Here is a 55,683-nt window from a genome sequence, read left to right as displayed (position 1 = left end):
GCTCCAGCCCGGAGCGCTTCCTGCACGTGGACGCCCACGGCTCGGTGGAGACCCGCCCCATCAAGGGCACCGCGGCCCGCAGCGAAGACCCGGCCGAGGACGCTGCCCGCGCCGCCGCCCTGGCCACGGACCCCAAGACCCGCGCCGAGAACCTCATGGTCGTGGACCTGCTGCGCAACGACCTGGCGCGCGTCTGCCGGCCGGGCACGGTCCGGGTGCCCCGCCTCATGGCGGTGGAGACCCACGCGACGGTGCACCAGCTGGTCACGACGGTGACCGGGCGCCTGCGCGAGGGGGCCGGGGTGGTGGACCTGCTGCGCGCGGCCTTCCCCGGCGGCTCGATGACGGGAGCCCCCAAGGCCCGCTCCACCGACCTGCTCGACCGCCTCGAGGGCCGACCGCGCGGGGTCTACGCCGGCACGCTCGGCTACCTGTCGGCCACCGGGACGGCCGACCTGGCCATCGTCATCCGCACCGCCGTCGTGCACGGCGGACGCGTCACGGTGGGGGCCGGCGGGGCCGTGGTGCTGGCCTCGGACCCGCGGGCGGAGTACGAGGAGATGCTCACCAAGGCCCGTTCCGCCTGCCGGTGACCCGGCGGAGCCGACGCCGAGTCCCGCCCCTCAGCTGTTGCGTCCCCGCGCCGCGACGGGCCACCGCTCGGTGACCACACCGTCGTCGGCCACGAGCAGCTCCTCGGCCAGGTTGACCGCGTTGCACACGTGGTTGGGCACCACGCGCACCACGCTGCCCCGCGGCGGCAGCGGCTCGCCGTCCGGCAGCACCGCCACCGCGTGGTGCTCGCTGAGCACCTCGATGCGCGCACCCGGGTGGTCCAGCAACCGCCCGAAGCCGGTGGCCCAGCCGGCCCGGTCCGCACCGAGGGCCTTGCTCCCGGCGTCCAGGACGAGGCGCCCACCGGCGTGCGAGACCACCGTGGAGTGCACGGTGAGCGCGATGTCCTGGGGCGCACACGTGCCCAGCTCCCACTGCTGCGCGTCGCCGAACACGTAGACGCCCGGGCGCAACTCGTCGAAACCGGCCTCCTCCAGGGCCACCGAGGGGGTGGACCCGCCGGAGACGTGCGGGGTCAGCACCCCGGCGGCGCGCAGGCCGCGGGCGGCCTCGGCCACCGCGTCGGCCTCCTGGCGCACCACCTCCCGCCGGCCCGCGGGCGTGTAGCTGTGTCCGGGGAAGGTGAACAGGCCGCGCACCACGAACCCGGTCTCGATGCCGGCACGCGCCACCGCGCGGGCCTCCTGCGGGGCGCACCCGCTGCGGTGGTGGCCGCTGTCCACCTCCACCACGAGCTCCGGCAGGGCCACCGGCCCCGCGGCGGGCTCCCGGGTGCGCCCCCGCGGTACCTGCCACAGCTCGGCCAGGTGCTGCACACCTTCCACGGAGTCCACGCCCACCGCCAGCCGCACCCGGGTGGCCAGCTCCGCGGCACGCCGCGCCTGGTCGGACGTCCACCACACCGGGTAGGCGATGAGCAGGTCGCCGCACCCGGCCTCGGCGAACGCCTCGGCCTCCCCCAGCGTGGCCACGGTGAGGCCCACCGCACCGGCTGCCAGCTGCAGGGCGGCCACCTGCGGGCACTTGTGGGTCTTGGCGTGGGGTCGCAGGGCCTGGCCGCGCTCGGCGGCCGTCGCGGCCATGCGGTCGACATTGGCCTGCAGTCGGGCGCGGTCCAGCACCACCCGCGGGGTGGGCGGCAGGTCGGTCAGGGGAGCGAGCGCCACGTCAGCGCCCCAGCAGCGCGACGAGCTGGTCCATCGGATGGTCCGAGCGGGGCCGCCTGGGCGGCGCGAAGAGGCCGGCGGCCTCGCCCTGCGCCACCCGCGGCTTCTCGTAGGCGAAGGCGACGCCCACGGCGTCGGTGAGCACCGGCACCGAGACCCCACCGCCCTGCGCCACGTCCCAGGCGTGCACGGTGAGGTCCACGAGCATCTGGTGGGCGTACTCCCCCGCGGTCTGCATGCCGCCGGAGAGGGCCACCGGATGGTCCACCTCCTCCACCTGCGCCCACGCCTGGAGCGAGCCCAGCATCGCCATCTGCCACGCACGGCGGGCAGCAGCCGGCGAGCCGCCGAGCCGGTCCCCGTCGTACCGGTCCCCCACCTGCTCCACGCCCTCCCCCCGCAGCAGGTGGGGGACCCACTCGTGCTCGGCCACCACGTGGTTCACCACGTCCTTGACCGACCACTCGCTGCATGGCGTGGGGCGACCCCAGGCGTCGTCGGGCAACCGCTCGAGCACCACGGCGAAGGCGCGGGCGGACTCCGGCAGCAGGTCGATGGCCTGGCGCGACGTGCTGGGTGCAGTGGTCATGCGCGCACGCTATCCGTCGGCGCCCGGCCTGCCCCGCCCCCGCCCGGCGGACCTGTGGACGAACGGCGGCCGCCACGACCGGCTGGGGACGGGCCGGGCGGCCACACCCCACCGGGATGACGCACGCCACACCGGACGCATACGGTGGGCCCATGGACCTGCACCGCCCCGAGGCCCCCGAGCCCTACAGCCTGCTGCCGAAGACCGCCGACTTCACCGTCACCAGCGCCGACCTGCGCAACCACGAGCCGATGTCGCGCCGCCACGCCGCCGAGGGCGACGAGACCTCCCCGCAGCTCTCGTGGACCGGTGCCCCCGAGGGCACCAAGTCCTTCGCCGTGTCCTGCTTCGACCCGGACGCCCCCACGCCGGCCGGTTTCTGGCACTGGACGGTCCTGAACATCCCCGCCTCGGTCACCGAGCTGGCCGCGGACGCCGGCGCCGAGGGCGGCCACAACCTGCCCGAGGGCGCCTTCATGGTCTCGGCCGACACCGGCGCCAAGGCCTGGGCCGGCATGGCCCCGCCCCCCGGCGACCGCCCGCACCGCTACATCCTGGCCGTGCACGCCCTGGACACCGAGGACCTGGGGCTGGACAACTCGGCCAGCGCCACCGTGGCCGCGTTCACGATGCTGTTCCACACCATCGGCCGGGGGACCCTCACCGGCACCTACCAGGCCCGGGAGGACTGAGTGGACCACTCGCTGCCCCAGCAGACCGTGCGCCGGGACGCCTTCCAGCTGGCCCCGGCGCTGGTCCTGACCGGCCTGGTCACCGCGAGCACCGCGCTGCCGGAGTGGATCCCGGACTGGCGCCGCCGCTGGCCCGTGCAGGGGCTGATCATCGCCGGCGCCGCGGCCACCATCGCACTGCGCCCCGACCCGGTGGCCCCCGGCACCGCCGAGGCCTCGTGGAGCCTCACCGAGGGCGCCGAGCCCGTGGCCGGTGAGGACACCACGCAGCTCGCGGAGCACCCCACCGAGGCCGAGCTCCCGAGCACGGCCCAGGGCCTCGACGAGCCGGAGATCCCCTGGCAGCGCATCGTCTTCCCCGGCGTGGTGCTGCTGGCGGCCGGCGCCGCCGGTGGACTGTGGCTCGAGCGCCAGGCCATCGCCTGGGTGGCGCGCCGCGGCGTCTCCCACCCGCGCACCGCGCTCGCCCTGGCCGCCGTGCCCGTCAACTGGTGGGCGCTGCGCCACGACGTCCTGGACGGCTGACCCCGGCACGCACGACGGAGGGGGCGGACCACCAGGTGGTCCGCCCCCTCCGTCGTGCCGGGAGGCCTGCTCAGCCGTGCTGGCAGGTGGAGCAGGTGCACTGCGCGCAGGTGCAGGTGCTGCAGCTGTCGGAGCAGTTGGAGCACTCGCAGGTGGCGTGCACGCACTCGGTGCAGGAGCACTCCGTGCTGGCGCAGGTGGCGCAGGGGCCCTCGCAGCCGCAGGTGCAGGTGGCGCACTCGTCGTAGTGGCCCTCGTGCTCACGGTGGGCGTGGCCGTCGTGCAGGTAGTCCACGTGGTTCAGGTGCACCACGGCCTGGTGGCCGCAGTCGGGGCCGTGGGTGTGGGCGTGGGTCTCGTGGCTGGGGTGGGCGGTGGTGGTCATGCGTCCTCCTGGTCGTGCTTCTCGGTGGCCCCGGGGCCGGGGTCGTCGTGGCAGTGCTCCCGGGCGTGCGCCAGGGCGTCGGCGACCACGTGGAGCACGTGGTCGTCCAGGACCGAGTAGTGCGACTCCCGCCCCTGTCGCCGGGTGGTCACCAGGCACTGGTCGCGCAGCACGCGCAGGTGCTGGGAGACCAGCGGCTGGGAGTGACCCGTGGCCTCCACGAGCTGGGTGACGGTCCGCTCCCCACCGGCCAGCAGCTCCAGGAGCTGCAGGCGGATGGGCGAGGAGAGCACCCGGAACATGGCGGCGGCGCGAGTACGGAGGTCGACGTCCTCGTGGTCCATGCCCTGATCGTAGTATGCGATTCCGCGCATATGCAAGGGGGTGCATGCTTCGGTACTGGCCGGGACCGGGTCGCGTAGGCTCGGGCGGGTGGAAGAAGACCGCATCGCACTGTTCGTCGACTACGAGAACCTCGCGCTCGGGGCACGCGACCACCTCGGGGGCATGGCCTTCGAGCTCAAGCCCATCGCCGACGCCCTGGCCGAACGCGGCCGCGTGGTGGTGCGCAAGGCGTACGCGGACTGGTCCTACTTCGACGAGGACCGCCGCATGCTGACCCGCAGCCACGTGGAGCTCATCGAGATGCCCCAGCGCATGGGGGCCAGCCGCAAGAACGCCGCCGACATCAAGATGGTGGTCGACGCCATCGAGATGGCCTTCGAGCGCGACTACATCACCACCTTCGCCATCTGCACCGGTGACTCCGACTTCACCCCGTTGGTGCACAAGCTGCGCGAGCTGAACAAGAACGTCATCGGCGTGGGCGTGCGCAACTCCACCTCGGCGATGCTGCCGCCCAGCTGCGACGAGTTCCTCTTCTACGACACCCTCGACGGCGTGGACCCGCACGTGCCCGCCGAGGACTCCAAGAAGTCCTCCGGCGGCCGCGGCAAGGGCAAGACCAAGGCCTCCGCCAAGGCCGATGCCGGCCCACCGGAGAGCACGGACACCCCCACCACCCCCGAGGCCGGGAAGGCCGAGGAGAAGCCCAAGGGCGGCAAGTCCTCGGGCCGGGGCCGCGGCGCCAAGACCACCCCGGACGGCGAGGAGGTGGCCACCGCCAACCAGGGAACGGGCGCCATCGCGCCGCTCGTGGCCCAGACGGTGGCCGGCCTGGCACGCACCACCAGCGGGGCCGTCACGGCATCGGCACTGAAGCGCACCCTGCTACGCAAGGACCCCACCTTCTCCGAGGCCGACTTCGGCTTCCGCGCCTTCGGCGAGCTGCTCAAGCACCTCGACGACCGGGGCGTCATCACCCTCTCGGACGGCCCCTCCTCAGGCGACCCGGTGGTGGAGCTGCCCGGCGAGGCCGACCGCGAGGTGGCCTTCGACCTGCTGCGCCGCGTGCTCGACGAGGAGGACCCCGAGGGCGACGGCGTGCCGCTGTCCGGTCTCAAGGACCGCCTGCGCCACCACGAGAGCGAGTTCACCGAGAAGGCCCTCGGGTACTCGAGCTTCCTGCAGTTCTGCAAGGCCGCCGACACCGAGGACGTGGCCGAGCTGTGGTGGGACGACGAGCACGACGGCTACCTGGTGGCCGCCCTCTGAGCGGTCAGACCTGGCTGACGCCCTGCTTCCAGTAGCCCATGAAGGCGACCTGCCGGCGGTCCCAGCCGCGCTCTCGCACGAGGTGGCGGCGCAGGGCCTTCACGGTGCCGGACTCGGCGGCCAGCCAGGCGTAGGCCTGCCCGGCGCCGGTCACCTCGGCGAGCTCCCACGGCACGGCCTCGGCGTCGTCGGTGACGTCCGGGGCGTCGGAGGCGTGGGTATCCGCCGCGACCCCTGACGCCCCGGGCTCCACCGTCAGGCGCGCCGGCAGCTCGGCGACGAGGCGCTCCCCCGGTGCCTGCCCGGCATCGCGCGGGAGCCAGACCACGTCCACCCCCGTCGGCGCGATGACGGGACGCACGTCGTCGGCCGAGGGCACCTCGAGGAAGGCCTGGCCGGTGGCCAGCGGGTCGAGGACGCGCAGGACGTTCACGATGGCGGGCAGTGCCGTCTCGTCGCCGGCCAGCAGGAAGCGCTCGGCCGTGCCGGGCGTCCAGTCCACGCCGGCCGCCTCGTGGCCGGGCACCTCGGCATCGGGCCCCCAGAGCATGACCGGGTCCCCAACCTGCACGCCCAGCGCCCAGCGGGACCCCGGGCCGGTGTCGCCGTGCACGGCCACGTCCACGTCCACCTCGCCCTCGGAGCGGCGCACGGCCGAGGGGGTGTAGGTGCGGAAGGTGTTGCGGCGGTCCTCGGGCATCTCGCGCCACTCCAGGTACCAGGTGTCGCCGGTGGGGAAGCTGGCGAAGGGATCGGCGTCCGGCTGTGCGTCGGGGCCGGCCTCGAGGGGGAACACGAGCTTGATGCGCTGGTCCAGACAGGTGTCGCCGAAGCGGCGCAGGTCCGGATCGCGCAGGGTGACGCGGACGAAGCTCGGTGAGACCCGGCGCACGGCGGCGACGGTGGCACGGAAGTCACGGAAGGTCGGCTGGGCCATGCGCGCAGCCTACGTGAGGTGAGGCTGACCTCACCCGCGGCTCGCTCAGAGCCAGTCGACCTGCGGGGCCACGAGCGCGTACCCGACGAAGGCCACGAGGTCGATGAGCACGTGCGCCCCCACCAACGGCGCCACGCGGCGCGTGCGCAGGAACCAGGCCCCCAGCAGCAGGCCCATGGCCACGTTGCCCACTCCCCCGCCGATGCCCTGGTAGAGGTGGTAGCAGCCGCGCAGCAGGGCCACCGCCACCACCGCCGCCACCGGCCCCCGGCCGAGCTGCCGGGCGCGGGTGAGCAGGTAGGCCAGCACCACCTCCTCGAGCACGCCGTTCTTCACGGCCGCCAGCACGAGGAGACCCAGCGACCACCACGGCGCCCCCTCGGAGGCCGCCTGCACGGTGGTGTTCACCCCGGCCGCCGTGGCCACCAGGTAGAGCCCCAGCCCGGGGATGCCGATGAGGGCGGCCAGCAGCGTGGCGTCGCGCAGGTCTCGCCCGGGGCGGCGCAGGTCGAGGCCGAGACGGCGGGCCCCGGCCAGGAGGGGGCGGTCCGCGTCCCGGGTGTCCGCGGCGCCCCGGCCCGTGGCACCCGTCGTGCCCGGCGCCGCAGCGTCATCCCGGCCCGTCACGGCATCGCGGCCGAGGAGGAACAGCACCAGGGCGGCCGGCACGAGGGCGAGGCCCACTCCCACCAGCTCCGTGGCCACCGACAGCCACGGGCGCCCCGGGTCGGCCGGCACGTTCATGCGCGTGGTGGCGCCCGCCAGCCCGCCGGGCCGCGTGAGCAGGTCCACCAGCCGCAGCAGCGACCAGACGGCCGAGGCCCCGAGGGAGAGGCCGAGCACCAGCCAGACCTCGGTGCGCAGCACGGAACGGTTCATGCACGGAAGGCTACGGCGACGTGGGGTCTGGGAGGATGCGGCCCATGCTGCGCCCCGCCCTCACCGCCGCCCCGCACACGGCCGCGATCTTCGTGGTCAACGGCTTCCTCATCGGCACCTGGGGCGGGCTGCTGGCCAGCGTCCGGCAGCGCGTCGGCATCCACGAGGGCGACGTGAGCGTGCTGCTCGTGGTGCTCGGCTGCTCAGCGGCGGTGACCATGCAGGTGACCGGGCGCCTCGCCGACCGCATCGGCGCACGCCGCCCCACCGTGGTGGGCGCGGGGGTGATGCTGGTGGCCTTCGCCGTGCTCGCGGCGGCGACCTCCTGGCCGATGGTGCTGGCGGCCGCGGTGCTGCTGGGCCTGGGCAACGGGGCCATGGACGTCTCCATGAACGCCATGGCCGTGCACGCCGAGAAGCGGTCGGGCCGGCGCATCCTCAGCACCCTGCACGCGTTCTTCTCGGTCGGGTCGCTCCTGGGGGCCAGCGCGGTGCTGCTCGCCGGGCTGCTCACCGACGGGCCGGGTGGCACGGTGGTGGCGGCCACGCTGGCGGCCGTCGTGCTGGCCGGCGGTCTCCTGGCCGTCACCGCACCTGGCACGCCGGACACCCCCGTGGTCTCCCACCGCACCGAGGAGGGCCACCGCACCCGGCTGCCGGCGGTGACCTGGCTGCTGGCCGCGATGGCGGTGCTCTTCGGCATCACCGAGGGGACCGGCTGGGACTGGTCCACCATCCACGTCACCGACGTCACCGGCGTCTCCCCCGGCCGGGGCGCGGCGGGGCTGGCCGTGTTCTCGGCTGCGATGGTGACCCTGCGCCTGTGCGGTGACTGGCTGGTGGAGCGCCTCGGCGCCCGCACCGCCCTGGCCGGGGGCGCCGGCATCGCGGCCGTGGGCTACCTGGTGGGTGTCACCCAGGACGCGTTCTGGGTGGTGCTGCTCGGCTGGCTGCTGGTGGGCACGGGCGTGGCCGTCCTGGCGCCCCTGATCTACGGCATGGCCGGGCACCTCGGCGGCGGACGGATGCTGGCCGTGGTGGCCGGCGCGGGCTACCTGACCTTCCTGGCGGGCCCCGCCCTCATCGGGTGGACGAGCCTGCACTGGGGCATGGGCGGCGCGATGGTGGTGCCCACCACCACTGCGCTGGCCGTGGCCTCGCTGGCACTGGCCCTGCCGCGCAGCGCCGCGGAGGCGGCCACGGCCGAGGCCGGGGGCGACTCCGCGGCGCACTGAGCGAGGTCCTCAGGAGGCCGAGGCAGCGGCGTCCGGGGCGGGCGCGGTGGTCGCCGCGTCGTCGGAGGTCTCACCGTCCCCGGCGGAGGGGGCCTGCTCGCTGCGCTCGCCGTGGTCGCCGTGGTCGCCGCGATCGCCCTGCTCACCGTGGTCGCCGCGCTCACCCGGCTCGGGCAGCTGCTCGTCGAGCATCTCGGTGAGGCGCTCCTTCTCGTCGGCGAGCATCGCGTCCACGAGCGTCTCGCGGTCCACGCCGGCAGCGTCCGCGACCTCGCCCAGGGTCTGGTCCCCGAGCTTCTCGCGGAGCTGGTCGGTGGTCAGGCCCAGGGTCTCGGCGGCCGCGTCGAGGGAGGGCCCGCCACGGTGCTCGTGCTCCGGGCCGCCCTGCGGGCCGTGGCCGTGGTGGCCGCCGGGGCCGTCCTGCGGGCCGCGCACGTCGTCGGGACGCTCCCGGTCGGTGTCGCCCTGCCGACCGGGGGCCGCCTGGTCCCCCGCCGTGACCTGGTCGCCGGGGGTCACGCTGCTGGCAGTGGAACTGGAGGCCTGGCCGCTGCCGCCCGTGTGCCCGTCGGCGAGGGCCGGGGCGGCGAGGGCGACGGACGCACCGGCGACGGCGACGGCCGCCAGGGTGAGGGGCTTGCTGAAGCGAGGTGCCATGACGCACTCCTGTCGTCTCCCGGGAGGACCCCGGACCGGCAGCGGTTGCCGGTGACGGGTGGACAACGGGGCGACTCTGGGAGAACACCCCCGGAGGCGCTGTGGTGGCGCTGTGGATCTGCCCCCAGGAACCTGTGAGCGGCGAGGGGGTGTGGGCCGGGTCAGTGCACGGCGGCGCGGGCGGTCTCGCGGCGACCGATCCACACCAGCAGCGCCACCCCCATCACCACGCCGGTGAGGGCGAAGGCCACCCCGTAGCCGTAGTGCTCGGCCACCAGCCCGACGAGGATCGGGCCGAGGATGGCGCCCACGTCCTGCGCCATCTGGAAGCCGGCGAGCACCGTGCCGGCGGAGCGTTCGTTGCCCACCACGTCGGCCACGGCGGCCTGCTGCGCGGGGTTGAGCAGACCGGCGCCGACGCCCGCCACCGCCATCACCGCGAGGTACACCCACACGTTGGTGATGACGCCGGAGAAGGCCGTGAACACGCCGCAGAGCACCAACCCGCCCAGCACCAGCGGGCGGCGGCCGATGCGGTCGCTCAGACGTCCGGCGTGGTTGAGCACGGCCACGTTGCCCACGGCGAACGCGGCCAGCGCGAACCCGGCGGTCTGCGGACCGGCGTGGAGCACCTCCACCACGAACAGCGGCACCAGCGCCACACGGACGCCGAAGTTGGCCCACCCGTTGGCGAAGCCGCTGGTGAGGCAGGCACGGTAGACCGGGTCGCCCCAGGCCTCGCGGACGCTCATGCGCGGCGGCACGGCCCCGACCCCGGCCGGCGATCGGATGGCCTCGGGGCGGATCCCCAGGCCCACCACGACCGCGGCCACCAGCAGCGAGCCGCCGTAGATGAGGAAGGGCGCGCGCAGCCCCAGCGGCGCGAGCAGCCCCCCGAGCACGGGTCCGAAGACGTTGCCCAGCAGGAAGGCCGAGCCGTAGGCGGCCGAGACCCGCCCCCGGTGGGTGGGCGGGGAGAGCCGCACGAGGAGCGCCACCGCCGAGACGGTGAACATCGTGGAGCCGATGCCGCCGACGGACCGGAAGGCCAGCAACCAGCCGTAGCTCGAGGCCAGCCCGGCCGCGGCCGTGGAGAGCGCCACCACGAGCAGGCCCACGAGGTAGACGGGCCGTTCGCCGAACCGCTCCGAGAGGCGCCCTCCCACCGGGGCGAAGAGCAGCCGGAAGGCGGCGAAGGTGGACACGATGGTGGCCGCGGCGGTGGGGCCCACCCCGAAGCTCCGGGCGAACTGCGGGATGGCCGGGGCCACGATGCCGAAGCCCACGGCCACGACGAAGGCGGCGCCGATGAGGATCCAGACCTCCCTCGAGAAGGCCTTCTCCTGCACCTGCGCCGCCTGCGTCGTCATCGGGGGCAGCCTACGGCGGGCCACCTTCCCCCGACCGTCGGGTCACGCCGTGGTGTGCCCCTCGGCGTCCACACCGTGGCTGCGCTGCAGCTTGGTGCCCTCCACGTCGAGGTCCGGCAGCAGCCGGTCGAGCCAGCGCGGCATCCACCACGCCTTCTCGCCCAGGAGGTGCATGAGGGCCGGGGTGAGCGTCATGCGCACCACGAAGGCGTCCACGAGCACGCCCAGCGCCAGGCCCAGACCCATCGGCCGGATCATCACCAGCTCGGCGTGGATGAAGCCGGCGAACACCGACACCATGATGAGCGCGGCGGCCGTGACCACCGAGACCCCGGCGCCGAAGCCCTTGTGCACCGCCTCGCGGGCGCTGGCCCCGTGGGCCCAGGCCTCGCGCATGCCGGAGACGAGGAACATCTGGTAATCCATGGCCAGCCCGAAGAGCACACCGATGACGATGGTGGGCAGGAAGGACAGGATGGGTCCGCCCTCGTTGACCGCGAAGACCGGGCCCAGCCAGCCCCACTGGTAGACCGCGACGACGGCACCGAAGGCCGCCCCGACGCTCAGCAGGAAGCCGGCGGTGGCCACCAGCGGCACGAGCAGGCTGCGGAAGACGAGCACCAGCAGCAGCAGGCTGAGGCCCACCACCACGGCCAGGTACAGCGGCAGGCTGCTGGCCAGTGCGTCGGAGACGTCGATGTTGGCCACGGTGAGGCCGGTGAAGCCCAGCTCCACGTGGTCCTCCTGCTCGATGCCGGTGGCGGCGTCGCGCAGGCGGTTGACGGTGTCCACGGTGGCCGCGTCGCCGGGGCCGGTGGTCGGCGTGATCTGGAAGGCCATCACCGAGCGGTCCTCGCTGGTGCCGATGGGCACCACGTGGTCCACGCCCTCGACGTCCTTGAGGGCCATCCCGATGGAGGTCTGGCGCTCGGCCACCTCGGCCTTGCTCAGACCCTCGGGCGCCTCGGCCATGGCCACCAGGGCGCCGTTGGCACCGGGACCGAACTCCTCGCGGATGGTGTCGAAGGTCTGGTAGCCCTGCGACGCCGCAGGGGCGGTGGAGCCGTCGGGCATGCCCAGGCGCATGTCGGTGACCGGCCACGCCATCGTGCCCAGGACGGCCACCACGGCGGCCACGGTGAGCCACGGGGCACGGGTCACCCAGCGGGTCCAGCGGGGGTGGTCGTCCTCGGGCGTGACGTGCTTCCAGGCCGAGGTCGCACCACCGGCGGCGCGCTTCTCGGCCGGGGTGGCGGCGTGGGCGCGGGCGTCCAGCTCGGCGCGGCGGGCGGCGCGACCACGACGGCCGAGCACGCGGTCACCGAGGAGCGACATGAGCGCCGGCCCCAGGGTCCAGGCCAGCAGCACCGCCACCAGCACGGTGCCGGCGGCCACCAGGCCCATCACGGACAGGAAGGGGATGCCGGTGAGGGTGAGCGCCGCTAGGGCGATGACGACCGTGGCGCCGGCCACGCCCACGGCGTTGCCCGCGGTGCCGGTGGCCAGGCCGAGGGACTCGTGCTTGTCCATGCCGGAGGCCATCTGGGTGCGGTGGCGGTGCAGGATGAACAGCGTGTAGTCGATGCCGACCGCCAGGCCGAGCATCACGGCCAGCGCCGGGGTGATGCTCTGCATCGTCACCACCGAGCTGAGGGCCATGGCGGCCCCGACCCCGACGGCCACGCCGATGACGGCGTTGACCAGCGGCAGCCCGGCGGCGAGCAGGCCGCGGAGCATGACCAGCAGCACGAGGGCGGCCACGGCCAGGCCGATGATCTCGCCGGGCCCCATGATGGAGCTCGGGTCCTGGCTCATCTCCTCCGAGAAGGTGGTGGTGATGCCGTGCTCGGACAGCCCGTCGGCCTTGGCCATGACGGCCTCGCGCTGCTCGATGGGCAGGCTGTTGAGCTGCTCGGTGAAGCGGATCTGGGTGTACGCGGTGGTGCCGGAGGAGGCGACGAAGCGCATGCCCTCGGACATCTTCTGCTGGGCCTCGCCCTGCTCCAGCTGCGTGCGGCCGTCGGCGAGGTCGGACTCGGCGTCGTCGAGCTTCTTCTCGTTCTGGCGCACCTGCTGCTGGCCGGCGCGGAGCTTCTTCTCGTTGCGCTCCAGCTCGGCCTGCCCGGCCTCGAGCTCCTTCTCGCCGGCCTCGAGGCGGGCGCGGCCCTGCTCGAGCTGGGCGGTCATGCCCTGCACGCGGGGGTCGTCCGGCCCGGCCTGGGCGCGCAGGGCGGCGAGCTGCTCCTCGGCCTGCTCCAGCTCGGTGCGCTTGCCCTCGAGCTGCTTGCGGCCGGAGGCCAGCTCCTTGCGGCCCTTCTCCAGCTGCTTGCGGCCGTCGGCGAGGTCGGCCTTCGCCTTCTCGAGCTTCTCGCGCCCGGCCTCCACCTCCTTGCGACCGGAGGCCAGCTCCTTGCGGCCCTTCTCCAGCTCGTCGCCGCTGCCGTCGATGCGCTTCTGCAGGGCGAAGGGGTTCTCCGCCCCGGTCACGCCCTCGGAGTCGGCGAAGTCCTTGACGGTGGCGGCGATGGCGCGGCGCTGCTCGGAGGTGAACTCCGAGCCGTCCCGCGTGGAGAACACGACGGTGCCCACACCGCCGGCGGCGTCGGGCAGCTCGGACTTCAGCTGGTCATTGACCCGCTGGAACTCGGTGCCGGGAATGGTGAACTCGGTGCTCAGCGGCTTGGAGAAGGCCGCGGCGGCACCGCCGACGGCGCCGAGCACGAGGAGCCAGGCCAGCAGGACCGGCCACACGTGGCGGGAGGCCCAGTGGCCGAGGGAGTAGAGACGTTCGGCCATCAGGCCCGTCCTTCCGGGGTCGTGGGGAGGGTGGTCGTGTCGAGGGAGGGTTCGGGGGAAGCGGGGGCGCTGCCGTACCCGGCACGCAGGTGGTCCAGGGCACGGCGGGCGTGCTCGAGGAAGAGGGCGCGGGAGTCCGCGTCGGCCCGCCCGGAGGTCTCCTCCAGCCAGACCCCGGCCGCGGTCTCGATGACGCCGAGGCCGCTGCGGACCAGCCCCCCGAGGTAGAGCCGGTCGACCGACCCGCCGGGGGTGCGCAGGCGATCGCTCAGCAGGTGCACGGCATCGGCGACGCAGCGGGCCACCAACGTGGCCTCGGCCCGCTCGGGGGTGGGGCTGGAGGTGGCCACGGCGCGGATGCGGGCGAAGTGCTCGAAACGCGCCTCGTCGAACACGCGCGGCAGGGCCTCACGGAGCACGTCGAGCGGCGGCGTGCCGGCCGGCGCCCGGTCGAACTCGGCCACGACCGCCTCCAGCGCGGAGCCGACCGGGGCCAGCAGGCACTCCTCGACGCTGCCGAAGTAGTTGAAGAGGGTGCGGCGCGAGACGCCGGCCTGCTCGGCCACGGCCTCGGCCGTCAGCGCGGCGATGCCGTCGGAGTCGACGACCCGGGCCGCGGCAGCCACGAGGGCTGCCCGCGTGCGTTCCTTGTGGGCCGCTCTCAGTGACATGGCACCAGCGTAGGAAGGAAGATGCACTGCGTGCAAACTTGCCCGTCGTGCAAGACCCGCTCCCCTCCCCCGCATTCGGCACCACGTCAACGAATCGCCCCACGAGCGTGTGACCGGCCGCACAGCTGATGCGGGGAGCGTCACGCTCGGCACCCCGGGAACCGGGCCCGAGCCGTGCAGAATGTGCGCATGGCAACCCCCCTCACCACCCCTGACACCGAGCCCACCAGCGGCTCCGGCGGCACCGACGGCGACCAGAAGCAGTCGACCCTCGGCCTGCCGCAGCTCACCGCGCTGGTCGTCGGCTCCATGGTCGGCGGCGGCATCTTCGGCCTGCCCATGAACATGGCACAGGCCGCGGCCCCCGGCCCCCTCCTCATCGGGTGGGGCATCACCGGCGTCGGCATGCTCATGCTCGCCCTGACCTTCACGCTCCTGGCCCGACTGGCCCCGAACCCCGACGGCGGCGTCTACGGGTACGCCCGCGACGGCTTCGGTCGCTTCCTCGGCTTCTCCTCGGCCTGGGGCTACTGGATCAGCGCCCTGCTGGGCAACCTCTCCTACTTCATCCTCGTCTTCTCCACGCTCGGCCTCTGGTGGCCGAGCATCTTCGGCGAGGGCAACACGCTCGCCTCCTTGGCCGGGCAGACCGTGCTGCTGTGGCTCTACGTGGCCCTCATGCTGCGCGGCGTCCGGGAGGCCGCGGGCTTCAACCTGGTCATCACCATCGCCAAGATCGTGCCCATCCTGGCCTTCGTGGTGCTCACGGCCGTGGCCTGGGACTACGGCGTCTTCTCCACCGACTTCTGGGGCCACGAGACCACCGGCGACAGCATTCTCACCCAGGTGCGCGGCATGATGATCGTGACCGTGTGGATGTTCGTCGGCATCGAGGGCGCCACCGTGTACTCCCAGCGCGCCCGCAACCGCAAGGACATCTCCAAGGCCACCGTGGTGGGCTTCCTCGGCGTCATCGCCCTGCTGGTGGCGGTCAACATGCTCAGCGCCGGCATCCTCAGCCAGGCCGAGCTGGCCGGCCTGCAGGACCCGTCCATGGCAGGCGTGCTCAAGGAGGCCGTCGGCCCCTGGGGTGCCGGCCTGGTGAGCGTGGGACTGCTGGTCTCCGTCATCGGCGCCCTGCTGGCCTGGATGCTGCTGTGCGCCGAGATCCTCAGCGTCACCGCCCGCGACGGCGCCATGCCCCGCGGCCTGGCCACGGAGAACAAGCACGGCACCGCCACGTGGTCGGTGCTCGTGAGCGCCCTCGCGCTGCAGGCCTCGATCATCTACGCCCACTTCGCCGGGTCCAACTACCTGGTGGTCATCCTCATGGCCGGCTCGATGATCCTGCTGCCCTATCTGCTCTCGGCCCTCTACGGCGCGGCCCTGGCCTGGCGCCACCGCAACGGCCGGGGCGCCTCGATGGTGCACGTGGTGATGGCCGCCATCGCCGCGCTCTACTCGCTGTGGCTGATCTACGCCGGCGGCCTGAACTACCTGCTCATGACCATGCTGTTCTACGTGCCCGGCCTACTGGTCTACCTGTGGGCCCAGAAGGAGGGGCGCGTGCGCCCGGCCATGAAGGGCTACGAGTGGGTCGTGTTCGGCATCATGCTCGTGGGCTTCATCGCGGCAGTGGTGGGTCTGCAGCAGGGGTGGCTCTCCACCGAGTGACCCCCGCACCCCACACACCCGGAGGGCGGTCCGTCACCGACGGGCCGCCCTCCGGCGCATCCATCAGTCCCCTGTGTCCCCGGTGACGACCTCGCGGGCCACCTCGGCCAGCCGCACGTTGGTGGTGCGGGAGCGCTGGCGCAGCAACTCAAAGGCCCCCTCGGGGCCGGCCCCAGTGCGCTCCATGAGCACACCCTTGGCCTGCCCGATGAGGTCCCGGCTGTCCAGGGCGCGGTGCAGGTGGCTGATGTGCTGGCGGTGGCTCAGCGCCAGCGAGGCGGGGGCCTCCACCAGGCGAGCCCGGTGCTCTGCGTCGTCGTCGAAACGGTGCGGGGCGTCGGCGTAGAAGTTCAGCGCCCCCAGGCCGGCGCCGCCGACCTCGTCGACCGCCCCCTCGAAGGTGTGCAGGCGCACGCCCATCATCGAGGCCACGCCGTGGTCGGCGGCCCAGCGGCTGAAGCGGGGCCAGGTGGTGTCGGTGGCCGTGTCGGGCAGGTGGGTCACCGGGGCCTCCCGGACGGCCGAGACGCACGGCCCCTCGCCGTACTGCTCCTGGAAGCGGTCCACCTCGAAGCAGACCGGTACCGTCGCGGCCACGGTGTCGATGCGGCCCCCGGCCCGCAGCAGCGTCACGGCCACCTCGCACCCCTCGCCCACGAGTTCGCGGGCCGCGCGGCAGATCTCCGCGGCGAGGTCCTCCACCTCCTCGGAGGCACGGAAGCGGTGGGTGATGGCGGCCAGGCGTGCGGCGAGGTCACCGGTGGGGGTCTGGGTCATGCCCACCATCGTCGCCCGCCGGCGGCACGAGTGCCACCGCAGTCAGCCGAGGACCTCCTCCGGGGAGCCGCGGCGCAGCACCCGGCCGGCGTCCATGAGCACCACGGCGTCGGCCAGCCGGGCCTCGTCGTGGTCGTGGGTCACCAGCAGCGCGGTGGTCGAGCTCTCGGCCACGAGGCGCCGCAGGTCCTGCCCCAGGGCCACGCGCAGGTCGCGGTCGAGGGCGCTGAGGGGCTCGTCGAGCAGGAGCACGTCCGGGTCCGCGGCCAGCCCCCGCGCCAGGGCCACACGCTGCCGCTGGCCGCCGGAGAGGGTGCGCGGGTCGCGGTCCTGGGTGCCGGGCAGGCCCACCTGCTCCAGCAGCTCGGCCGTGCGCTGCCGGCGGGCGGCGCGGGAGACGCCGCGCAGGCGCAGGGCGTAGCCCACGTTGTCGGCCACGGAGAGGTGGTCGAACAACTGGCCGTCCTGGAAGACGAGCACGAAGTTGCGGCGGTGCGGTGGCACGCCGGTGACCTCCCGTCCGCCGAAGCACACCGTGCCGGCTGCGACCTGCTCGAGGCCGGCCACCACACGCAGCAGCGTGCTCTTGCCGCACCCGGAGGGGCCGAGGACGGCGGTCATGGTGCCGCGGGGCAGGTCGAGGTCCACGGCGTCCAGGGCGCGGACGGAGCCACGGCGCGCGGGGAAGTCCACGGTGGCGCCGCGCACCTCCAGGCCAGCGGGGCGGTCGGTCTCGGCAGGGCCGGCGGTCTCGGCAGGGCGGTCGGTCTCGGCAGGGCGGTCGGTCTCGGCGGGGCGGGTGGGCTCGGCATCGGATGACGTCACCAGGAACCTCCGGCGGACGGGGCGAGGCGGTCGACCACGGCCATGACGGCCACGGTCACGGCGGCCAGCAGCACGCTGGCCGCCAGGGCGAGGCCGAAGCCGGAGCCGCCGGGACGGCCCACCAGCTCGGCGATGACGACGGGGACGGTCGGGGCGTCCGGTCGGGCCAGGAAGCTCGTGGCGCCGAACTCCCCCAGGCACACCGCGAGCGCGAAGCCAGCCGCAGCGGCAGCGGGGCGGGCGGCCAGGCGGGCGTCCACGGTGAGGAACTGCCGCCACGGCGGGGCCCCCAGGGAGGCGGCCACCTGCCGCTGCCGGTCGTCGATGCCCTGGAGCACCGGGGTCAGGGTGCGCACCACCAGCGGGGCGGCCACGAGCGCCTGCGCCAACGGGACGAGCAGCGGTGAGCTGCGCAGGTCCACCGGCGGGGAGTCCAGGGCGATGAGGAAGCCGAAGCCCACCGTCACCGCGGAGACCCCCAGCGGCACCATGAAGAGCAGGTCGAGCACGCGGACGGTGGCCGCCCGGGCCGGCGTGCGGGTGGGCCGCGAGAGCGCGATGGCGACGAGCACCCCCAGCACGAGCGCCACCATCGTGCCGTCCACCGCGGCGCGCCAGGAGTTCTCCAGCGCCTGGAGCACAGTGACCTGGAGGCCGGCGTCGGCGGCCGCCTCCGGGGAGGACAGAGCGCGGTAGTTGCGCAGCGACCAGGCAGTCCCCTCCGCGGTGCGCACCTGCAGCGAGCGCACCACCAAGGTGGCCACCGGTGCGGTGACGAAGGCCAGCACGGCCACAGCCACGGCCACCGCGGGCAGGTCGCCCCGGCGCACCGGGCGCGGCGCCGCCCCCGCCCCCGTGGCCCGCGCGGAGCCGCGCAGCCGGGCGGCCGTCCCCACGAGCAGGGCCACGGTCACCACCTGCAGCACCGAGAGCACGGCGGCGGCCCGCAGGTCCAGGTACTGGGTGGTCAGCAGGTAGATCTCGGTCTCCAGGGTGCGGTAGCGCAACCCGCCGAGGGTGAGCACCACCCCGAAGGCGGTGCTGCAGAACAGGAAGACCACCACCGCGGCGCTCGTGATGGCCGGGGCCAGGCGGGGCAGGGTGATGTCGCGCAGCACCTGCCAGGGCGCCGCACCCAGCGAGGCGGCGGCCTCCTCGGCGCGGCGGTCCAGCCCGGCCCAGGCCCCGCCCACGGTGCGCACCACCACGGCCAGGTTGAAGAACACGAACGCCGCCCCGATGGCCCACGGCGTGCCGTCCCAGCCCAGGAATCCCAGCGGCCCCTGCGGGCTGAGCAGGCTGCGGAACATCACGCCCACCACCACGGTGGGCATGACGAAGGGCATCACCACCCACGAGCGCAGCAGGCCCCGCAGCGGCAGGCGCAGCCGGTACAGGGCGAAGGCCGTGGGCACGCCGAGCAGCACGGTCACCGCGGTGCCGGCCAGCGCCATCGCCACGGTGAAGCCGAGCACGCGCAGGGTGCGGCTGCGGCCCAGCACCTCGGGCACCACCGAGAGGTCGAGCTGGCCGTGCGGGGCCAGGCCGCGTCCCACCATCGTGCCGACGGGCAGCACGAAGAAGACGGCCAGGAAGGCCAGGGGCAGGGCCGCCCAGAGCAGGGGGACCCACGCCCCTCCGCGGGAGCGCCTCACTGGCCGGTGGCCTCGCTCCAGCGCGTCAGCCACTCCTCGCGGTGCTCCTGGATGCGGGCGGCGTCCACCTCGATGGGCTCCTTGGCGGACGGGGCCCACTTCTCCCACTCGGCCGGGAGCTCCACGTCCGAGCGCACCGGGTAGACGTACATCGACTCCGGCAGCCCGGCCTGGAAGTCCTTGCCCAGCAGGTACTCCACCAGTTTCGCGCCCGCCTCGGGCTCCTCGGCGCCCTCGAGCACGCCGGCGTACTCCACCTGGCGGAAGCAGGTGTCCAGCAGGGCCGAGGTGGTGGGCTCCTTGCCCCCCTCGGGCACGGTGAAGGGCGGGCTGGAGGCGTAGCTGAGCACGATGGGCCGGTCCCCCTTGCCGCCGCCGGCGGTGAAGTCGACGGTGTACGCGTCCTCCCAGCCGGCGGTGATCTTGGCGTCGTTGGCCACGAGGTCCTTCCAGTACTGCTCCCAGCCGTCGTCGCCCTTGGCACCGATGGTGGCCAGCAGGAAGGCCAGACCGGGGCTCGACGTGGCGGCACCGGGGGTGACGAACAGGCCCTTGTACTCGGGCTTGGTGAGGTCGTCGAGACCCTGGGGCGGGTTGACGCCCTTCTTCTCGAACCACGTGTCGTCCACGTTGACGCAGACGTCGCCGTAGTCCACCGGGGCCAGGCGGGCGCCCCCGTCGGTCTCGATGGTGTGCCGGTCGACCCCCTGGGGCAGCGACACACCGTGCTCGGCCACCACGCCCTCGGCCAGGGCCCGGCCGCCGAACGTGTTGTCGATGCCGAAGACCACGTCGCCCAGCGGCTTCTCCTTGGTGAGCACCAGCTTGTTGGTGAGCGCCCCGGCATCGCCGGACTTCAGCACCTTGACCGTGATGCCGGTGTCCTTGGTGAACTCCTTGAGCGCACCCTTCGGCGGGTTGAACGAGTCGTGGGTCACGAGAGTGACGGTGCGGCCCTCCAGGTCACCGTCGGAGGCGCCGTCGCCGGAACCCTGCGAGGGCGACGAGGACTCCTGGTCGGACCCCTCACCCTGGCCGCCCAGGGAGCACCCCGCCAGCAGGCCGAGGGCGGTGACGGCGGCCAGACCCGTCGTGACCGCGCGACGGGGGGCCCGGACGGCCGTGGTGCTGCGGTGCGGGGAGGGGCGAGTGGGCTGTGCGGTGGTGGGCATGTGCGCTCCTGTGTCGACTTCCTCCGCCGGCGGTCCCGGCCAGGTTCCAAGGGTCTGCGGTCTCCCGCACTCTCAACGCTCCGGGCGCTCCCCTGTCGTGGCCCCGAACATACCCCCTGACCCGCGCGCCGGTCGGCCGACCCGGTGGCGGCCGCGCCATGCCACCCGGCGGAGGTCACACCGCACCACCGGGCGGGGGCGGGTGCGTCGTGACAGACTCGGGAACGATTGCACGACCGCCGCGCACACCGCGCCGGCGCCCAGCAGGCGAAGGAGAGTTGCATGAACCTCGCGTACAAGGCCCTCGCGACCGCGCTGCCGATCGTGGCCAGCGTCGTGGCCTCCAAGGTGGCCGACGGCACCTGGAAGATCACCACCGGCCGCTCGGCCCAGAACCCGGACGACCCGGAGGTGGGCATCAAGGAGGCCGCCGCCTTCGCGCTGCTCTCCGGCGCCGCGGTGGGTGTGGCCAAGATGCTGGCCAACCGTCAGGCCTCGCACTTCTACATGAAGAACAACGGCATGCTGCCGCCGGAGCTCACCAAGCGCCTGGGTCTCACCGAGGAGCAGTCCCGCGCCAAGGCCCAGGCCAAGCTGGCCTCCGAGGGCAACCGCAAGGACGCCAAGAAGGCCGCCGCCAAGGCCTGAGTCACAAGGCTCGGCCCAGCGCCCCGGCGCCCCGTCCACCCGATGCGGTGGGCGGGGCGCCGAGCGCTGTTCCGGGCCGGGCCGACGGGTGCAGGTCAGGTGGTGTGAGGGGCTGCCCCGCAGGTCAGAGGTCGCGTCGGAGGTCGCCCCCGGGGTCGCGCCCGGGGGCGCGCCGGAGACCGTGCCGGGGGCTCTGGGCCCATGCGGCGCCCGCCCATGCGAGGGCGGCCACGGCGAAGGCGACACCGAAGGTCACCCGTCCTGCCGGCGGCAGGTAGTACTGCGGCAGCACGAGCGCCACCAGACCGCCCAGTGGCCAGCCCGCCCACCGCAGGCCCCCGTGGGCTGCCCGCTGCCACGCCAGGGCCGCCAGCAGCCCGGCCGCAGCGAGCATCAGCAGACCGGCAGCGAACAGGGACACGCCCACGAAGTTGCCGCGGACCGCCTCGACCAGTGCCATGGCCTGATCCGGGGCGAGATCCTCTGCTGACACGGCACGACCCAGCTCGTGCAGGGCCAGCGCCTCGACCCCGTAGTAGGGCATCACCAGACCGGCACCCACCAGACCGCACCAACCGCACCAGCGCGCGATGCGGGAGGCCTTTCCGGGAACCAGCTCGGAGCAGCGCACCGCCACCCAACCCACCGAGGCGAGTGCCGCCATGCCTGCCAGGTGGGCCACCACCCAGAGTGGCTGGGCGAAGGCGGCCAAGGCCACGGCAGGGTCCTGTGAGTGGTCACCGTAGGGGCGCAGACCGAGGTAGACAGCCATTCCCAGACCAGCACCCACGAGAGGGACCATGAGCCGCGGCGAGGGCGCAGCACGGCCTGGGGAGGGGGTGCGGGGATCCGAGACGGGATCGGGACGACCGGCGGGATGAGTGGGCATGTGATCTTCCGGGAATGGCCAGTGGTCGGGCACTCCTGACCGTAGGACACTCATCTCTCCGCCCGACACTGTCGGAACGTGACCATGGGCCGCACAGCAGGTGCGCCACGGTGGCCGGTGGTCGGGGACCGACCTCGCCTCAGCCGCGGAGGAAGTCCGCCACGGCCCGGATGTAGCCGGGCCGGTCGGCGAAGTAGGCCCCGCAGTGGTCCACCCCGTCCACGATGCGCAGCTCGGCCCCCTGGCCGGCCGCAGCCGCCAGCCGGTGGGCGTGGGCCACGGGGATCACGGAGTCCTCGGTGCCGTGCACGAGCAGCAGCGGGCGCGGTGCGATGTCGGCCACCACTTCCACCGGCTCCACCTCGCTGAACCGGTACCCGTAGCGCCATCGCGTGACGCGGTCCACCAGGTGCACCAGCGGCACCGGGGGCAGCCGCATGCCGCGAGCCGCCGTCGCCACCACGTCGCGCATGTCGGCGAAGGACGAGTCCGCAACCACCCGTGCCACCCGCTGGTCCCGGGCGGCCACCTGCAGGACGACGGCGGCACCCATCGAGAACCCGACGAGGTCGATGCCGGCACCCGGGCGCCGGGCGGCCACCCAGTCGAGGGCGGCCTCGAGGTCGAGCTGCTCGTAGTGCGCCAGGGACTGCGGGCCGTCGGCGGAGTCCCCGTTGCCGCGGAAGTCGAGGAGCAGGACCGACCACCCCTCGCGCCACAGCCCCGGCCCGATGCCGAGCATGTCCGCCTTGGAACCGCGGTGGCCGTGGCACACCACCGCCACCCGGCCGGACTCCCCCTGCAGCCACCAGCCCGCCAGGCGCGTGCCGTCGGCCGCGTGAAGTTCCACGTCCTCCACCGCGTCGTCGGGCACCCGCACCTCGTAGGGCGTGAACCCGTAGGGCACGGGCGGGCGCTGCGGCCCGCTGATCTGCCGCGCACCCCACAGGGCCCCCACCGCGGCACCGGCCATCCCCACGGCGGCGGTGACGGGCAGGGCCAGCAGGGCGGTTCGACGCATGGCGCCACCCTACGAGGGCCTCATCCAGGCTCGGTGGACTCACCGGGCGGGTGCCACACCCACCGGTTCCCGGTGCGAGTGGCCGTCAGGCCGTCCCGGTGCACCACGGTGTGGTGCCGCGAACAGAGCAGCACCAGGTTGTCCAGGTCCGTCGGCCCGCCGTCGATCCAGTGGGTGATGTGGTGCGCGTGGCACCAGCCCGGTGGACGTCCACACCCCTCGAAGGAGCAGCCACCGTCGCGGCGCGCCAGGGCCATCCGTTGGGAACCGGTCGCGAACCGCTCCGCCTCCCCCACGTCCAGCGGCACCGAGTCCTTGCCGAGGACCACCGGGACCACCTGCGCGTCACAGGCAGCCTGCCTCACCTGCGCCGGGGTCATGACCTCTCCGTTGACCGTGGTGGCAAAACCTGCCGGTCCGGCGTCCTCCACCGTGTCGGCCAGTCCCCGCCCCCATCCCACCCCGCGGGGGCCACGAGGCCGCCGCGCCAGCTCGGAGACGAGCGCCTGGTGGTCCAGGGTCACCACGAGCGTGGTGGAGCCCGACAGGCCACAGCCCCCGGCCGTGCCGTCTCGGTCAGCCGCCTGCGCACGCTCCACCAGCTCCAGCAGGGCGTCCGCGCGGCGACGAGCCGGGGACCGAGGGTCCCGCACGACCTCCCCGTCCACGTCCCGCCCGGGCCGTGGAGCTGCCAGCCCGTCCACCGCCGCACGCACCCGCGCGGCGTCGGGCTGGTTGAGCTCCCACGTGAAGCGCACCAGCCCGGTGGACAGCGTCCGCTCGGTGAGCACCGAGCACTCCTTGGCGTGGTCGTCCTGCTCGTCGAGGGCGTGCTGGCCGAAGCGGGCGATGATCTCGCGCGACAGCTGCCGCAGCGCACGGTCACCCGCTGTGTGCCCCATGGCGGCCAGGTTCTCCGCGTGCGTGAGGTAGTGGCCCAGCACCTCCGCCCGGTCTGCCCCGGGCAGCACGGGCCGCACCTTCTCGGCCTCACGCAGCATCACGTGCGCAGCACCGACCGAGACCCCGCCACCCCAGACCGCATCGGCCAGCGGACCTGTCCCCGGCTCCGTGGTGGCCTCGCCCACGGTGGCGATGGCGTGGGCCCGGCCCGCGTCCACGATGCCCGCCTGCTGACGCACCCAGGCCGTGGTGCCTGCTGCCCGGGACTCGTCGACCACGCCCCGGGTGTACGCCTCGGCCGTCAGTCCCGTCATCGCCGCCTCGGCCGCCCGCACGAGATCGCTCAGCATCCCCACCAGGGGCGCCAGGTCGTCGGACGCCACCCGCCACAGCTCCGGCCGCACGGTCTGCAGCCCTGCGATGACCCCCTCAGCCCGCGCGAACAGGCACGCCGCGTCGTCCGCCCTCCCGGCCGCTGGTCCCCCGGGATCCGTCCACGCACCACCGACCCCGCCGTCCTGCCGCTTCACACCGATCACCCCCGTGACCCCTCGCGTCGGGAACGCACCACGGCGCCCCCACCTCCGATCGACACCCCCACCATACAACACACTTACGATGCAATGCAACACATGTTCAACACACCATCCGCCCGGCGACGCCCGGCCCCGCCCCACCACACCCTGCACGCGACCTGAGCCATACTGCGTGGTGGCCCACGTCACACCACCCGGGAGGACCCATGCCCACCCCGCAGGACCTGCTGCCCAGCAGCGAACCGGTCCAGTTCATCGCCCCCGGCGGCGAGCTGACCGCCCAGACCCACCCCCGCGGCTACCGCCTCCCCGAGGCCGACCGCCTGCTCGCCCTGCACCGGGGCATGGTGCTGGGCCGTCGCTTCGACAAGCAGGCCACGGCCCTCACCAAGCAGGGCCGCCTGGCGGTGTACCCCTCCAGCCACGGCCAGGACGCCTGCCAGGTGGCCTGCGCCCAGGCGCTGCGCGAGGACGACTGGTTCTTCCCCACCTACCGCGACTCGATGGCGCTGGTGACCCGCGGCATCGACCCGGTGGAGGTGCTCACGCTCCTCAAGGGCGACTGGCACGCCGGCTACGACGTGGCCGCCACCCGCACCGCCCCGCAGTGCACGCCGCTGGCCACCCAGCTGGTGCACGCCGCCGGCACCGGCTCGGCCCTGGCCCGCAAGGGCTCCGATGCCGCGGTGCTCGCCTTCATCGGCGACGGCGCCACCTCCGAGGGCGACTTCCACGAGGGCCTCAACTTCGCCGCCGTGTTCAACGCCCCGGTGGTCTTCGTGGTGCAGAACAACACGTACGCCATCTCCGTGCCGCTCTCCAAGCAGACCAAGGCACCCTCGCTGGCGTACAAGGGCATCGGCTACGGCATCCCGTCCGAGCAGGTGGACGGCAACGACGCCGCCGCCGTGGCCGCGGTCATGGACGCCGCCCTGGAGCGCGCCCGCAGCGGCGGCGGTCCCACCCTGCTGGAGCTGCACACCTACCGCATGGACGCCCACACCAACGCCGACGACGCCACCCGCTACCGCGAGGACTCCGAGGTGGAGGGCTGGGTGGCCAAGGACCCGATCGTGCGTCTGGAGCGCTACCTGCTGTCCCAGGGCCTGCTCGACGAGGCCGCCGTCGAGGCGATCCACGCCGAGGGCGAGGAGCAGTCCGCCCGCCTGCGCGAGCGCATGAACGCCGACGTCCAGCACGACCCGCTGGAGCTGTTCGAGCACGTCTTCGCCGAGCCCACCCCGCAGCTGCTGGAGCAGCGGGCCGTCGTGGAGGCCGAGCTGGCCGCCGCCCGCGCCGACCAGGACCACACCGCCCAGGAGACCACCCGATGACCGTGACCATGGCTCAGGCCCTCAACCAGGCCCTGCGCGACGCGATGACCGCCGACGAGAAGGTGCTCGTGTTCGGCGAGGACGTCGGCACCCTGGGCGGCGTCTTCCGCATCACCGACGGCCTCACCCGCGACTTCGGCGAGGAGCGCTGCTTCGACACCCCGCTGGCCGAGGCCGGCATCATGGGCTTCGCCGTCGGCCTGGCCATTGAGGGCTTCCGCCCCGTGGTCGAGATGCAGTTCGACGCGTTCGGCTACCCCGCCTTCGAGCAGGTGGTGAGCCACGTGGCCAAGATGCGCAACCGCACCCGCGGCTCGGTGCAGCTGCCGATGGTGATCCGCGTGCCCTACGCCGGCGGCATCGGCGGTGTGGAGCACCACTGCGACTCCTCCGAGGGCTACTACGCGCACACCCCGGGCCTCAAGGTGGTCACGCCGGCCACCCCCGCGGACGCCTACTCCCTGCTGCGCGAGGCGATCTCCAGCGACGACCCGGTGGTCTTCATGGAGCCCAAGGTGGGCTACTGGACCAAGGAGGAGGTCGAGCTGCCCGTGGAGCGCGAGCCCTTCGGCACCTCCGTGGTGCGCCGCGAGGGCTCCGACGTGACGCTGGTGACCTACGGCCCGCAGCTGCGGACCTGCCTGCAGGCCGCCGAGGCCGCCGCCGAGCTGGGCTACGACTGCGAGGTGGTGGACCTGCGCACCATCGTCCCGTTCGACGACGAGGGCGTGGCGCGCTCCGTGCGCAGGACGGGCCGGTGCGTCGTGGTGTCCGAGGCCCAGGGCTTCGGCGGCGTGGCCGCCGAGGTGGCCGCCCGCGTGCAGGAGCGCTGCTTCCACTCGCTGGCCGCTCCGGTGCTGCGCGTCACCGGCATCGACATCCCCTACCCCGCACCGAAGCTCGAGCACACCCAGCTGCCGAACGTGGACCGCGTGCTCGACGCCATCGAGCGCCTGCAGTGGGACGACCAGCCGGACCTCACCCACGCGGGGGCGTCCGCCGACGCACAGGGAGGTGCCCGATGAGCGAGCAGGTGTTCATGCTGCCGGACCTCGGCGAGGGACTCACCGAGGCCGAGGTCGTGGAGTGGCTCGTGGCCGTGGGCGACGAGGTCACCATCGACCAGAACGTGGTGACCGTGGAGACCGCCAAGGCCACCGTGGAGGTGCCGATCCCGTTCGCGGGCACCGTCTCGGCGCTGCACGGCGAGGTCGGCCAGGTCATGGAGGTGGGCCGCCCGCTCATCTCCGTGGGCGGGGCCACCGGCGCCTCGGGCGGGGCCTCCACCGGGGCCACCTCCGATGCCGGCGGCGACCCCCGCGCGGGCCACGACCAGTACCGCACCGAGGAGCGCGCCGGGTCCACCGTGCCCACCGAGGGCGGCGAGACCACCGACGAGGGGTCCGGCGCCGTGCTCATCGGCTTCGGCACCGGCCACGGGGGCGGCGCGCGGCGCCGTCGCGTCGCCCGCGGGGCTGCCTCGCAACCGGCGGCACGGCCTGCCACCGAGCAGCCGTCCGAGCCGTCGACGACGCAGTCCGCACCCGCGCAGCCCACCCTGGGGGCGCCCAAGGTCATCTCCCCGCTGGTGCGCCGCCTGGCCGCCGAGAAGGGCCTCGACCTGACGGGCATCACCCCCTCGGCCCCCGATGGCGTGATCCGTCGCGCCGACGTGGAGGCCGCTGCCGCCCCGGGCGCCGCGGCCGCCGCGCAGGCCACCGCGCCCCAGCCGGCCACCTCGTCGCCCACCGCGCCGACCGCACCCGGCCGCGAGGCTGCCCCGGTCGACGACGCCCCGCGCCTGTCCGACGAGCGCACCCCGCTCACCGGCCTCATGCGCATGATGAGTGAGCGCCTCACGGCCAGCCGCTCGGAGATCCCCGACGCCACCACCTGGGTGGACGCCGACGCCACCGAGCTGCTGCGCACCAAGGACGCGCTCAAGGCGGCCCGTCCGGAGGCCGGCATCGGCGTGCTGCCGCTGGTGGCCCGCATCGTGGTGGCCGGCCTGCACCGCTTCCCGGCGCTCAACGCCTCCGTCGAGATGGTCGACGGCACCGCCGTGGCCGTCCAGCGCCACGCACGGGTCAACCTGGGCTTCGCCGCCCAGTCGCCCCGCGGCCTGGTGGTGCCGGTGGTGCACGACGCACAGGACATGTCCACCGCCGAGCTGGCCGCCGCCCTGCGCGAGCTGACCGGCCTGGCCCGCGAAGGGCGCCTCACCCCGGCGCAGCTCACCGGCGGCACGTTCACGCTCAACAACTACGGCGTGTTCGGCGTGGACGGCTCCACTCCGATCATCAACCACCCCGAGGCCGCGATGCTGGGCGTGGGCCGCATCATCGACCGGCCGTGGGCCGTGGACGGCGAGCTGGCGGTGCGCAAGGTGGCCCAGCTGGGCTTCACCTTCGACCACCGCGTGTGCGACGGCGGCACGGCCGGGGGCTTCCTGCGCTTCGTGGCCGACTGCGTGGAGAACCCGGCGGTGCTGCTCAGCGAGCTCTGACCCCTCCCCGCCCCCGGGCACGACAAAGGCGTTCCGCGACGTCCCCTCACCGGACCGCGGAACGCCTCTGTCGTTCCCCTCGCCCACGAGGCTACGAGGGCCGCATCGGGCGGGAAGTCCGTCGCCGGCAGGGCCGCCCGCGCCCTGCCGGCGGCTCCGTCATCCCCAGGGGGGAGGGTTTCCTCAGCGGCGGGGTGCCGCCGGACGGTCGTCGCCGCGCGTCGTCATCGATCGCAGCGCCTGACGGCCCGGGATGAGGATGACCAGGCCCAGCACGAGGGAGACCCAGCGGGCCACCTCGGGGCTCATCCCGAACCACTCGATGAGGGCGTAGCGGAGCCCTGTGAAGACGAGGACCGCCAGCACGATGCTGACGACCCAGGAGATGACGGACTGCATGGTGACTCGCTCTCGGTAGGGGGCCCGACCGTGCCGCCGGGCGCCCCCACCGTACGCGAGGAGGCTCAGGCGCCGGGGGTGCCCGGAGCCGGGCGGGTGCCGCCGGGCGGGCCCACGATGCCGGCCTCGTAGGCGGTGATGACCAGCTGCACGCGGTCGCGGCAGCCCAGCTTGAACAGCAGGCGGCCGATGTGGGTCTTGATGGTGGCCTCGGCCACGAAGAGCTCCTTGGCGATCTCCGTGTTGCTCAGGCCCGCGGCCACCAGCTCGAACACCTCGAACTCGCGCTCGGTGAGCACCTCGCGCAGGTACTCCTGCTGCTCGGCGGGGCTGGCCACCTCCTCGGCCTCGGCGCTCAGGGTGGGCACGAAGCGCTCCAGCAGGCGGCGCGTGGTGGAGGGCGCCACGACGGCGTCACCGGAGGCCACGGCACGGATGGCGGTGAGCAGCTCCTCGGGGCCGGCGTCCTTGAGCAGGAAGCCGGACGCGCCGGCCTCCAGAGCGGCGTAGGCGTACTCGTCCATGTCGAAGGTGGTGAGCACCACGACCTTGGGGTCGGCGTCGGCGGGGTGCTTGTCGCGGCCCAGCAGCACCCGCGTGGCCTCGATGCCGTCCATGCGGGGCATGCGGATGTCCATCAGCACCACGTCGGCGGCGATGGTCTTGAGCTGGTCCACGGCCGACTGCCCGTCGGGGGCCTCGCCGACGACGGTCATGTCCGGCTGGGCGTCCAGCACCATGCGGAAGCCGGCACGCACGAGGGACTGGTCGTCCACGAGGAAGATGCGCGAGGTCATGGGGTCTCCAGGGTGTGCTCGGGGGCGGGGGACGCGCCCGGGGCGGGTGGGTCGGTGTGGTGGGGGTCGGTGACGGCCATGGCCATCTCCTCCTCCACCGTGTCGGGGACGTAGTCAGTCTGCCTGCTGCGACGGCGGCGCACGGCCCCAGGATCCAGCGGGAACCGGGCCCGCACCAGGAACCCGCCGCCGCTGCGCATGCCGGTGAGCAGCTCGCCCCCCAGGGCGGCCACGCGCTCGTGCATGCCGAGGATGCCGTGCCCTCCCCCGGCGTCGCGGGCGGTCGGGCCCTCGCCGTCGTCGGCCACGCTCACGGTGAGGTCGGTGCCCTCCACCCGCACCCGGATGCGCAGCACGGTGATGGCGCCGGCATGCTTGATGACGTTGGTGGTGGCCTCCTGCACCACCCGGTAGGCGGCCGCCGAGAGCGATGTGCTGACCTCCGTCTGGGGCACGCCGCCCTCGGGCTCCAGGCCCATCGCCTCGGCGAGGGTGGGGTCGAGGATGGCCTGCACGGGCAGGTGCGAGTCCTCCAGCCGCCCGATGAGGGCCGGCAGGTCCCCCAGACCCTGGCCGGGGGTGTACTCGGCACCGCTGGCGGGGTCGCGCAGCACACCCACCAGGCGGCGAGTCTCCCCGAGGGCCTCACGGGCGGTGGTGGCGATCTGGTCGAGCGCGGTCTGCGCCCCCTCGAGCTGCCCGGCCTGAGCGGCGTACCGGCCGCCGTCGGCCTGGACGATCACCACCGAGAGCGAGTGGGCGATGATGTCGTGCATCTCGCGGGCGATGGCGGCCCGCTCGGAGGTGACGGCCAGCTGGGCGCGCTGCTCGCGGTCGCGGGCCAGGGCCTCGCGCTGGGCGGACTCCCGGGCCAGCAGCCCGCGGCGGTGACGCACCAGGTCGCCCAGCAGCCACGGCAGGAACAGCCCGATGGCGTAGATCACCACCATTGCGACGGCGGCCACGCCGGTGGGGGCGAAGTCGATGCCGGCCAGCAGGGCGGCCAGCAGCAGGAGCACCAGAGTGACCACCCGCACCCGGCGCCGGCCCCGGCTGGTGGCCTGGTAGACCGCCAGCGGCACGAGGAAGTTGCCCGGCACCACGATGTCGGTGAACGCCACCTGGGCCACGCCCAGCACGGACAGCGCCGCGAGCATGAGCGGCAGCCCCGCCGAGCGCAGCAGGTAGGCCCCCAGGTAGGCGGCCGACCACAGCAGGGCCCACCACGGCAGGGTCCAGGCGGTGGCCAGGGTGAAGACGGTGACCACGGCCACGCCGAGCACCGCGTCGGCGAGCACGGGGTGCCGCCGCGTGGAGTCGGTGAGCGTGTAGGCCCAGCGGAGGAGCTCGAGGTCCTCGGCGCGGGCGCGGGTCTGGTCAGGCATCGGGTCGAGGGTAGGGAGGCGTGGACGGCACCATCGTCCGCCCACGGTCGGGCGTCACGCACCCGGACCACCACCGGGCGGCCTATCGTGGGGAGACGCACTCGGCACCACGCCCTCCTGAGGGAAAGCACCATGCAGCACCTTGCCCGACGCACGCTCCTGACGGCTGCGGGGCGGCCGTCGTGGGCGGCGGCACCACGCTCACCACACCCGCCCTGGCCTGGGACGTCAGCCGGCTGGGCCCGTCCACCCTCCGCCCCGGCTCACGGGGTGGTTACGTCTCGCGCCTGCAGTGGGCCCTCAACAAGGTCGGCGGGGCATCGATCCGCATCGACGGCGTGTACGGCGCCAGCACCACCCGGGCGGTCCGTGCCTTCCAGCGCCGTCAGGGGCTGGCCGCCGACGGCATCGCCGGGGCGGCCACCAAGCGCCGGCTGGACGCCCTGCTGGACCGCATCTACCCGGACCCCACCGGCGGCAACGGCCCCGGCCTGCTGCAGCCGGTCGCCCGCATCGCGGCGGCGCCGCGCGGCACCACCATCCGCCCGGGCTACTGCGGCACCCGCGTCAAGCTGCTGCTGAAGCGCCTGCGCGTGCCCCACTCGGAGCTGCTGCACCGCATGACGCCCGAGGCGGTGGCCGCGGTGCGCACCTTCCAGAGGCGCCGCGGGCTGGCGGTGGACGGCCTCGTGGGCCCGGCCACCTGGCGCGCCCTGGGCTTCAACGCCGAGGGCTTCCGTCTGGACGGCTGGCAGCAGCAGCCGCGCCTGGGGCTGCAGGCCGGGCCGGCCCCCCGCATCGAGGCGATGATCCGGTTCGCCCGCGAGCAGTCCGGCGCCGACTACACGTGGGGTGGCGCCGGGCCGTACAAGTACGGCTTCGACTGCTCCGGACTGGTGCTGCAGGCCATGCACGCGGCCGGCGTGCAGCCGCTGCCCGTGACCGTGCACACCCACCAGCACCCCGGCACCCGCACCACGCGGACCCTCTACGCCAACCCGCGACTGCGCAGGGTGCCGCTGCGGCAGCGCACGCGGGGCGACCTCGTCTGGTACACCGACGCCCGGGGCGCCATCCAGCACGTGGCGGTCTACCTGGGCGGGGGCCAGGTGGTGGACTCGATGTACTCGGTGAAGGTGCGCCGCGACTCGGCCCGCCTGCACGGCTTCCACCGTCTGGGCACCGTGAGCCGCGTGTTCGCCTGAGGCACCGGGCTCCGCGCCCGCGCCTCAGCCCTCGGCCAGCACCTGCACACCGCCGAGGTAGCCGGCCACCAGCGTGCGCGCCATGGTGCCGATCACCTCGGCGGGCGGCAGGAAGCGCGCGTCGTGCAGGCCGGGGCCGCCCTCGCCGTCGAGGGGGCGCGTGCCCACGAAGGCCATGAGCCCGGGCATGCGGTCGGTGAAGAACGAGAAGTCGTCGGCCCCCATCGAGCGCATCGGCTCGGCGGCGCGGATGCCGGACTCCATGAGCCAGCGGTCGGTGAAGCCAACGAGCCGCTCGTCGTTGGCCAGCACCGGCATCCCCCGGGTGTGCGAGACCTCCGCGCGCACCCCGAATGCCTCGGCGATGCGCAGGGCGTGCAGGCGCACCGCGTCCTGCACGCGGGCGCGGTCGTCGGCGTCCACGGTGCGCAGCGTGCCGCGGATGCGCCCGTCCTCGGGCAATACGTTGTCCGCGTCCGGCCCGGCCTCGAGGTGACCGACGGTCAGCACCACGGGGCGCATGGGGTTCACCACCTTGCGCACCACGTCCTGCAGGCCCAGCGCGATGGTGGCCACGGCCGCCATCACGTCGTTGCCGGTGTGCGGGTAGGCGCCGTGCCCGCCGGACCCGTGCACCGTGATGTGGAAGCTGTCGGCGGCGGCGTTGACCACTCCCCCGCCGGTGGACACGCTGCCCAACGGCACGGCAGCGTGCACGTGGGCGCCCACCGAGACGCCCACCTGGTGCTCGTCGAGGACGCCGCTGCTCACCACGTCGTAGGCGCCGTGCGGCGGGGCCTCCTCGCGGGGCTGCAGCAGCGGCACCAGGCCCACCGGCAGGTCCAGGCCGCGGGCGGCGCGCACGCAGGCCACCAGGGCGGCCATGTGCACGTCGTGCCCGCAGGCGTGCATGGCCCCGTTGGTGGAGGCGTAGGGGGCGCCGGTGGCCTCCTCGACGGGCAGGGCGTCCATCTCCGCGCGGAGCATGACCGAGGGGCCGCCGGCGGGTCCGATGCGGCCGATGCGGCCGGTCTGGGCGATGCGCTCCATGCGCAGGTCGAGGGCGTCCTCCAGCAGCAGGGCCGTGGCCTCCTCGTCGCCGGAGAGGTGCGGGGCGGCGTGGATGCGCTCGCGGAGGTTGCGGGCGGCGGGCAGCTCTGCGGTGAGGTTGGTGAGCCACGCCTCGCGGAGGGCGGCCAGGTCGGCGAGGGGGAGGGCGGGCATGGTGCGCAGGATACGTGGGGCGCGGGGTACCGGGCAGGGCGCGCGGGCCGGGCCCGGTGAAGCGCCTCAGAGCGGCAGGGTGCTCAGACGTCGTCCTCGTACACGCCGTGCTCGTGCCCCAACCGCGCGATCTCGTCCAACGCCTCGCGGGTGGTCGCACGCTGCTTCTCGGCGAGCGCCGCCAGGTCAAGGACAGCTTGGTGTGCCACCGTGCCAGCGACGTACCGCTCCCCGATCTCGGGCAGGTACAGGTCCGGCAGGGACTCCGGCGGGGGCAGGAGCTCGGCGGCCGAGTCGACCAGTTGGTTCACCCGGGCAAGGTAGGCATCGCCCCGGGTCGCGTCTGCCGTCCACTGGGGTGGGGTGTCCGTCCACGCACCGATCCGCTCGTGAGCCGCGGACCTCCAGGCGTTCCACGCAACAGCCTGCCGCTTGTACCGGCGGTGTGCCTGCATCTCCCGGGCGCTGACCAACAACATGATCCCCCAGATCGCGGCGAGCAGGATCGCGATGCCCGGCAGGAAAAGAACACCCAACGAGAGGGCCCACGTCAGCGGGGTGAGCTCCTGCTCGTCGTTGGCGATGTACGGCGCGGCCGCTGCGATGCAGACGATCCACAGGACAAGGCACACCAAGGCCGGGATCCACAGACGTGGGACGCGTGGCCCCTGAGGCGTGCCGTGCACGTAGTGCTCCGGCGGCCTGACCGGTTTGGTTCGCTCCTCCTCCGCCCATGCACTGACAACCCGCCCACGCACGAAGGCATCACGCTCGCGAGCGACGTCCAACAGGGGCAGGGCAGCGTCCTGCCAGGCGAGATAGTGCTGACCGTCCGGGGTCTGCCTCCAGTGGGCAAAGTTCGCACGGGCCTGCAGATCACTTTGCCGTTGAGCCTCGAGCAGCTGTTCATGGGCCAGCTGGGCAGCCTGATGCTGGTTCACCGCCTGGTCGGCACGCAGTGCGTCGAGTTCCGCGTGCAGACCCCGCATGGCCTGCTGGCTCTCAGCGTGCCGCAGCGCGCCGCTCAGGAACAGAAAGGTGGTACCGCCGCGCCCCATCGCGCTCTCCTCGTATCCTCAGTTCGCAGTCTCCCGGCCATGATGCACATCACCACCGACTTCCCGCGTCACGGCATCCACATGCCGGCGCACACCTCAGAGCGGCAGGGTGCTCATCCCCACCAGGGCGGCCGCGGCGCCGGCCGACGGCGGGGGGCGTCCTTCAACACTTCGTCAAGATTCGCTCGCTCGGGTTTCCTCCGACCCCAGCGAGCGAGACGGTGGGGACACTCACGCAAGAAAGGCCCTGCGCCATCGATTCATGAGGGGAACCCGTGCACACAACACATCTCGTCCACGGTTCGGCGTGCCGGCGTCGAACGAGCCCGATCGGCTGACCGCCCGAGGAGTGAGGATGTCTGCGACCTACAAGTCCGTCTGGACGCTGGCGATCGTTGCCGCCACCGGTGCTCTGAGTTGGGCCTTGGCCTCCGCTGGCACGGCGTACGTGACCACCCTTTGCATACTCGCCGCCTTCTTGGTCGTCACCATGTGGCTGGCCGGTGCACCGCAGCGGGTTCTGGGGTGGCTCGTGGCCGGCGCCTCCGTTACGGCCGGGTTCGTCTGGGCCCTCCGCGGTGACGCGCTGGACGCGTGGCCGTTCCTCGCGCTGGCACTGGGAGCCGTGGAGATCGTCAACAGCGTCAGGAGTGGTGACCGATCCCATCACGAGGAAGCCGTCGGGTCGACTGCCTGAGGGGCCGACCAGCCTGTCAGAGCGGCAAGGTGCTCATGCCCACCAGTGCGACCGCGGCGCCGGCCGAGATGCTGGCGACCGGCATGTTCCAGGACGGGCGGTCCGGCCCCCTGCCCAGCAGCCAGCGGGTGGCGGCGAACGCACCTCCGGCCAGCGCGAACGCCACACCCAGCGCGCTCGTCCAGACACCGGTGGTGGTGAGCAGGTGGGCGAGTCCGGCATCGCCGTGGAGGCTGCGGACCACGATCAGCAGCAAGGCGCTGAACCCCCACAGCGCCACGAAAGGCACCACGCCCAGCTCCTCCAGCTCGCGACGGCGGTCCGCCCGCCCCGGGCCGACCACGAGCGACACCCCGTGGGCGATGAGGGCGGCGAGCGCGAGCAGGACGACGGCGGTGGCGAGGGCGTTCACAGAACTCCTGGGCGGGTCTGGGTGCGGCTGGACGGCGTCAGTGTCTCAACCGGCCCACAGACGCTGCACGGCACGGCCAGCCACGACGAACGGCCACAGCACCAGCTCGAGGACGAACTCCACCAGCCAGAAGGGGAACAGCAGCGCCGCCGGGAGCAGCATGAGGCAGCCGAGGGTGCCGCTGATCGGGTCCGATCCGGTCGGGGCGCCTCCGGCGAGGTCCATGCAGTCGGCCATCCACGTGCCCGTGCGCATGCGCCACGGCAGGCGCCACACCGAACGGCGGCCGAGTGCGGGCCGGGTCACGGTCCCTCCTGGGGCGGTGTGCGGGTTGGGTCACGTGGTCGGGTGATCTTCGCACGAGAACCGGGCGAGGCTCGCAGCGCGGACGGCGAAGGCGTCGCTCTCTGGTTGCTCGAAGTAGGTCGAGTGGGTGACACGAACTGACTCCAACGAGCCCGCCCCGACCAGGACGATGTCGATGCGATCGTTGGCCCGGTGGCGGTCCTCCGCCGTGGCGTAGGCCTCGATCGCCGCGCCGAGGTCACCCCGGAACTCGGTGACCTCGCGGAGGCGGTTTGCTCCGCGATCGAACACGAGCTGGAAGTGGTTGATCGGGGACAAGGTCTCCTCCTCCTTCGAGATCGCAGTGCTATCACTCACCCAAGACTGCCCCTCCGCCACCCACACACATTAGTACACCAGCTCAGCTCGGCTGGTACGATGTGCAGCATGCACCACTCCCCCCCTTTCCGCTTCGTCGACCTGTTTGCAGGCATCGGCGGGTTCCACGCCGCCCTCAAGGCGATGGGCGGCGAGTGCGTGTACGCGGTGGAGATCGACAAGCAGGCAGCGGCGGTCTACGAGGCCAACTGGGGGCACGCCGCCCTGGGGGACATCACCCAGGACGCTGACGACGACCGGGGCATCATGAACGTCCCCGCACACGACGTGCTCTGTGCAGGCTTCCCCTGCCAGCCGTTCTCCAAGTCGGGTGCCCAACGCGGCATGGATGAGGCGCGAGGGACCCTCTTCTTCAACATCGCCTCGGTGATCAAGGCCCACCACCCTGCTGTCGTACTGCTGGAGAACGTGCGCAACTTGATCGGCCCCCGTCACCGGCACGAGTGGGCCGTCATCATCGAGACCCTGCGGGAGGAGGGGTATCACGTCTCGGAGGAGCCGGCCGTGTTCTCCCCGCACCTGCTTCCGCCGGAGATGGGCGGATCACCCCAGGTGCGCGAGCGCGTGTTCATCACCGCGACCTACGCCCCTGACCAGGTTCGGCACGACGCACTGGACGGCGGCCCCGCACCGGTGACCACGATGAAGGATCGCTTTCCTCAGGCCCCGTCCCTGTCGACGGTCTGGGAGGGCGCGGACGTGGGAGAACTCTTCAACCCGAAGTCCCTCACCGAAGGATGGCACCTCGAGGACCTGCTCGACGACACGCACAACGTCCCCGGATGCAACCTCACCGAGGCCGAACGCCGGTGGATCGACGCATGGGACGAGTTCGTCGTCCGCATGCGCAAGGACATGCGCGGCCAGCGGCTCCCGGGCCACCCCATCTGGGCGGACTCGTGGATGGACTTTCGCGAGATGCGCGCCATCCCGTGGAAGCGTTCTCACATCGAGGTGCCGGACTCCCTGACGACGCCGCACATCGACCGCGAGCTGCCGGCATGGAAGCAGTCCCATCTGCGACGCAACTACGAGATGCTGCAGAACCACTTCCGCGTGATCATCCCGTGGGCTCACGAGTACGGGATCTATACGGATGACTTCCCCGCCTCGCGCCGCAAGCTGGAGTGGCAGGCCCAGGACACCCCTCGGTTGTGGGACACCGTCATGCACATGCGCCCCTCAGGCATCCGCGCGAAGAAGCCCACGTACCTGCCGGCCCTGGTCGCCATCACGCAGACGTCGATCGTGGGGCCGCGCCGGCGGCGCCTCTCACCGCGGGAGACAGCTCGCCTGCAGGGTCTCCCCGACTCGTTCACGTTCCTCAACCAGCCGTCCTCTGCCACGTACAAGCAGATGGGCAACGGCGTGAATGTCGGCGCGGTGTGGCACGTGCTGCGCGAGCACGTGAAGCGCGACGAGGAACTGCTCCGCACTACGCCGGGCGGGACCGCCGTGGTCGAGGCGGTCCGCCGAGCGCCGCTGAGCCCCACCGGGGTTCTCGCCCAGCACGAGCCCGCTGCACAGCAACTCGATCTCGCCGGCTGAGTCAGACACCGGTGGGCTCAGGCGCCTCCCCATGGAAGATCCGGAAGTTGTCGATGTTCCGCTTCCGGATCATGCACTTCATCGCCCGGGTCGACCCATCAGGCTGACAGCCCTGGTGGAACTCCCCGAGGACGACGTTGAGGTTGGCCTCGTTGAGTTCGAGCACGTGCATGCGCTGGAACCGGACTGCCTCCTTGAAGCGACCGGCGTAGGACAACTTGTCGTATCCCTTCGGCGCCACCTTGCCCACTGAACGCTTCCACTCGTTCCACTCGATCGTGGCGAGATTCTGACGGTTTTTGGCGTGCCACGTCTCGTGCTCGTACAGCACGTACCAGAACCGTCCGTACTCCTGAATGCATCGCAGGAGATCTGCCATGTCATTGCCCGGCGCCTCCCTGGACGTGATGTTGGAGGCCTTGAGGTCCCCGTAGAAGTCGATCTGGTCTGAGGCTGGGAACACCAGATCGAAATCGAACTCCCCCTTGGTCTTCATCTTCTGGAAAGCCACCCGGTGGGCAAGACCCGTCGCCCGGATGAACTGGTCGAATCGGTACTCGAGGTAGAATCCGGGCCACTCCCCTTGGAAGGTGTCGGGCCAACGGTCGGCATGCATCTCGCGAATGGCGTCCAGTGCTTCCATCCGGCGCCCCGTCAGCAACTCACCGTTGAACCGCTCGAAGACCTCGATCCGCGGGTCCTGCTCGTCTACACCGCCGGTGAGGTAGTCTAGGAAGAGGTCGGCACGCACGCTCGTCAGCCGGTTTCCGTTGCTGTCCTCCCGCGTGAAGACGCCCTCGGTCTGCGCCTGAAAGAGGTCGTTGGTGGCAAGGTGCGCCGCGGAGTTGTTGGCAGCCCGCAGCAGGTATTTCTCAGGCTCGAAGTCCACGAAGACGGTGACGTCCCCGTAGTTGTAGATGCCCACGAACCTCACCGTCAGCCCCTCCGAGGCCGCCTGGGCAGCAACGTCCAGCCACCGCGGAGGGATCTGGATGCGCTTCTTGAACTCCGGCCACGGCCGCCCGAGGTGCGTGATCTGCTTCTTGAGCAGGACCTGGTCGCGGAATCGCACGACCCGGTCCCCCGCGTACACCGCGGCTTCGGCGCCGGGGAGCGCGTCGAGCAGGAGCCGGTTTTTCGCACTCTCGGACAGGGTGGTGTCCGGCGCGAGCACCCGCTCACCGCTGGGGAGGATCTGATCTACCGGAATCGAACCCATAGGGATTGTCTACCTCACGTGTCCGACAAGCTCCCCAGGGTCGGCCTGCACTTGGGATGGTATGGCCCCCACCCGCAGCATGCGCCTACGCTCACCCCATGCACGGGCTAGCAGGCGAAGGACTCCGACATGTCGCGCAGGAGCGCCTGCAGTGGAGCCAGGGGATCGAGGGACAGATCATCGACACCGACATCGATGGCCTCCTCACCGCGGCACTCTGCCACGAGACGTGGGGGTGGCCAGTTGTCGGTTTTTACGACACGCACACTCTGTGGCTGTCCGCTGACATCGAGACGCCATTGGATCTCTCGGCCATCGCCTGGGTCGACCTCGACATGACGTGGCCGGGAACGCTCAGCATCAGCAACCACGTCATCCCCCACGCTCCGGCCCAGGGCGACATCCCCACGCTCGCCACCAGCGTGAACCCCAGCGTTCTCCGAGGCATCACGACCGACGGCTCCTACTACTCCAAGTACCCGTTCGGGACTTTCCAATGGCTGTGGTGGGTGCTCGACAAGCCCGTCGCGGACGCTCGGCTCGACACCGAGATCGGTCAGGGTCTGGCGTGGATGCCCGACGGCGGATTCGAGTCGATGCTCAAGTACGACGAGAACCTGCGCGCATGGGGGTCCTCCGTGCTCCCCGGCAGTTTGTTGTCCTCCCTCTTGGAGTCGGAGGAGAGCAGGGAAGCCGTCTCGCACCACGCAGAGGATGCCGTGAAGGAAGCCCGGCGCCATCTGAGCCACAGCCACGATCGCGGGCACTGGTCGAAATCCCACCAGTGGGGAACGCGCTTACCGGTGAACGTCCGAGAGTCCCCCATCGAGAAGGAGTACATGCTCCGTGCCATGCAAGGGATTCTGGATCGCATCTGCAACTTCTACGACTGGCAGCGTCTGGCCCTCCCCGACCGGTACCGGGACTACTACGGTCAGCACCATCGGCAGACAATCCCCGAGGAAAGCCGAGCCGGCCGCAGGGGCTGGTGCCCGCCGGGCTGGCCGATCTCAAGCCATCGCAACATCGTCTCCACCGCAGCGACCGGCAGGTGGGCCGGATCCTGGACAATGGGGTACCGCTCCGACGAGCCCCACTACAAGGACTTGGTCTACGCACTGCAGGGGTAGACCAGGGTGCATGGAGAGGCACACATGACGGGTCACCTGGGGACGACCGGCGGACCCGCATCGCCTGCAAGTGATGCTGGGGCCCACTCAACTGCGGCCCGGCGTACGCCCAGTCACACCCATGGTTCTCGTCAGGGGTGACGTCCCCACGGACGAGTTCGACCAACTCGGCCCACTTGTGGCCGGTGAAGTCACGCCCTTCGGGCTCAGACGTCGTCCGTGTACAGCCCGTGCTCGCGGGACAGCCTTGCCACCTCGTCCAGCGACTTACGCGTCGCGCCGTGCTGCTGCCGCTCCTCGAGGGCGTTGAGCACCTGCCGGGCCACGACGGAGAGCAACAGGTACATCTGGATCAGCGCCGGGCCGCTGAGGACGTTCTCGACCGCGACCGACGAGGCGAACCCACCCCCACCGTCGGCGGAGGAGCAGGACAACTGGGCCCACGGCATCACCGAGAAGAGGACCGCCCCCAGGGCGGCAACCGACATGAGTCCAGCAAGGAGCCACACCCGCCGGAAGGTAAGCCACACAGTGACGCCCAGCAGGATGCGCCATCGGCGCCGCCCTTGAGGGGGGCCGATGACGCTGCGCCCCGCCGCCTCACACCTCCAGTGCGCGCACCACCGGCACCCCCATGCGGTACGGGATGTGCAGCCAGCTCGGCCCGTCGATGCGCGCCAGGTCGGCCTGCATGCCCACGCGCACGGCGCCCACGTCCTCGCGGCGCAGCGAGAGCGCCCCGCCCACGGTGGCTGCCTGCAGTGCCTCGGCCGGAGTCATGCCCATCTCGCGCACCGCCATGGCGATCATGAACGGCATCGAGGACGAGTAGCACGTGCCCGGGTTGCAGTCGCTGGCCAGCGCCACCTTCGCCCCGGCGTCGATGAGGCGCCGCGCGTCGATGTACGGGTGCTTGGTGCTGAACTCCACACCCGGAAGCAGCCCCGCCACGGTGCCGTCCGCGCCATCGGCCCAGGACCCGGCCAGGGCCTCCACGTCGGCGTCGGAGAGGTACGTGCAGTGGTCCACCGCGGCCGCACCGAACTCCACCGCCAGCTGCGCACCAGGCCCCTCGCCCAGCTGGTTGCCGTGCAGGCGCAGGCCCAGCCCCGCATCGCGGCCGGCCTCCAGCACGCGGCGCGACTCCTCCCCGGTGAACGAGTACGGGCTGTTGGGCTCGCAGAACACGTCCACCCAGCGCACGTGCGGCGTCACCTCGCGCAGCATCTCGCCGCACACCAGGTCCAGGTAGTCCTCGCGCGAACCGGCCTCGCCGTCGCGGTACTCCGGCGGCACCACGTGGGCGCCCAGGAAGGTCACCTCGTCGGTCACCTCGCGCAGGCGGCGCGCGGCCTCGGCCTCGGTCGCCACGTCGAGCCCGTAGCCGGTCTTGACCTCCACCGTGGTGGTGCCCTGCGCGCGCATCTCCGCCAGGCGGCGGCGCACCAGCTCGGCCACGTCCGCCGGGCGCGCGGCCCGCGTGGCCTCGATGGTGGTGGCGATGCCGCCACCGTCGTAGGCCTGGCCGGCCATGCGGGCGGCGAACTCCGCCGAGCGGTCGCCGGCGAACCACAGGTGGGAGTGGGAGTCCACGAACCCGGGGATGACAGCACTGCCCTCCACGGACACCGCCCAGTCGGCCTGGGGCGCGTCCGCGGCGCGCCCCACCCACTGGATGGTGGACGGCTCGCCCTCGGCATCCGAGCCGACCACCACGGCGGCGTCGCGGATGACGCCGAGCCCGGCGTGCATCGCGTCCGCCCCGGTGGCCCGGCCCAGCGCGTCCAGGCTGTCCGGGTGGGTGGGGTCGTTGGTGACCAGTTCAGCGATGTCGGTGATGAGCATGCCCATGCCCGGCATCGTCTCAGGCGCGGGACACCTGCTCGCCACCGCCCGCGGCCTCCGTGTGGCGGTCACCGGTGCGCCCGGCCTCGACGCGGCGCTGACGCTCCCGCTGGCCGTGGGTGATGCTGCGCACGTCCGTGCTGGAGTCGAAGGACGAGCCCAGCGCACCGGCAATCACCCCCGTGACCACGAGCCGCCACCACGAGAGCGCGTCGGACATCTGCCAGATGGAGCTGTAGAAGATGCCGAAGGCCCCGGTGGCCGCCGCGGCCGCCAGGACGCTGGAGAGCTGCGGGCGGTGCGCCACGGCACCTTCATGGCCACCACGCTCTCCACGATCGCGGTGGTGAGGTGCCGCCGCAGACCGACCAGCCCCAGCGACGGCAGGGACACCACCGACACGTCCGGCTCGGCGAACACGTCGGCCACCACCGGGGTGCCCTCGGCGTGGCGCGGCATCTCGGTGACCAGCACGACGGCGTCCACCCGGGTGTGCTCCCGTGCGATGTCCTCGGCGGCCTCGACGCCCAGGGTGTTGTCCTACGACACCTGGATGAACGACCGCTCCACCGCGAGGAATCCACGGTGCTCCGAGCTATGGGCCATGCCACGCCGCCAGCCCGCCGGTCTCAGGCGGGCACGGGGCTGTGCTCCGCCCACGCCTGGGCGGCCACCACCTCCGGGGTGACGCCCCGCAGCCCGGACTCGGCCAGCACCTGCAGGGAGCGCGAGCTGATGGTGCGCATGACGTACTGGTCCACCGCGGCCTGGTCGAGGGAGTCGTAGAGCTCACGGTCGCGCCACTCCAGCGCGTCGCACAGCACGGCCCCGGAGTTGGCCACGTAGTCCGGCAGGTAGTGGATGCCGCGCTCCTCGGCGGTGCGCTGCGCCTCCGGGGTGGCGAACGGCGCGTTGGCGGAGGCCACGACCCAGCGCGGGTTCATGGTGGCCGCCACCTCCTCGGTGACGATGCCGGACAGCGAGCAGAGCACCACCACGTCGTAGCCCCCGGTGAACAGCTCGTCGGAGTCCACAGCGCGCACGCCCAGGGCCTCGGCGGCCTCGGGGCGCACGTCGAAGCCGGCCACGTCGTAGCCCGCGTTGCGCGCCAGCCGGGCCACCTGGCCGCCCACCTTGCCCAGGCCGTGCACCGCGATGCGGGGGCGCTCGCCCGGCAGCAGGGTGCTGGTCAAGGCGGCGAAGACACCGCTGCCGGTGGCCGTCGAGGTGCACACCGCGGGGTTGGTCAGCGAGTCCAGCACCGCCGGGCAGCGGGCAGCCACCTCACGCATGTCGGCACTCGTGGTGTTGAGGTCGCAGCCGGTGTACAGGGCACCGTCGTGCTGGCGCAGCACCTCGGCCAGGGCGTCGTGCACCAGGCTGCGGTCGGCCAGGTCCAGCGGGCCGTCGATGACGAGCTTGGTGCCGCAGAAGCCGGTCTCGTAGAGGGAGTGCTTGCGCGTCATGCACTGGGCCAGCACGAGCGCCTCGGCGGCCGCCGCCTCGGTGGAGGGGTACTGCAGCCAGCGGGTGCCCCCGTTGCCCGGCAGCTGGGCTGAGGCGCGGGTCTCGTGCGCCACCGAGACGGTGTGCTGCTCGGTGAATCGGTAGGTGGACACGGTGTAGGCACCGTGCTCCTCGCGGCGCATCAGCTCGATCATCCCCAGCCCCTTTCCGGCCTCGCCGCGACCCACGCGGCCTGTGACCCCCACCACATCGATGGGGTCGGCACACCGTGGCACGGGAGACTGGGAGTGTCAATGGGTCAGGAAACCGGAGGATTTCCCTCCACACCCCGCATCGACCGGAAGATCTCCCCCAGACCGTCGAGCACCGCACGGACACTGGCCCGTTCGCGCTGGGCGTCGGTGGCCAGCGCCACCACGGTGCGGCGACCCGAGCGGGGCGCCGGGTGCACCTGGAGGTCGCGCGGGTGCACCCGCAGCATCAGGGGGGTCACGAGCGCCCGCCCCACCCCGGCCTCGGCGAGCGCCACCATGAGCGCGGTGTCGGTCACCACGTGCGCGGCACCGGTGTCCTCCCCCGCCCGCCGCAGCGCCGCCTGCACCGCCATGCCGAAGGTCTCGGTGACCGGCGGCACGATCCACGGGGCGTCGGCCACCAGGTCGGCGGCGCGCACCTCCACGAAGGGCTCGGTGAGCAGCTCGATGGCCACCACGCCGGGGGGCAGCGTGACCGGCACCAGCTCGTAGTGCACCGAGAGGGCCAGGTCCACGGTGCCGGCGCGCACCGCGTCCACCGCGCGCTCCACGTCGACCTCCTCGAAGACGACGTCCACCGGCGGCTCGGCCACGGCGGCGCGGCGCAGCACCTCGCGGCAGGAGACGGCGCCGGCGGTCTCGAAGATCCCCACCCGCACGGTGGCCCGCCCGGTACGCAGCTCGGCCAGGGCGCGGCGGGCGGCGCGGTCCTCCTCGAGCACCCGGCGCGCCAGCGGCAGGAACCCGTGGCCTGCGTCGGAGAGCACCACGCCCCGCCCCGAGCGCAGGAAGAGCTCCCCGCCCACGGCCCGGGAGAGGGCCGCCATCTGCTGGGAGACCGCCCCGGGGGTGTAGCCCAGGCGCTCGGCGGCGGCGTGCATCGAGCCACCCTCGGCCACGGCGCGGAAGGTCTCCAACTGGGTCAGGGTCCAGGCCACGGGGCGCCTCCTCCCGGTCCGGCCGGGCGGCCGCGACTCATCAGATGGGGTGAACGATTCAGGTGAGGACTTGTCGCTTGTGCTGATGATATGACCCACATCACGGTGTGCCTGACCGATCCCGTCCCCAGGAGGCACCCCGTGACCGTGGCCCAGCACGAGCTCCGCGCCCGCTTCGCCGCCCGTATGTCCCGCATGTACGGCCAGGAGGTGCCCGCCTACACCACGTTGGTGGAGGTCTCCGAGGGCGTGAACCGCGACCACATCGCGCAGTTGGGGGCCGAGGCCGAGCGCCTGGGCAGCATCGAGCGCGTCACGGCCGAGCGCCACGGCGCCATCCGCGTGGGCACGCCCGAGGAGCTGGGCCACGTGGCCCGGGTCTTCGCCGCGTTCGGCATGCACCCGGTGGGCTTCTACGACCTGCGCGACTCCGCCTCGGCCGTGCCGGTGGTGAGCACCGCCTTCCGCCCCGTGGACCGCGACGAGCTGGCCCGCAACCCCTTCCGCGTCTTCACCTCGATGCTGGTGACCACCGATCCGCGCTTCTTCGACGAGTCCCTGCAGCAGGAGCTGGCCGACTTCCTGGCCCGGCGCCGCCTGTTCGACGACGAGCTGCTGGCCCTGGCCGACCGCGCCGCCGCGCAGGGCGGCCTGCCCGAGGACGAGGCCGACGAGCTGGTGGAGCGCGCCACCGCCGTGTTCGAGCTCTCCGAGGAGCCCGTCGACGAGGAGTGGTACCGCCGGCTGGAGCAGATCTCCTCGGTGGCCGCAGACATCGGCGGCGTGCCCACCACGCACATCAACCACCTCACCCCGCGCGTGCTCGACATCGAGGCCCTCTACGAGCGGATGGAGGCGCGCGGCATCGAGATGATCGACCAGATCCAGGGCCCGCCCTCGTGGGACGGCCCGGACGTGCTGCTGCGCCAGACCTCCTTCCGCGCCCTGGACGAGGAGCGCCGCTTCCTCAAGGCCGACGGCACGGTGGGCCCCGGCACGCTGCGGGTGCGCTTCGGCGAGGTGGAGCAGCGCGGTGTGGCCCTCACCCAGGCCGGTCGCGACCTCTACGACCGGATGCTGGCCGAGGCCGACGAGTTGCTGGCGACCGAGGGCGGCGAGCGCCCCGACGTGCTGCGCCGCGTGTGGGCCACGCACCTGCCCAACACCGAGATGGGTCTGGCCGAGGCCGAGCTGGCCTTCTTCACCTACGCCCTGGCCGAGGGTGTGGCCGAGCTGCCGCAGGGCCGGCGCGCCCACGAACTGGTGGCCAGCGGGCACCTCGTGGCCACCCCCGTGGTCTACGAGGACTTCCTGCCCCGCTCCGCGGCCGGCATCTTCCAGTCCAACCTCACCACCGCCGGCAGCAAGGACGAGGCGCAGCAGGGCGTCGCCTTCGACATGGCCCGCCTCTCGCAGATCTGCGGCGTGGAGATCCGCGACCCGTACGCGCTGTACGCCGCGGAGCAGCAGGCCTCCCTCGATGCCGTGGAGACCGCCACCGGCGTGGCCGTGCGCCCCTGAACCACCCGACCGAACGACCACCACCCCGACGGACCCCAGGAGGGAACCGCAATGACCCACCCCATCCACGAGAAGGTGCGCCAGGCCCTCGAGGCGTGCGGCGCCACCGTGCCGCAGGGCACCGACCTGCAGGCCCGCACCCCCATCACCGGCGAGGACCTCATGGGCCTGGCGGCCACCACCGAGGCGGAGCTGGACACCGCCATCAGCACCGCCGCGGAGGTGTTCACCACCTGGCGTGACACCCCTGCCCCGGTGCGCGGCGCCCTCGTGAAGCGCTGGGGCGAGCTGCTCACCGAGCACAAGGACGACCTGGCCGTGCTGGTGACCGCCGAGGCGGGCAAGATCCCGTCCGAGGCCGCCGGCGAGGTGCAGGAGATGATCGACATCTGCGACCTGGCCGTGGGCCTGTCGCGCCAGCTGTTCGGCCGCACCATGCCCTCCGAGCGCCCCGGCCACCGCATGATGGAGACCTGGCACCCCCTGGGCGTGGTGGGCGTCATCAGCGCCTTCAACTTCCCCGTGGCCGTCTACGCGTGGAACACCGCCATCGCCCTGGCGTGCGGCAACACCGTGGTGTGGAAGCCGTCCGAGGCCACGCTGCTCAGCGCCCTGGCCACCGACGCCCTGTTGGCCCGTGCGGTCAAGGACGTGGGCGCCCCCGAGGGCCTGCACCACGTGCTGCTGGGCGACCGCACCCTCGGCGAGAAGATGGTGGACGACACCCGCATCCCGCTGGTCTCGGCCACCGGCTCCACCCGCATGGGCGCCGAGGTGGGGCCGCGCGTGGCGGCGCGCTTCGGCCGGAGCCTGCTGGAGCTCGGCGGCAACAACGCCGCCATCGTGGCCCCCTCGGCCGACTTGGACCTGGCCCTGCGTGGCGTCGCCTTCGCCGCCGTGGGCACCGCCGGCCAGCGCTGCACCACCATGCGCCGCCTCATCGTCCACGAGGACGTGGCCGCGGACTTCACCGACCGCCTCGTGAAGGCCTACGGGACCCTGACGATCGGCGACCCGAGCACCGGCAAGGACCTGGTGGGCCCGCTGGTGAACAAGGCCTCCTACGACGCCATGCAGAAGGCCCTGGAGGACGCGCGGGCGCAGGGCGGCGAGGTGCTCTGCGGCGGCGGGCGCGTGCTGGCCGACGAGTTCCCGGACGCGTACTACGTGGAGCCGGCCATCGTGCGGATGCCCGCGCAGACCGAGGTCGTGAAGACCGAGACCTTCGCGCCGATCCTCTACGTGCTCACCTACCGCGAGCTCGACGAGGCCATCGCCCTGCAGAACGACGTGCCGCAGGGCCTCTCCTCGGCCATCTTCACCACCGACGTCCGCGAGGGCGAGCGCTTCGTGAGCGACGCCGGCTCGGACTGCGGCATCGCCAACGTGAACATCGGCACCTCCGGGGCGGAGATCGGCGGCGCCTTCGGCGGCGAGAAGCACACCGGCGGCGGCCGCGAGTCCGGCTCCGACGCGTGGCGCGCCTACATGCGGCGGGCAACCAACACCGTCAACTACTCCGACGAGCTGCCGCTGGCGCAGGGCGTCGAGTTCCTCTGAGGAGGCAGCCGTGTTCGAGCTCGTCGACGAGTGGGGACCGGAGAAGGTCGTCACCGTGAGCCACCCGCGCAGCGGGATGCAGGGGGTGCTCGTCATCGACAACACCTCCCGCGGCCCCGGCAAGGGCGGCACCCGCATGAGCCCCGACCTCACCGTGGCCGAGGTGGCCCGCCTGGCCCGCGTGATGACGTGGAAGTGGGCGGCCGTCGACCTCTTCCAGGGCGGGGCCAAGGCCGGCATCCGCTTCGACCCGGCCTCCCCCCGCAAGGAGGAGGCGCTGCGGGCGTTCGCGCGGATGCTGCGCAACGAGGTGCCGGCGGAGTACGTCTTCGGGCTGGACATGGGGCTCGACGAGACGGACGCGGCCATCCTCTGCGACGAGCTCGGTGACCGGGGTGCCGCCACCGGCACCCCGGCCGCCCTCGGCGGCGTGGCCTACGACGCCCTGGGCATCACCGGCCACGGGGTCGCCGAGGCGGTCGACGCCGCCGCGGCGCACACGGACCTGGACGACCGGCGCGTGGTGATCCAGGGCTTCGGCGCCGTCGGGCACGCCACCGCCCGGCGCCTGGTGGAGCTCGGGTACACCGTGGTGGCCGTCTCCACCGCGACCGGGGCCGTGCACGACCCCGACGGCCTGGACGTCGAGGAGCTGCTGGCCCTGCGCGCCGAGCACGGCGACGCCCTGGTGGACCACGCCGGCGGGCAGCGGCTCGACGCCGGGCAGGAGCTGCACCTGGACGCCGGCGTGCTGGTGCCGGCTGCGCGGCAGGGCGTCATCGACGCCGGCAACGCCGACGGCATCCGCGCCCGCCTGGTGGTGGAGGGGGCCAACCTGCCCACCGACGCCGCTGCCCAGCAGGCCCTGGCCGACCGCGGCGTCACCGTGGTGCCGGACTTCATCGCCAACGCCGGCGGCATCATCGCCGCGGCCTTCGGCATGCGCGACCGCTACTCCCCCTTCGGCGTGGACACCACGCAGATCGTGCCCACGGTCACCGAGCGGATGCGCACCAACACCACCACCGTGCTGCAGGCCGCCGCCGAGTCCGGGACCATCCCGCACGCGGCAGCCGGCCAGCTGGCCCGCGACCGGGTCCGCGAGGCGATGCGCCTGCGCGGGCAGCTGCCGTGCTGACCGCCGCGGAGAAGTCCGGCGTGGACGCCTGGATGGAGTCCTGGTTCGGCCCGGTGGTCGAGTGGCTGAGCTCGGTGGTCTTCGCCACCTTCCCGCTGGCCGACACCGAGATGCCCTACCTCGTCGTCTGGCTGCTGCTGGGCGGACTGGTGATGACGGCCCTCATCGGCCCCCAGTTCGCCTACGGCTACCGGCAGCTGCGCGGCATCGTGCAGGGGCGCCACAACCGGCGCACCGACCCCGGCGAGATCACCAGCTACCAGGCCATGGCCACCGAGCTCTCCGGCACCGTCGGCCTGGGCAACGTGGCCGGCGTGGCCGTGGCCATCACCATCGGCGGACCCGGCGCCACGCTGTGGATCATCCTGGCCGGCCTGCTGGGCATGTCGCTCAAGGCCGCCGAGGCCACGCTGGGCGCGAAGTACCGCCGCGTCAACGACGACGGCACCGTCTCCGGCGGCCCCATGTACTACCTGCGGTACGGCCTGGCCGAGAAGGGCCTGGCCCCGCTCGGTGTGGTGCTCGCGGGGATGTACGCCGTCTCCATGGCGATCGGCGCCCTGGGAGCCGGCAACATCTTCCAGGCCAACCAGGTGGCGGTGCAGCTGGCGGGCGTCACCGGCGGCGATGAGAGCTACCTGGCCGACAAGGGCTGGCTCGTGGGCGTGGTGCTGGCCGTGCTGGCCGGCGCCGTGATCCTGGGCGGCATCACCAGCATCGCGCGGTGGACCAGCCGCCTCACGCCGATCATGGCCGTCAGCTACGTGCTGTGCGTGCTCGTGGTGCTGGCGACCAACATCGGCCACCTGCCGCACGCCGTCTCGGAGATCCTCTCCGGGGCGTTCACCGGCAAGGGCGTCGAGGGCGGCGTCGTCGGCGTGGCCATCGTGGGCATCCAGCGTGCGCTGTTCTCCAACGCCGCCGGTGTGGGCTCGGCCGGCATCGCGCACTCCACCGTGCGCACCCGCCGCCCCGCCCAGGAGGGCATCGTCGCCTCCTTGGAGCCGTTCATCGACTCCGTGGTGATCTGCACGATGACCGCGCTGGCCATCGTCGTCACCGGACTGCACACCTCGTCCGAGGCCGACGGCGTGGCCCTGACCTCCGAGGCGTTCGCCACCGTCCACGCCGTGTTCCCGTGGCTGCTCACCGTGATCGTCCTGCTGCTCGCGTTCTCGACGGTCCTCAGCTACTCGTACTACGGCAAGAAGGCCGCCGGGTACCTCTTCGGCAACAGCCGGGCCGTGGAGCTCGCCTACGACGTGCTGTGGATCCTCATGATCGTCGTCGGTGCGGCGGTCTCGCTGGACACGGTCGTCGGCTTCTCGGACTCCATGTTCTTCCTCATGACCCTGCCCAACCTCATCGGCCTCTACCTGCTCTCCGGCGTCCTGCGCCGGGAGATGACCGACCACACCCGGGCCCTGGCGCGCGGCGAGTTGGAGGAGGTCCCGGAGGCCGAGCGCAGCGTCCCCGACCACGTCGCCGGCGCCTGACCGGCACGAACCGCAAGGAGTACCCATGTCGGACAAGACCTTCCCCACCCGCGCCGAGGTCGTCGTCATCGGCGGCGGCGTCATGGGCCTGTCCACCGCCTACCACCTGGCCAAGGGCGGCACCACGGACGTGGTGGTGCTCGAGAAGGACGAGCTGGGCTCCGGCTCCACCTGCAAGGCCGCCGGTGGCGTACGCGCGCAGTTCAGCGATGCCGTGAACGTGGAGCTGGGCATGCGCAGCCTGGAGGTGTTCCGGAACTTCCCCGAGCTGTTCGACCAGGAGATCGACTACCACGAGAGCGGCTACCTGTTCCTGCTCGAGCGCGAGGAGGACCTGCACACCTTCGAGCGCAACGTGGAGCTGCAGAACTCCCTGGGCCTGGCGAGCCGGATCATCGGGGTGGAGGAGGCGGCAGCGATGTCGCCGCTGGCCTCCACCGAGGGGCTCCTCGCGGGCGTCTGGTCGCCGGAGGCCGGGCACTGCACGCCGGAGTCCGTGGTGCAGGGCTACGCCCGGGCCGCCCGCGCGCTGGGTGTGCGCATCATCCGCCAGTGCGAGGTGACCGACGTGGTGCGCGACGGCGACACCCTCACCGGGGTGGTGACCAGCCAGGGCGACATCGCCACCGACACGGTGGTCTGCTGCGCCGGTGCGTGGTCGCGGAGGCTGGGCGAGATGGTGGGCGTGGACCTGCCCGTGGACCCGGTGCGCCGCGAGCTGCTGGTGACCGAGCCCATCGCGGACCTGCCCGACCGGGTGCCCTTCACCATCGACTTCTCCAGCACCCTGTACTTCCACCGCGAGGGCCCGGGGCTGCTGGTGGGCATGTCCAACCAGGACGAGGAGCCGGGCTGGTCGCTGGAGCACACCGACGCGTGGCTGGAGCAGGTCATCGAGGTGGCCGAGCGCCGCGTGCCGCTGCTGGAGGAGGTGGGCATGGCCTCCCGCTGGGCCGGCTACTACGAGGTGACACCGGACCACAACGCGCTCATCGGCGAGGCCGAGGGCGTCTCGCGGTTCCTGTACGCCACCGGGTTCTCCGGCCACGGGTTCCTGCAGGGCCCGGCGGTGGGCCAGGTGATGGCGGAGATGTACCGCGGCGACGCGCTCTCGGTGGACGTGTCGGGCATGAGCACCGAGCGCTTCGCCGGGGCCGGGCTGCGGCGGGAGTTCAACATCGTCTGACGCCCCGGTGGCCGAGAACCGCACCGGTGCCGTTCTCGACCGCCACCCCCACCCAGGTCCGCACCGGTGCTGAACTCGACTGTCGAGTTCAGCACCGGTGCGGTTCTCGATGCGGTGTCAGGCCCAACTCAGCACCGGTGCGGTTCTCGGCCTGCCCACGCCCGGCGGACGCCCCGCCGGCGCACAAAGGTCCGGCTGCGGTCCAGAGGTACACCCCATAGGGCGGATCTACGGACCACAGCCGGACCTCTGCGCGCGCAGGTCCGGCCGACCGGCCCGTCAGAGCTCCACGGCCGTGCCCACCCCGGCCTCCCGGGCCCGGCGCAGCACCTCCTCGGCCACAGTGGCGTCCTGCGCGGCCACGCCCACGGAGTTGTAGAACACCACGTCGCCCTCGCGGGCCCGGCCCGGGTGCGCCCCACAGACCACCCGGCCCAGCGGCACCAGGTCCGCGGCGTCCACGGCACCGGCGTCCACCGCATCGATGATGCTCCCCGCCTGCGCGCACGCGGTGTCCACGTCGTCCACCACCACCAGGTCGGCCCGGCCCACGAGATCGGGGGCCACCTCGCTGCGGTCCGGGGCGAACGACCCCACGGACACCACCAGCGCCCCCGGCCGCACCGGCCCGGCGTCGAGCAGCGGCGTGGTGCTGGTGGTGCACAGCGCCACCACGTCCGACTCCGGCGCCACGGCCGCCAGGTCCGTGGAGGCCTCCGCGGCCAGGCCCAGCTCGTCGCGGGCGCGGGCAGCCAGTTCCTCGGCCGCCTCGGCCCGGCGCCCCACCACGTGCACCGTGGTGAAGGACCGCACGCGCGTCAGCGCCCGCAGGTGCGCCCAGGCCTGCACACCGGTCCCCACCACCGTGAGCACGGCGGCGTCGCGGCGCGCCAGCAGGTCGGTGGCCACGGCGGACCCGGCCGCTGTGCGCGGGGTGGTGAGCGCCGGCCCGTCGAGCAGCGCGATGGGACGGCCGATCGCCCCGTCGAGCACCAACACGGCGCCCTGCACCGGGTCGAGCCCCTGCTGCGGGTTGCCCGGGTGGAAGCCGATCACCTTCACCACGCCGGGCGCCTCCTGCGCGCTGCGGGCGGTGTAGGTCAGCAGCGAGGCGCCGTCGGCCCCGGGCACGGACACCTTGGGCGCCATGCACGCCTCCCCCGTGCCCAGCCGCTCGAAGGCGCGCATCTGCGAGGCGTGCACCCCCTCCAGGTCCAGCAGGTCCTCGATCTCGCGGGCGCTCAGCACCAGCATCTCGTGGCTCATCGTTCCTCCTCGTCGATGGGGTGGGGACGGTCGTCGGGCGCGCCCCGCCCCTCGATGCGGGGCGCCTCGCTCAGGTGCTCGGCGAGCAGCTCGGCCAGGTGCCGGCCCTGCGCGCCACCCAGGTCGTCGGCCTGCAGGCGGCACGAGAAGCCGTCGGTGAGCACCACGTCGTGCCCGCCGCGCCGCAGCGCCGGCAGCAGGTGCTGCTCGGCCACGGCCACCGACACCTCGTAGTGCCCTGCCTCCACGCCGAAGTTTCCGGCCAGCCCGCAGCACCCGGCCAGCGCCTCCACCTGGGCGCCGGCCCCCTCCAGCAGTGCCCGGTCGGCCTCCCACCCCATGACGGCGTGGTGGTGGCAGTGCGGTTGGGCCAGCACGCGCAGCCCGTCCAGGCGGGGCGGTTCCCACCCGACCCGCGCGAGCACCTCGGCCAGCGTGAAGGTGCTGGCGGCCACCCGGCGGGCGGTGTCGTCGGCCAGCAGCTCGACGGCGTCCTTGCGCAGCACGCCGGTGCACGACGGCTCGATGCCGACCACCGGCACCCCGGCCTCCACGTACGGCAGCAGCTGGTCCACGGTGCGCCGCAGCAGCTGGCGGGCGGTGTCGAGCTGCCCGGTGGTGATCCAGGTCAGGCCGCAGCAGGTGCGCCGCGGCAGGAGCTCCACGGTGAGCCCGGCGGCCTCGAGCACGCGCACGGCGGCCGTGGCGGCCTGCGGGGTGAACGCGTTGCTGAAGGTGTCCACGAAGAGCACCACCCGCCCGCTCGATGCCGCGTCCGCCGTCACCGAACGCGCCGCCCGGGCACGGTTCCCCGCATCGGACCAGAAGGGACGCCGCGCGAAGGTGGGCAGCCCCCGCCGCGGGTCGATGCCGGCCACCCGCATCGCACCCGGAACCCGGCGGACCACCTGCATCGCTGCGTTGGCCACGCGGGGCATCCGGCTGGCGGCCACGGTCCACAGCGGCAGCCAGCCGAGCGAGTAGTGCGTCACCGGCCGCAGCCGGCGGCGGTAGGTCTGGTGCAGCACCTCGGACTTCAGCGTGGCCATGTCCACCCCGGTGGGGCAGTCCGACGAGCACCCCTTGCACGAGAGGCACAGGTCCAGCGCGTCGTGCACCGCTGGGGAGTCCACCGTGAGCTCACTGCTGCCGTTGACCACCTCCTGCAGCAGGCGCGCCCGCCCCCGGGTGGAGTGCTCCTCCTCGCGGGTGGCCAGCCAGGACGGACACATCACCGTCTGCGCGCCGTCGAGCACCCCGTCAGCGGTGCACTTGCCCACGCCCGTGCAGCGGTGCACGGCCGCGGAGAAGCTGCCGCCGTCCTCGGGGTAGGCGAACGCCGGGGTGGGCAGGTCGCAGGTGGCACCGGGCAGGCGCAGGTCGGCGTCGAGGGGCGCCGGGTCCACGAGCACCCCCGGGTTGAGCAGCCCGTCGGGGTCGCACGCGTGCTTCACCGCGCCGAAGAGCGCCAGCGCGCGTTCGGAGTACATGAGGGGCAGCAGCTCGCTGCGGGCGCGGCCGTCGCCGTGCTCACCGGAGCACGAGCCACCGAAGCCGGCCACGAGGCGCGCGGCGTCCTCGAGGAAGGCCCGGGACCGCGCCACACCACCCGGTGCGCCGAGCGGCAGGTCCAGGCGCACGTGCATGCACCCCTCACCGAAGTGCCCGTAGGGCGCCGCGGAGAGGTCGTACGCGGCAAGCAGGTCGTCGAACCCGCGGAGGTACTCCCCCAGCCGCTCCGGGGGCACGGCGGCGTCCTCCCAGCCCGCCCACGCAGGGCGTCCTGCCGGGGACCGCCCCGCCAGGCCCGCCCCGTCGGACCGGATGCGCCACAGCGCCGCCGCCTCGGTGGCTTTGGGCACGGCCCGCACGTCCACGGCCCCGGCATCGATGCGGGCGGTGGCCACGAGCGCGGTGGAGGCGGCCTCCAGCTCCCCGGCGGTCTCCGCTGCCACCTCGCAGAAGAGCCAGGCATCGCCGCGGGGCAGTTCCGGCACCGATGCCGGACCGCGCCGCTCCACGAGCACGTCCACGAGCCGGCGGTCCAGCCCCTCGCAGGCCGTGAGCCCCTGTGTCAGGAGCGTGGGGACGGCATCCGCAGCGGCGGGCATCGTGTCGAAGCCGATGACCACCAGGCGGGTGTGGGCCGGTGCCCTCACCAGGCGGACGGTGGCCTCCGTGAGGACGGCGAGCGTGCCCTCGGAGCCGACGAGGAAGCGCGCCAGGTCAACGCCCTTCTCCGGCAGCAGGTGCTCGAGGGCGTAACCGCTCGCCTGGCGCCCGAAGCGGGCGAACTCGGTGCGCACGGTGGCGAGGTCACTCGCTACCACCGACGCGAGCCGCTCCCGCAGGGCCGCGGTACCGGCGTCCACGGGCGACGTGTCCAGGGGGCTCCCGTCCGCCCAGACACCCCGGGCTCCCAGCACGTTGTCCGAGGTGCGTCCGTAGGCGAGGCTGCGGCTGCCGCACGCGTTGTTACCGATCATCCCCCCGATGGTGCAGCGCGTGGACGTCGACGGGTCAGGGCCGAACCGCAGGCCGTGCGGCCGCGCTGCGTCCTGCAGGCGGGCCTGGACCACACCGGGTTGCACGCGAGCCGTCCCGGCCTCGGGGTCGAGCTCGAGGACCTGTTGCATGTGCCGGCGGAAGTCGAGGACGATTCCCGGGCCGATGGCGTTGCCCGCAATGGACGTCCCTGCACCCCGAGCGGTGAGTGGCAGTCCCTCTGCCCGCGCGGTCTGGACCGCCAGGGTGACCTCGTCGGCGTGCCGGGGGAACACCACGGCCTGAGGCTCCACGCGGTAGAGCGAGGCGTCACTGGAGTGGGTGCCACGGATGGCTGCGTCGTCGCGGACGTCGGACAGGCCAACTGCCCTCAGGCGAGCCACCAGGCGGGACGAGGACACGACGGCCACAGAACCTCCAGAACACGGTGCGGACCGCCATGTCATCACACAAGTGTGACCCGCGCCACCCCTGGTGCGAACTGCCGGTCACGGCATCAGCGCCCCCCGCACCCACCCCCGCCTGGGCGTGCGATCCAGGCCCACCCATCCCCGGTGGACACGAACCCTCTCCCTTCCCCATGGGGACGCGCACGGCCCACCCCCAACACAACCCCCGGGAATGGTTTCAGCCCCGCCCAACAACAATTGGGCGGGGCTGAAACAAACGTTGAGTTCGGCGGTGTCCTACTCTCCCACACCGTTCCCAGTGCAGTAC

General features: G+C 72.9%; 52 protein-coding genes (1 of these 52 only partly in view). 19 read left to right on the top strand and 33 right to left on the bottom strand.

Features of this window, described 5'->3' with window-relative positions:
* Positions 1-593: the final stretch of a chorismate-binding protein gene (locus ACFFHC_RS05470; RefSeq protein WP_379803648.1), read on the top strand. Its footprint begins 1,486 nt before the window's first position; only the last 593 of its 2,079 coding nucleotides appear in the window; the start codon falls outside the window, past its left edge; the stop codon is at positions 591-593.
* Positions 594-623: 30 nt separating this feature from the next.
* On the opposite strand, the gene ACFFHC_RS05465 is transcribed toward ACFFHC_RS05470, so the two are convergent.
* Both ACFFHC_RS05465 and ACFFHC_RS05460 read right to left on the bottom strand, forming a co-directional pair.
* The gene (locus ACFFHC_RS05465) at positions 624-1,742 is read right to left on the bottom strand and encodes an alanine racemase (protein ID WP_379803645.1); all 1,119 of its coding nucleotides are present in this window, start codon (positions 1,740-1,742) and stop codon (positions 624-626) included.
* A gap of 1 nt (position 1,743) precedes the next feature.
* A complete protein-coding gene (locus ACFFHC_RS05460) occupies positions 1,744-2,331 on the bottom strand; it encodes a TIGR03086 family metal-binding protein (RefSeq protein WP_379803642.1) in 588 nt (195 codons plus the stop codon).
* Between the two features lie 152 nt (positions 2,332-2,483).
* On the opposite strand from ACFFHC_RS05460, the gene ACFFHC_RS05455 reads away from it, so the two are divergent.
* Entirely contained in the window at positions 2,484-3,023 is a 540-nt protein-coding gene (locus tag ACFFHC_RS05455) for a YbhB/YbcL family Raf kinase inhibitor-like protein (RefSeq protein WP_070705545.1), read from the top strand.
* Complete coding sequence (locus tag ACFFHC_RS05450) at positions 3,024-3,548, top strand: hypothetical protein (RefSeq protein ID WP_379803639.1); 525 nt, start codon at positions 3,024-3,026, stop codon at positions 3,546-3,548.
* Between the two features lie 70 nt (positions 3,549-3,618).
* Here the strand turns inward: ACFFHC_RS05450 and ACFFHC_RS05445 are convergent, their stop codons facing one another.
* Positions 3,619-3,933 carry a hypothetical protein gene (locus ACFFHC_RS05445; protein WP_379803636.1) on the bottom strand — a complete coding sequence of 105 codons (315 nt, stop codon included), beginning with the start codon at positions 3,931-3,933 and terminating at the stop codon, positions 3,619-3,621.
* Complete coding sequence (locus ACFFHC_RS05440) at positions 3,930-4,277, bottom strand: ArsR/SmtB family transcription factor (protein ID WP_070703410.1); 348 nt, start codon at positions 4,275-4,277, stop codon at positions 3,930-3,932. The genes ACFFHC_RS05445 and ACFFHC_RS05440 overlap by 4 nt, the downstream gene beginning before the upstream one ends.
* An 88-nt stretch (positions 4,278-4,365) precedes the next feature.
* Here ACFFHC_RS05440 and ACFFHC_RS05435 point away from each other — a divergent pair, with 88 nt between their 5' ends.
* Positions 4,366-5,547 (top strand): NYN domain-containing protein, encoded by a 1,182-nt coding sequence (locus ACFFHC_RS05435; RefSeq protein ID WP_070703409.1) that lies wholly within the window; start codon positions 4,366-4,368, stop codon positions 5,545-5,547.
* A 4-nt stretch (positions 5,548-5,551) separates the two neighbouring features.
* Here ACFFHC_RS05435 and ACFFHC_RS05430 read toward each other — a convergent pair whose 3' ends face one another.
* A complete protein-coding gene (locus tag ACFFHC_RS05430) occupies positions 5,552-6,484 on the bottom strand; it encodes a siderophore-interacting protein (RefSeq protein WP_070703408.1) in 933 nt (310 codons plus the stop codon).
* Positions 6,485-6,529: 45 nt separating this feature from the next.
* On the bottom strand, positions 6,530-7,363 hold the full coding sequence (locus ACFFHC_RS05425) for a CPBP family intramembrane glutamic endopeptidase (RefSeq protein ID WP_101849638.1): 834 nt from the start codon (positions 7,361-7,363) through the stop codon (positions 6,530-6,532).
* 44 nt (positions 7,364-7,407) lie between these two features.
* Between ACFFHC_RS05425 and ACFFHC_RS05420 the strand changes: the two genes are divergently transcribed.
* Positions 7,408-8,598, top strand: a complete 1,191-nt coding sequence (locus tag ACFFHC_RS05420; RefSeq protein ID WP_070703406.1) for an MFS transporter — start codon at positions 7,408-7,410, stop codon at positions 8,596-8,598.
* 9 nt (positions 8,599-8,607) lie between these two features.
* On the opposite strand, the gene ACFFHC_RS05415 is transcribed toward ACFFHC_RS05420, so the two are convergent.
* The 4 genes from ACFFHC_RS05415 to ACFFHC_RS05400 all read right to left on the bottom strand — a co-directional run bounded on the left by ACFFHC_RS05415 (position 8,608) and on the right by ACFFHC_RS05400 (position 14,092).
* The gene (locus ACFFHC_RS05415) at positions 8,608-9,255 is read right to left on the bottom strand and encodes a hypothetical protein (protein ID WP_070703405.1); all 648 of its coding nucleotides are present in this window, start codon (positions 9,253-9,255) and stop codon (positions 8,608-8,610) included.
* Between the two features lie 161 nt (positions 9,256-9,416).
* A complete protein-coding gene (locus tag ACFFHC_RS05410) occupies positions 9,417-10,625 on the bottom strand; it encodes an MFS transporter (protein ID WP_101849636.1) in 1,209 nt (402 codons plus the stop codon).
* A gap of 42 nt (positions 10,626-10,667) precedes the next feature.
* The gene (locus ACFFHC_RS05405; protein ID WP_379803627.1) at positions 10,668-13,421 is read right to left on the bottom strand and encodes an MMPL family transporter; all 2,754 of its coding nucleotides are present in this window, start codon (positions 13,419-13,421) and stop codon (positions 10,668-10,670) included.
* Positions 13,421-14,092: a TetR/AcrR family transcriptional regulator gene (locus ACFFHC_RS05400; protein ID WP_379803624.1), complete on the bottom strand. Its 672-nt coding sequence runs from the start codon at positions 14,090-14,092 to the stop codon at positions 13,421-13,423. The genes ACFFHC_RS05405 and ACFFHC_RS05400 overlap by 1 nt, the downstream gene beginning before the upstream one ends.
* Positions 14,093-14,281: 189 nt before the next feature.
* Here ACFFHC_RS05400 and ACFFHC_RS05395 point away from each other — a divergent pair, with 189 nt between their 5' ends.
* A complete protein-coding gene (locus tag ACFFHC_RS05395; RefSeq protein WP_083323384.1) occupies positions 14,282-15,766 on the top strand; it encodes a basic amino acid/polyamine antiporter in 1,485 nt (494 codons plus the stop codon).
* A gap of 63 nt (positions 15,767-15,829) precedes the next feature.
* Here ACFFHC_RS05395 and ACFFHC_RS05390 read toward each other — a convergent pair whose 3' ends face one another.
* From ACFFHC_RS05390 to ACFFHC_RS05375, 4 genes are read right to left on the bottom strand one after another with little or no spacing between them, the layout of a single operon-like run.
* Positions 15,830-16,543, bottom strand: coding sequence for a GAF and ANTAR domain-containing protein (locus ACFFHC_RS05390; protein WP_168168404.1), 714 nt, complete (start codon positions 16,541-16,543; stop codon positions 15,830-15,832).
* 42 nt (positions 16,544-16,585) lie between these two features.
* Positions 16,586-17,368: an ABC transporter ATP-binding protein gene (locus ACFFHC_RS05385; protein WP_141494342.1), complete on the bottom strand. Its 783-nt coding sequence runs from the start codon at positions 17,366-17,368 to the stop codon at positions 16,586-16,588.
* On the bottom strand, positions 17,365-19,023 hold the full coding sequence (locus ACFFHC_RS05380) for an ABC transporter permease (RefSeq protein ID WP_379803618.1): 1,659 nt from the start codon (positions 19,021-19,023) through the stop codon (positions 17,365-17,367). Before ACFFHC_RS05380 ends, ACFFHC_RS05385 begins: the two co-directional genes overlap by 4 nt.
* A complete protein-coding gene (locus ACFFHC_RS05375) occupies positions 19,020-20,195 on the bottom strand; it encodes a thiamine ABC transporter substrate-binding protein (RefSeq protein ID WP_083323545.1) in 1,176 nt (391 codons plus the stop codon). Before ACFFHC_RS05375 ends, ACFFHC_RS05380 begins: the two co-directional genes overlap by 4 nt.
* Positions 20,196-20,477: 282 nt before the next feature.
* Between ACFFHC_RS05375 and ACFFHC_RS05370 the strand changes: the two genes are divergently transcribed.
* Positions 20,478-20,843, top strand: a complete 366-nt coding sequence (locus tag ACFFHC_RS05370) for a DUF4235 domain-containing protein (RefSeq protein ID WP_070705158.1) — start codon at positions 20,478-20,480, stop codon at positions 20,841-20,843.
* 124 nt (positions 20,844-20,967) lie between these two features.
* Here the strand turns inward: ACFFHC_RS05370 and ACFFHC_RS05365 are convergent, their stop codons facing one another.
* The 3 genes from ACFFHC_RS05365 to ACFFHC_RS05355 all read right to left on the bottom strand — a co-directional run bounded on the left by ACFFHC_RS05365 (position 20,968) and on the right by ACFFHC_RS05355 (position 24,060).
* A complete protein-coding gene (locus tag ACFFHC_RS05365) occupies positions 20,968-21,561 on the bottom strand; it encodes a hypothetical protein (RefSeq protein WP_379803614.1) in 594 nt (197 codons plus the stop codon).
* A gap of 310 nt (positions 21,562-21,871) precedes the next feature.
* Entirely contained in the window at positions 21,872-22,753 is an 882-nt protein-coding gene (locus tag ACFFHC_RS05360) for an alpha/beta hydrolase (protein ID WP_237769766.1), read from the bottom strand.
* Positions 22,754-22,773: 20 nt separating this feature from the next.
* Complete coding sequence (locus ACFFHC_RS05355; RefSeq protein WP_070705146.1) at positions 22,774-24,060, bottom strand: HNH endonuclease signature motif containing protein; 1,287 nt, start codon at positions 24,058-24,060, stop codon at positions 22,774-22,776.
* A gap of 338 nt (positions 24,061-24,398) precedes the next feature.
* Here ACFFHC_RS05355 and pdhA point away from each other — a divergent pair, with 338 nt between their 5' ends.
* The 3 genes from pdhA to ACFFHC_RS05340 are packed head-to-tail and all read left to right on the top strand — an operon-like array spanning position 24,399 to position 28,032.
* Positions 24,399-25,526: a pyruvate dehydrogenase (acetyl-transferring) E1 component subunit alpha gene (gene pdhA / locus ACFFHC_RS05350; RefSeq protein ID WP_379803609.1), complete on the top strand. Its 1,128-nt coding sequence runs from the start codon at positions 24,399-24,401 to the stop codon at positions 25,524-25,526.
* Positions 25,523-26,551, top strand: a complete 1,029-nt coding sequence (locus ACFFHC_RS05345; protein WP_379803606.1) for an alpha-ketoacid dehydrogenase subunit beta — start codon at positions 25,523-25,525, stop codon at positions 26,549-26,551. The genes pdhA and ACFFHC_RS05345 overlap by 4 nt, the downstream gene beginning before the upstream one ends.
* The gene (locus tag ACFFHC_RS05340) at positions 26,548-28,032 is read left to right on the top strand and encodes a dihydrolipoamide acetyltransferase family protein (RefSeq protein WP_101849630.1); all 1,485 of its coding nucleotides are present in this window, start codon (positions 26,548-26,550) and stop codon (positions 28,030-28,032) included. The genes ACFFHC_RS05345 and ACFFHC_RS05340 overlap by 4 nt, the downstream gene beginning before the upstream one ends.
* Positions 28,033-28,215: 183 nt before the next feature.
* Here ACFFHC_RS05340 and ACFFHC_RS05335 read toward each other — a convergent pair whose 3' ends face one another.
* The 3 genes from ACFFHC_RS05335 to ACFFHC_RS05325 all read right to left on the bottom strand — a co-directional run bounded on the left by ACFFHC_RS05335 (position 28,216) and on the right by ACFFHC_RS05325 (position 30,613).
* Positions 28,216-28,431 (bottom strand): hypothetical protein, encoded by a 216-nt coding sequence (locus ACFFHC_RS05335; protein WP_070703365.1) that lies wholly within the window; start codon positions 28,429-28,431, stop codon positions 28,216-28,218.
* A 65-nt stretch (positions 28,432-28,496) separates the two neighbouring features.
* A complete protein-coding gene (locus tag ACFFHC_RS05330) occupies positions 28,497-29,228 on the bottom strand; it encodes a response regulator transcription factor (RefSeq protein ID WP_070703366.1) in 732 nt (243 codons plus the stop codon).
* Positions 29,225-30,613: a sensor histidine kinase gene (locus ACFFHC_RS05325; RefSeq protein WP_101849629.1), complete on the bottom strand. Its 1,389-nt coding sequence runs from the start codon at positions 30,611-30,613 to the stop codon at positions 29,225-29,227. The genes ACFFHC_RS05330 and ACFFHC_RS05325 overlap by 4 nt, the downstream gene beginning before the upstream one ends.
* Positions 30,614-30,795: 182 nt before the next feature.
* Here ACFFHC_RS05325 and ACFFHC_RS05320 point away from each other — a divergent pair, with 182 nt between their 5' ends.
* A complete protein-coding gene (locus ACFFHC_RS05320) occupies positions 30,796-31,818 on the top strand; it encodes a C40 family peptidase (RefSeq protein ID WP_180802238.1) in 1,023 nt (340 codons plus the stop codon).
* A 24-nt stretch (positions 31,819-31,842) separates the two neighbouring features.
* Here ACFFHC_RS05320 and ACFFHC_RS05315 read toward each other — a convergent pair whose 3' ends face one another.
* Together ACFFHC_RS05315 and ACFFHC_RS05310 are read right to left on the bottom strand one after the other, a co-directional pair.
* Positions 31,843-33,042, bottom strand: coding sequence for a M20 metallopeptidase family protein (locus tag ACFFHC_RS05315; protein ID WP_070703370.1), 1,200 nt, complete (start codon positions 33,040-33,042; stop codon positions 31,843-31,845).
* Positions 33,043-33,125: 83 nt separating this feature from the next.
* The gene (locus ACFFHC_RS05310; RefSeq protein WP_379803598.1) at positions 33,126-34,100 is read right to left on the bottom strand and encodes a hypothetical protein; all 975 of its coding nucleotides are present in this window, start codon (positions 34,098-34,100) and stop codon (positions 33,126-33,128) included.
* A 355-nt stretch (positions 34,101-34,455) separates the two neighbouring features.
* Between ACFFHC_RS05310 and ACFFHC_RS05305 the strand changes: the two genes are divergently transcribed.
* On the top strand, positions 34,456-34,797 hold the full coding sequence (locus ACFFHC_RS05305) for a hypothetical protein (protein ID WP_070703372.1): 342 nt from the start codon (positions 34,456-34,458) through the stop codon (positions 34,795-34,797).
* Between the two features lie 16 nt (positions 34,798-34,813).
* On the opposite strand, the gene ACFFHC_RS05300 is transcribed toward ACFFHC_RS05305, so the two are convergent.
* The 3 genes from ACFFHC_RS05300 to ACFFHC_RS05290 are packed head-to-tail and all read right to left on the bottom strand — an operon-like array spanning position 34,814 to position 35,833.
* Entirely contained in the window at positions 34,814-35,209 is a 396-nt protein-coding gene (locus ACFFHC_RS05300; RefSeq protein ID WP_070703373.1) for a hypothetical protein, read from the bottom strand.
* Between the two features lie 45 nt (positions 35,210-35,254).
* The gene (locus tag ACFFHC_RS05295; protein ID WP_070703374.1) at positions 35,255-35,515 is read right to left on the bottom strand and encodes a hypothetical protein; all 261 of its coding nucleotides are present in this window, start codon (positions 35,513-35,515) and stop codon (positions 35,255-35,257) included.
* 30 nt (positions 35,516-35,545) lie between these two features.
* Positions 35,546-35,833 carry a hypothetical protein gene (locus ACFFHC_RS05290; RefSeq protein ID WP_141494581.1) on the bottom strand — a complete coding sequence of 96 codons (288 nt, stop codon included), beginning with the start codon at positions 35,831-35,833 and terminating at the stop codon, positions 35,546-35,548.
* 108 nt (positions 35,834-35,941) lie between these two features.
* Here ACFFHC_RS05290 and ACFFHC_RS05285 point away from each other — a divergent pair, with 108 nt between their 5' ends.
* A complete protein-coding gene (locus tag ACFFHC_RS05285; RefSeq protein WP_070703376.1) occupies positions 35,942-37,441 on the top strand; it encodes a DNA cytosine methyltransferase in 1,500 nt (499 codons plus the stop codon).
* 1 nt (position 37,442) lies between these two features.
* On the opposite strand, the gene ACFFHC_RS05280 is transcribed toward ACFFHC_RS05285, so the two are convergent.
* Positions 37,443-38,660, bottom strand: coding sequence for a hypothetical protein (locus ACFFHC_RS05280; RefSeq protein ID WP_070703377.1), 1,218 nt, complete (start codon positions 38,658-38,660; stop codon positions 37,443-37,445).
* Positions 38,661-38,758: 98 nt separating this feature from the next.
* On the opposite strand from ACFFHC_RS05280, the gene ACFFHC_RS05275 reads away from it, so the two are divergent.
* On the top strand, positions 38,759-39,790 hold the full coding sequence (locus ACFFHC_RS05275) for a hypothetical protein (RefSeq protein ID WP_070703378.1): 1,032 nt from the start codon (positions 38,759-38,761) through the stop codon (positions 39,788-39,790).
* Between the two features lie 206 nt (positions 39,791-39,996).
* On the opposite strand, the gene ACFFHC_RS05270 is transcribed toward ACFFHC_RS05275, so the two are convergent.
* The 5 genes from ACFFHC_RS05270 to ACFFHC_RS05250 form a co-directional block, all read right to left on the bottom strand.
* Entirely contained in the window at positions 39,997-40,278 is a 282-nt protein-coding gene (locus tag ACFFHC_RS05270; RefSeq protein WP_070703379.1) for a hypothetical protein, read from the bottom strand.
* 112 nt (positions 40,279-40,390) lie between these two features.
* The gene (gene hutI, locus ACFFHC_RS05265) at positions 40,391-41,641 is read right to left on the bottom strand and encodes an imidazolonepropionase (protein ID WP_070703386.1); all 1,251 of its coding nucleotides are present in this window, start codon (positions 41,639-41,641) and stop codon (positions 40,391-40,393) included.
* A 13-nt stretch (positions 41,642-41,654) separates the two neighbouring features.
* Positions 41,655-41,942: a hypothetical protein gene (locus tag ACFFHC_RS05260; RefSeq protein WP_181443134.1), complete on the bottom strand. Its 288-nt coding sequence runs from the start codon at positions 41,940-41,942 to the stop codon at positions 41,655-41,657.
* Between the two features lie 322 nt (positions 41,943-42,264).
* Complete coding sequence (locus ACFFHC_RS05255; RefSeq protein WP_141494580.1) at positions 42,265-43,296, bottom strand: NAD(P)-binding domain-containing protein; 1,032 nt, start codon at positions 43,294-43,296, stop codon at positions 42,265-42,267.
* Positions 43,297-43,400: 104 nt separating this feature from the next.
* Entirely contained in the window at positions 43,401-44,294 is an 894-nt protein-coding gene (locus ACFFHC_RS05250) for a LysR family transcriptional regulator (RefSeq protein WP_379803586.1), read from the bottom strand.
* A 141-nt stretch (positions 44,295-44,435) separates the two neighbouring features.
* Between ACFFHC_RS05250 and hglS the strand changes: the two genes are divergently transcribed.
* From hglS to ACFFHC_RS05225, 5 genes are read left to right on the top strand one after another with little or no spacing between them, the layout of a single operon-like run.
* A complete protein-coding gene (hglS, locus tag ACFFHC_RS05245) occupies positions 44,436-45,815 on the top strand; it encodes a 2-oxoadipate dioxygenase/decarboxylase (RefSeq protein WP_238138175.1) in 1,380 nt (459 codons plus the stop codon).
* A 51-nt stretch (positions 45,816-45,866) separates the two neighbouring features.
* The gene (gene amaB / locus ACFFHC_RS05240; protein ID WP_141494579.1) at positions 45,867-47,375 is read left to right on the top strand and encodes an L-piperidine-6-carboxylate dehydrogenase; all 1,509 of its coding nucleotides are present in this window, start codon (positions 45,867-45,869) and stop codon (positions 47,373-47,375) included.
* A 10-nt stretch (positions 47,376-47,385) separates the two neighbouring features.
* Positions 47,386-48,513 carry a Glu/Leu/Phe/Val family dehydrogenase gene (locus ACFFHC_RS05235; protein WP_141494578.1) on the top strand — a complete coding sequence of 376 codons (1,128 nt, stop codon included), beginning with the start codon at positions 47,386-47,388 and terminating at the stop codon, positions 48,511-48,513.
* On the top strand, positions 48,507-50,009 hold the full coding sequence (locus tag ACFFHC_RS05230; RefSeq protein WP_141494577.1) for an alanine/glycine:cation symporter family protein: 1,503 nt from the start codon (positions 48,507-48,509) through the stop codon (positions 50,007-50,009). The genes ACFFHC_RS05235 and ACFFHC_RS05230 overlap by 7 nt, the downstream gene beginning before the upstream one ends.
* A gap of 25 nt (positions 50,010-50,034) precedes the next feature.
* Positions 50,035-51,195, top strand: a complete 1,161-nt coding sequence (locus ACFFHC_RS05225; protein WP_070703385.1) for an NAD(P)/FAD-dependent oxidoreductase — start codon at positions 50,035-50,037, stop codon at positions 51,193-51,195.
* Between the two features lie 279 nt (positions 51,196-51,474).
* On the opposite strand, the gene ACFFHC_RS05220 is transcribed toward ACFFHC_RS05225, so the two are convergent.
* Together ACFFHC_RS05220 and ACFFHC_RS05215 are read right to left on the bottom strand one after the other, a co-directional pair.
* Complete coding sequence (locus ACFFHC_RS05220; protein WP_083323599.1) at positions 51,475-52,461, bottom strand: ornithine cyclodeaminase family protein; 987 nt, start codon at positions 52,459-52,461, stop codon at positions 51,475-51,477.
* On the bottom strand, positions 52,458-55,376 hold the full coding sequence (locus tag ACFFHC_RS05215; RefSeq protein WP_446685143.1) for an FAD-binding and (Fe-S)-binding domain-containing protein: 2,919 nt from the start codon (positions 55,374-55,376) through the stop codon (positions 52,458-52,460). Before ACFFHC_RS05215 ends, ACFFHC_RS05220 begins: the two co-directional genes overlap by 4 nt.
* Between the last annotated feature and the right edge of the window lie 307 nt (positions 55,377-55,683).

It is taken from the genome of Kytococcus schroeteri, from assembly GCF_042433515.1.
In the GTDB taxonomy this organism is placed as follows: Bacteria; Actinomycetota; Actinomycetes; order Actinomycetales; family Dermatophilaceae; genus Kytococcus; species Kytococcus schroeteri.
The sequence above is the reverse complement of the archived record's forward strand: the minus strand, read 5'-3'. Positions and strand labels throughout refer to the sequence as shown.

What these genes read in the sequence shown, in the direction of transcription:
- ACFFHC_RS05460 (WP_379803642.1), bottom strand. Translation starts at nt 2,331, where the DNA reads ATGACCACTGCACCCAGCACGTCGCGCCAGGCCATCGACCTGCTGCCG.
- ACFFHC_RS05455 (WP_070705545.1), top strand. Translation starts at nt 2,484, where the DNA reads ATGGACCTGCACCGCCCCGAGGCCCCCGAGCCCTACAGCCTGCTGCCG.
- ACFFHC_RS05445 (WP_379803636.1), bottom strand. Translation starts at nt 3,933, where the DNA reads ATGACCACCACCGCCCACCCCAGCCACGAGACCCACGCCCACACCCAC.
- ACFFHC_RS05440 (WP_070703410.1), bottom strand. Translation starts at nt 4,277, where the DNA reads ATGGACCACGAGGACGTCGACCTCCGTACTCGCGCCGCCGCCATGTTC.
- ACFFHC_RS05430 (WP_070703408.1), bottom strand. Translation starts at nt 6,484, where the DNA reads ATGGCCCAGCCGACCTTCCGTGACTTCCGTGCCACCGTCGCCGCCGTG.
- ACFFHC_RS05425 (WP_101849638.1), bottom strand. Translation starts at nt 7,363, where the DNA reads ATGAACCGTTCCGTGCTGCGCACCGAGGTCTGGCTGGTGCTCGGCCTC.
- ACFFHC_RS05420 (WP_070703406.1), top strand. Translation starts at nt 7,408, where the DNA reads ATGCTGCGCCCCGCCCTCACCGCCGCCCCGCACACGGCCGCGATCTTC.
- ACFFHC_RS05415 (WP_070703405.1), bottom strand. Translation starts at nt 9,255, where the DNA reads ATGGCACCTCGCTTCAGCAAGCCCCTCACCCTGGCGGCCGTCGCCGTC.
- ACFFHC_RS05410 (WP_101849636.1), bottom strand. Translation starts at nt 10,625, where the DNA reads ATGACGACGCAGGCGGCGCAGGTGCAGGAGAAGGCCTTCTCGAGGGAG.
- ACFFHC_RS05405 (WP_379803627.1), bottom strand. Translation starts at nt 13,421, where the DNA reads ATGGCCGAACGTCTCTACTCCCTCGGCCACTGGGCCTCCCGCCACGTG.
- ACFFHC_RS05400 (WP_379803624.1), bottom strand. Translation starts at nt 14,092, where the DNA reads ATGTCACTGAGAGCGGCCCACAAGGAACGCACGCGGGCAGCCCTCGTG.
- ACFFHC_RS05395 (WP_083323384.1), top strand. Translation starts at nt 14,282, where the DNA reads ATGGCAACCCCCCTCACCACCCCTGACACCGAGCCCACCAGCGGCTCC.
- ACFFHC_RS05390 (WP_168168404.1), bottom strand. Translation starts at nt 16,543, where the DNA reads ATGACCCAGACCCCCACCGGTGACCTCGCCGCACGCCTGGCCGCCATC.
- ACFFHC_RS05375 (WP_083323545.1), bottom strand. Translation starts at nt 20,195, where the DNA reads ATGCCCACCACCGCACAGCCCACTCGCCCCTCCCCGCACCGCAGCACC.
- ACFFHC_RS05370 (WP_070705158.1), top strand. Translation starts at nt 20,478, where the DNA reads ATGAACCTCGCGTACAAGGCCCTCGCGACCGCGCTGCCGATCGTGGCC.
- ACFFHC_RS05360 (WP_237769766.1), bottom strand. Translation starts at nt 22,753, where the DNA reads ATGCGTCGAACCGCCCTGCTGGCCCTGCCCGTCACCGCCGCCGTGGGG.
- pdhA (WP_379803609.1), top strand. Translation starts at nt 24,399, where the DNA reads ATGCCCACCCCGCAGGACCTGCTGCCCAGCAGCGAACCGGTCCAGTTC.
- ACFFHC_RS05345 (WP_379803606.1), top strand. Translation starts at nt 25,523, where the DNA reads ATGACCGTGACCATGGCTCAGGCCCTCAACCAGGCCCTGCGCGACGCG.
- ACFFHC_RS05340 (WP_101849630.1), top strand. Translation starts at nt 26,548, where the DNA reads ATGAGCGAGCAGGTGTTCATGCTGCCGGACCTCGGCGAGGGACTCACC.
- ACFFHC_RS05335 (WP_070703365.1), bottom strand. Translation starts at nt 28,431, where the DNA reads ATGCAGTCCGTCATCTCCTGGGTCGTCAGCATCGTGCTGGCGGTCCTC.
- ACFFHC_RS05330 (WP_070703366.1), bottom strand. Translation starts at nt 29,228, where the DNA reads ATGACCTCGCGCATCTTCCTCGTGGACGACCAGTCCCTCGTGCGTGCC.
- ACFFHC_RS05325 (WP_101849629.1), bottom strand. Translation starts at nt 30,613, where the DNA reads ATGCCTGACCAGACCCGCGCCCGCGCCGAGGACCTCGAGCTCCTCCGC.
- ACFFHC_RS05315 (WP_070703370.1), bottom strand. Translation starts at nt 33,042, where the DNA reads ATGCCCGCCCTCCCCCTCGCCGACCTGGCCGCCCTCCGCGAGGCGTGG.
- ACFFHC_RS05310 (WP_379803598.1), bottom strand. Translation starts at nt 34,100, where the DNA reads ATGGGGCGCGGCGGTACCACCTTTCTGTTCCTGAGCGGCGCGCTGCGG.
- ACFFHC_RS05305 (WP_070703372.1), top strand. Translation starts at nt 34,456, where the DNA reads ATGTCTGCGACCTACAAGTCCGTCTGGACGCTGGCGATCGTTGCCGCC.
- ACFFHC_RS05285 (WP_070703376.1), top strand. Translation starts at nt 35,942, where the DNA reads ATGCACCACTCCCCCCCTTTCCGCTTCGTCGACCTGTTTGCAGGCATC.
- ACFFHC_RS05280 (WP_070703377.1), bottom strand. Translation starts at nt 38,660, where the DNA reads ATGGGTTCGATTCCGGTAGATCAGATCCTCCCCAGCGGTGAGCGGGTG.
- ACFFHC_RS05275 (WP_070703378.1), top strand. Translation starts at nt 38,759, where the DNA reads ATGCACGGGCTAGCAGGCGAAGGACTCCGACATGTCGCGCAGGAGCGC.
- ACFFHC_RS05270 (WP_070703379.1), bottom strand. Translation starts at nt 40,278, where the DNA reads ATGTCGGTTGCCGCCCTGGGGGCGGTCCTCTTCTCGGTGATGCCGTGG.
- hutI (WP_070703386.1), bottom strand. Translation starts at nt 41,641, where the DNA reads ATGGGCATGCTCATCACCGACATCGCTGAACTGGTCACCAACGACCCC.
- ACFFHC_RS05255 (WP_141494580.1), bottom strand. Translation starts at nt 43,296, where the DNA reads ATGATCGAGCTGATGCGCCGCGAGGAGCACGGTGCCTACACCGTGTCC.
- amaB (WP_141494579.1), top strand. Translation starts at nt 45,867, where the DNA reads ATGACCCACCCCATCCACGAGAAGGTGCGCCAGGCCCTCGAGGCGTGC.
- ACFFHC_RS05225 (WP_070703385.1), top strand. Translation starts at nt 50,035, where the DNA reads ATGTCGGACAAGACCTTCCCCACCCGCGCCGAGGTCGTCGTCATCGGC.
- ACFFHC_RS05220 (WP_083323599.1), bottom strand. Translation starts at nt 52,461, where the DNA reads ATGAGCCACGAGATGCTGGTGCTGAGCGCCCGCGAGATCGAGGACCTG.